At 56.1% G+C, this 57,671-nt stretch carries 49 protein-coding genes and 4 pseudogenes (2 of these 53 cut by a window edge); 16 read left to right on the top strand and 37 right to left on the bottom strand.

Features of this window, described 5'->3' with window-relative positions:
- The 3 genes in view from Q0816_RS07510 to Q0816_RS07500 are tightly spaced (at most 11 nt apart) and all read left to right on the top strand, a layout consistent with a single transcriptional unit that may run on beyond the window.
- Positions 1-729, top strand: partial view of an acyl-CoA dehydrogenase gene (locus Q0816_RS07510; protein ID WP_298849122.1) — the 3' portion only. The gene continues 474 nt to the left of window position 1, outside the view; 729 of the gene's 1,203 nt are visible here — the last part of the coding sequence; its start codon lies off the left edge, out of view; its stop codon occupies positions 727-729.
- Between the two features lie 11 nt (positions 730-740).
- A complete protein-coding gene (locus Q0816_RS07505; protein ID WP_298849121.1) occupies positions 741-2,930 on the top strand; it encodes a thiamine pyrophosphate-dependent enzyme in 2,190 nt (729 codons plus the stop codon).
- The gene (locus Q0816_RS07500; RefSeq protein WP_298849120.1) at positions 2,927-3,964 is read left to right on the top strand and encodes an ACP S-malonyltransferase; all 1,038 of its coding nucleotides are present in this window, start codon (positions 2,927-2,929) and stop codon (positions 3,962-3,964) included. Before Q0816_RS07505 ends, Q0816_RS07500 begins: the two co-directional genes overlap by 4 nt.
- Positions 3,965-4,392: 428 nt before the next feature.
- Here the strand turns inward: Q0816_RS07500 and glyA are convergent, their stop codons facing one another.
- Positions 4,393-5,700 (bottom strand): aminotransferase class I/II-fold pyridoxal phosphate-dependent enzyme, encoded by a 1,308-nt coding sequence (gene glyA / locus Q0816_RS07495; RefSeq protein ID WP_298849119.1) that lies wholly within the window; start codon positions 5,698-5,700, stop codon positions 4,393-4,395.
- Between the two features lie 96 nt (positions 5,701-5,796).
- On the opposite strand from glyA, the gene Q0816_RS07490 reads away from it, so the two are divergent.
- The gene (locus Q0816_RS07490; protein ID WP_298849118.1) at positions 5,797-6,675 is read left to right on the top strand and encodes a LysR family transcriptional regulator; all 879 of its coding nucleotides are present in this window, start codon (positions 5,797-5,799) and stop codon (positions 6,673-6,675) included.
- Between the two features lie 276 nt (positions 6,676-6,951).
- Here Q0816_RS07490 and Q0816_RS07485 read toward each other — a convergent pair whose 3' ends face one another.
- On the bottom strand, positions 6,952-7,770 hold the full coding sequence (locus Q0816_RS07485) for a DUF2189 domain-containing protein (protein WP_298849117.1): 819 nt from the start codon (positions 7,768-7,770) through the stop codon (positions 6,952-6,954).
- 805 nt (positions 7,771-8,575) lie between these two features.
- Between Q0816_RS07485 and aspT the strand changes: the two genes are divergently transcribed.
- The gene (gene aspT, locus Q0816_RS07480) at positions 8,576-10,276 is read left to right on the top strand and encodes an aspartate-alanine antiporter (RefSeq protein WP_298849116.1); all 1,701 of its coding nucleotides are present in this window, start codon (positions 8,576-8,578) and stop codon (positions 10,274-10,276) included.
- A gap of 270 nt (positions 10,277-10,546) precedes the next feature.
- Here the strand turns inward: aspT and Q0816_RS07475 are convergent, their stop codons facing one another.
- From Q0816_RS07475 to Q0816_RS07415, 13 genes are all read right to left on the bottom strand, one after another.
- A complete protein-coding gene (locus Q0816_RS07475; RefSeq protein WP_298849115.1) occupies positions 10,547-12,178 on the bottom strand; it encodes a bifunctional aspartate transaminase/aspartate 4-decarboxylase in 1,632 nt (543 codons plus the stop codon).
- A gap of 498 nt (positions 12,179-12,676) precedes the next feature.
- Entirely contained in the window at positions 12,677-14,458 is a 1,782-nt protein-coding gene (locus Q0816_RS07470; RefSeq protein ID WP_298849114.1) for a thiamine pyrophosphate-binding protein, read from the bottom strand.
- On the bottom strand, positions 14,458-15,867 hold the full coding sequence (locus tag Q0816_RS07465; RefSeq protein ID WP_298849113.1) for an aldehyde dehydrogenase family protein: 1,410 nt from the start codon (positions 15,865-15,867) through the stop codon (positions 14,458-14,460). The genes Q0816_RS07470 and Q0816_RS07465 overlap by 1 nt, the downstream gene beginning before the upstream one ends.
- Entirely contained in the window at positions 15,848-16,762 is a 915-nt protein-coding gene (locus Q0816_RS07460; RefSeq protein ID WP_298849112.1) for a sugar phosphate isomerase/epimerase, read from the bottom strand. Before Q0816_RS07460 ends, Q0816_RS07465 begins: the two co-directional genes overlap by 20 nt.
- Before the next feature lie 155 nt (positions 16,763-16,917).
- The gene (locus tag Q0816_RS07455; protein ID WP_298849111.1) at positions 16,918-18,108 is read right to left on the bottom strand and encodes a Gfo/Idh/MocA family oxidoreductase; all 1,191 of its coding nucleotides are present in this window, start codon (positions 18,106-18,108) and stop codon (positions 16,918-16,920) included.
- The gene (locus Q0816_RS07450) at positions 18,101-18,775 is read right to left on the bottom strand and encodes a hypothetical protein (protein ID WP_298849110.1); all 675 of its coding nucleotides are present in this window, start codon (positions 18,773-18,775) and stop codon (positions 18,101-18,103) included. Before Q0816_RS07450 ends, Q0816_RS07455 begins: the two co-directional genes overlap by 8 nt.
- Positions 18,765-19,952 carry a Gfo/Idh/MocA family oxidoreductase gene (locus Q0816_RS07445; RefSeq protein ID WP_298849109.1) on the bottom strand — a complete coding sequence of 396 codons (1,188 nt, stop codon included), beginning with the start codon at positions 19,950-19,952 and terminating at the stop codon, positions 18,765-18,767. The genes Q0816_RS07450 and Q0816_RS07445 overlap by 11 nt, the downstream gene beginning before the upstream one ends.
- The gene (locus Q0816_RS07440) at positions 19,942-20,778 is read right to left on the bottom strand and encodes a citryl-CoA lyase (protein ID WP_298849108.1); all 837 of its coding nucleotides are present in this window, start codon (positions 20,776-20,778) and stop codon (positions 19,942-19,944) included. Before Q0816_RS07440 ends, Q0816_RS07445 begins: the two co-directional genes overlap by 11 nt.
- The gene (locus Q0816_RS07435; protein WP_298849107.1) at positions 20,775-22,667 is read right to left on the bottom strand and encodes a sugar phosphate isomerase/epimerase and 4-hydroxyphenylpyruvate domain-containing protein; all 1,893 of its coding nucleotides are present in this window, start codon (positions 22,665-22,667) and stop codon (positions 20,775-20,777) included. The genes Q0816_RS07440 and Q0816_RS07435 overlap by 4 nt, the downstream gene beginning before the upstream one ends.
- Positions 22,667-23,962 (bottom strand): TRAP transporter large permease, encoded by a 1,296-nt coding sequence (locus tag Q0816_RS07430; protein ID WP_298849106.1) that lies wholly within the window; start codon positions 23,960-23,962, stop codon positions 22,667-22,669. Before Q0816_RS07430 ends, Q0816_RS07435 begins: the two co-directional genes overlap by 1 nt.
- On the bottom strand, positions 23,959-24,534 hold the full coding sequence (locus Q0816_RS07425) for a TRAP transporter small permease (RefSeq protein ID WP_298849105.1): 576 nt from the start codon (positions 24,532-24,534) through the stop codon (positions 23,959-23,961). The genes Q0816_RS07430 and Q0816_RS07425 overlap by 4 nt, the downstream gene beginning before the upstream one ends.
- A 31-nt stretch (positions 24,535-24,565) precedes the next feature.
- Complete coding sequence (dctP, locus tag Q0816_RS07420; RefSeq protein WP_298849104.1) at positions 24,566-25,576, bottom strand: TRAP transporter substrate-binding protein DctP; 1,011 nt, start codon at positions 25,574-25,576, stop codon at positions 24,566-24,568.
- A gap of 102 nt (positions 25,577-25,678) precedes the next feature.
- A complete protein-coding gene (locus tag Q0816_RS07415) occupies positions 25,679-26,761 on the bottom strand; it encodes a Gfo/Idh/MocA family oxidoreductase (protein ID WP_298849103.1) in 1,083 nt (360 codons plus the stop codon).
- Positions 26,762-26,969: 208 nt separating this feature from the next.
- On the opposite strand from Q0816_RS07415, the gene Q0816_RS07410 reads away from it, so the two are divergent.
- Positions 26,970-27,623 (top strand): GntR family transcriptional regulator, encoded by a 654-nt coding sequence (locus Q0816_RS07410; protein ID WP_298849102.1) that lies wholly within the window; start codon positions 26,970-26,972, stop codon positions 27,621-27,623.
- A gap of 151 nt (positions 27,624-27,774) precedes the next feature.
- Here the strand turns inward: Q0816_RS07410 and Q0816_RS07405 are convergent, their stop codons facing one another.
- From Q0816_RS07405 to Q0816_RS07380, 6 genes are all read right to left on the bottom strand, one after another.
- Positions 27,775-28,452, bottom strand: coding sequence for an aspartate/glutamate racemase family protein (locus tag Q0816_RS07405; protein ID WP_298849101.1), 678 nt, complete (start codon positions 28,450-28,452; stop codon positions 27,775-27,777).
- A 7-nt stretch (positions 28,453-28,459) separates the two neighbouring features.
- On the bottom strand, positions 28,460-29,173 hold the full coding sequence (locus Q0816_RS07400; protein WP_367180477.1) for an ABC transporter ATP-binding protein: 714 nt from the start codon (positions 29,171-29,173) through the stop codon (positions 28,460-28,462).
- Positions 29,174-29,185: 12 nt separating this feature from the next.
- Positions 29,186-29,968 (bottom strand): ABC transporter ATP-binding protein, encoded by a 783-nt coding sequence (locus tag Q0816_RS07395; RefSeq protein WP_298849099.1) that lies wholly within the window; start codon positions 29,966-29,968, stop codon positions 29,186-29,188.
- On the bottom strand, positions 29,965-30,951 hold the full coding sequence (locus tag Q0816_RS07390) for a branched-chain amino acid ABC transporter permease (RefSeq protein WP_298849098.1): 987 nt from the start codon (positions 30,949-30,951) through the stop codon (positions 29,965-29,967). Before Q0816_RS07390 ends, Q0816_RS07395 begins: the two co-directional genes overlap by 4 nt.
- A gap of 4 nt (positions 30,952-30,955) precedes the next feature.
- Positions 30,956-31,825, bottom strand: coding sequence for a branched-chain amino acid ABC transporter permease (locus Q0816_RS07385; protein ID WP_298849097.1), 870 nt, complete (start codon positions 31,823-31,825; stop codon positions 30,956-30,958).
- Positions 31,826-31,920: 95 nt separating this feature from the next.
- A complete protein-coding gene (locus Q0816_RS07380) occupies positions 31,921-33,108 on the bottom strand; it encodes an ABC transporter substrate-binding protein (RefSeq protein WP_298849096.1) in 1,188 nt (395 codons plus the stop codon).
- 228 nt (positions 33,109-33,336) lie between these two features.
- Here Q0816_RS07380 and Q0816_RS07375 point away from each other — a divergent pair, with 228 nt between their 5' ends.
- Complete coding sequence (locus tag Q0816_RS07375) at positions 33,337-34,047, top strand: GntR family transcriptional regulator (protein ID WP_298849095.1); 711 nt, start codon at positions 33,337-33,339, stop codon at positions 34,045-34,047.
- Positions 34,048-34,103: 56 nt separating this feature from the next.
- Here the strand turns inward: Q0816_RS07375 and Q0816_RS07370 are convergent, their stop codons facing one another.
- Positions 34,104-34,892: a hypothetical protein gene (locus Q0816_RS07370; protein ID WP_298849094.1), complete on the bottom strand. Its 789-nt coding sequence runs from the start codon at positions 34,890-34,892 to the stop codon at positions 34,104-34,106.
- Between the two features lie 341 nt (positions 34,893-35,233).
- On the opposite strand from Q0816_RS07370, the pseudogene Q0816_RS07365 reads away from it, so the two are divergent.
- The 4 genes and pseudogenes from Q0816_RS07365 to Q0816_RS07350 all read left to right on the top strand — a co-directional run.
- A pseudogene (locus Q0816_RS07365) lies at positions 35,234-36,359 on the top strand (IS3 family transposase).
- Positions 36,360-36,503: 144 nt separating this feature from the next.
- On the top strand, positions 36,504-38,018 hold the full coding sequence (locus tag Q0816_RS07360; protein ID WP_298849093.1) for a malonyl-CoA synthase: 1,515 nt from the start codon (positions 36,504-36,506) through the stop codon (positions 38,016-38,018).
- A gap of 144 nt (positions 38,019-38,162) precedes the next feature.
- On the top strand, positions 38,163-38,546 hold the full coding sequence (locus Q0816_RS07355) for a universal stress protein (protein ID WP_298849336.1): 384 nt from the start codon (positions 38,163-38,165) through the stop codon (positions 38,544-38,546).
- Positions 38,547-38,658: 112 nt separating this feature from the next.
- A pseudogene (locus Q0816_RS07350) lies at positions 38,659-38,907 on the top strand (adenylate kinase family protein); the annotation flags it as partial.
- Positions 38,908-38,992: 85 nt separating this feature from the next.
- Here Q0816_RS07350 and Q0816_RS07345 read toward each other — a convergent pair.
- The 5 genes and pseudogenes from Q0816_RS07345 to Q0816_RS07325 form a co-directional block, all read right to left on the bottom strand.
- Entirely contained in the window at positions 38,993-39,184 is a 192-nt protein-coding gene (locus tag Q0816_RS07345) for a hypothetical protein (RefSeq protein ID WP_298849092.1), read from the bottom strand.
- Between the two features lie 128 nt (positions 39,185-39,312).
- Positions 39,313-39,479, bottom strand: a pseudogene (locus tag Q0816_RS07340) (IS3 family transposase); the annotation flags it as partial.
- A 613-nt stretch (positions 39,480-40,092) separates the two neighbouring features.
- Positions 40,093-41,139, bottom strand: coding sequence for a hypothetical protein (locus Q0816_RS07335; protein WP_298849091.1), 1,047 nt, complete (start codon positions 41,137-41,139; stop codon positions 40,093-40,095).
- Positions 41,140-41,188: 49 nt separating this feature from the next.
- On the bottom strand, positions 41,189-41,500 hold the full coding sequence (locus Q0816_RS07330; protein WP_298849090.1) for a MocE family 2Fe-2S type ferredoxin: 312 nt from the start codon (positions 41,498-41,500) through the stop codon (positions 41,189-41,191).
- A complete protein-coding gene (locus tag Q0816_RS07325) occupies positions 41,487-42,608 on the bottom strand; it encodes a fatty acid desaturase (protein WP_298849089.1) in 1,122 nt (373 codons plus the stop codon). Before Q0816_RS07325 ends, Q0816_RS07330 begins: the two co-directional genes overlap by 14 nt.
- A 125-nt stretch (positions 42,609-42,733) precedes the next feature.
- Between Q0816_RS07325 and Q0816_RS07320 the strand changes: the two genes are divergently transcribed.
- A complete protein-coding gene (locus Q0816_RS07320; RefSeq protein WP_298849088.1) occupies positions 42,734-43,786 on the top strand; it encodes a LacI family DNA-binding transcriptional regulator in 1,053 nt (350 codons plus the stop codon).
- 15 nt (positions 43,787-43,801) lie between these two features.
- On the opposite strand, the gene Q0816_RS07315 is transcribed toward Q0816_RS07320, so the two are convergent.
- Genes Q0816_RS07315 through Q0816_RS07275 form a run of 9 tightly spaced genes read right to left on the bottom strand, consistent with a single transcriptional unit; the run spans position 43,802 to position 53,392 of the window.
- Entirely contained in the window at positions 43,802-44,914 is a 1,113-nt protein-coding gene (locus tag Q0816_RS07315) for a Gfo/Idh/MocA family oxidoreductase (RefSeq protein ID WP_298849087.1), read from the bottom strand.
- The gene (locus Q0816_RS07310) at positions 44,911-45,987 is read right to left on the bottom strand and encodes a Gfo/Idh/MocA family oxidoreductase (RefSeq protein ID WP_298849086.1); all 1,077 of its coding nucleotides are present in this window, start codon (positions 45,985-45,987) and stop codon (positions 44,911-44,913) included. The genes Q0816_RS07315 and Q0816_RS07310 overlap by 4 nt, the downstream gene beginning before the upstream one ends.
- 10 nt (positions 45,988-45,997) lie before the next feature.
- Entirely contained in the window at positions 45,998-47,005 is a 1,008-nt protein-coding gene (locus Q0816_RS07305; RefSeq protein ID WP_298849085.1) for an ABC transporter permease, read from the bottom strand.
- Positions 47,002-47,943, bottom strand: coding sequence for an ABC transporter permease (locus Q0816_RS07300; RefSeq protein ID WP_298849084.1), 942 nt, complete (start codon positions 47,941-47,943; stop codon positions 47,002-47,004). The genes Q0816_RS07305 and Q0816_RS07300 overlap by 4 nt, the downstream gene beginning before the upstream one ends.
- Positions 47,940-49,424, bottom strand: coding sequence for a sugar ABC transporter ATP-binding protein (locus Q0816_RS07295; protein WP_298849083.1), 1,485 nt, complete (start codon positions 49,422-49,424; stop codon positions 47,940-47,942). The genes Q0816_RS07300 and Q0816_RS07295 overlap by 4 nt, the downstream gene beginning before the upstream one ends.
- 57 nt (positions 49,425-49,481) lie before the next feature.
- Positions 49,482-50,519, bottom strand: a complete 1,038-nt coding sequence (locus Q0816_RS07290) for an ABC transporter substrate-binding protein (protein WP_298849082.1) — start codon at positions 50,517-50,519, stop codon at positions 49,482-49,484.
- 55 nt (positions 50,520-50,574) lie between these two features.
- Positions 50,575-51,489: a sugar phosphate isomerase/epimerase gene (locus tag Q0816_RS07285; protein WP_298849081.1), complete on the bottom strand. Its 915-nt coding sequence runs from the start codon at positions 51,487-51,489 to the stop codon at positions 50,575-50,577.
- A 10-nt stretch (positions 51,490-51,499) separates the two neighbouring features.
- Entirely contained in the window at positions 51,500-52,654 is a 1,155-nt protein-coding gene (locus Q0816_RS07280) for a Gfo/Idh/MocA family oxidoreductase (RefSeq protein WP_298849080.1), read from the bottom strand.
- A gap of 12 nt (positions 52,655-52,666) precedes the next feature.
- Positions 52,667-53,392 carry an SDR family NAD(P)-dependent oxidoreductase gene (locus Q0816_RS07275; protein WP_298849079.1) on the bottom strand — a complete coding sequence of 242 codons (726 nt, stop codon included), beginning with the start codon at positions 53,390-53,392 and terminating at the stop codon, positions 52,667-52,669.
- A gap of 178 nt (positions 53,393-53,570) precedes the next feature.
- Between Q0816_RS07275 and Q0816_RS07270 the strand changes: the two genes are divergently transcribed.
- The 4 genes and pseudogenes from Q0816_RS07270 to Q0816_RS07260 all read left to right on the top strand — a co-directional run bounded on the left by Q0816_RS07270 (position 53,571) and on the right by Q0816_RS07260 (position 55,994).
- Positions 53,571-54,596 carry a LacI family DNA-binding transcriptional regulator gene (locus tag Q0816_RS07270; RefSeq protein WP_298849078.1) on the top strand — a complete coding sequence of 342 codons (1,026 nt, stop codon included), beginning with the start codon at positions 53,571-53,573 and terminating at the stop codon, positions 54,594-54,596.
- Between the two features lie 207 nt (positions 54,597-54,803).
- Positions 54,804-54,992, top strand: a pseudogene (locus tag Q0816_RS26005) (hypothetical protein); the annotation flags it as partial.
- Positions 54,988-55,200 carry a GAF domain-containing protein gene (locus Q0816_RS07265; RefSeq protein WP_298849077.1) on the top strand — a complete coding sequence of 71 codons (213 nt, stop codon included), beginning with the start codon at positions 54,988-54,990 and terminating at the stop codon, positions 55,198-55,200. The pseudogene Q0816_RS26005 and the gene Q0816_RS07265, both read left to right, overlap by 5 nt.
- A gap of 212 nt (positions 55,201-55,412) precedes the next feature.
- Positions 55,413-55,994 carry a GAF domain-containing protein gene (locus Q0816_RS07260; protein ID WP_298849076.1) on the top strand — a complete coding sequence of 194 codons (582 nt, stop codon included), beginning with the start codon at positions 55,413-55,415 and terminating at the stop codon, positions 55,992-55,994.
- A gap of 282 nt (positions 55,995-56,276) precedes the next feature.
- On the opposite strand, the gene Q0816_RS07255 is transcribed toward Q0816_RS07260, so the two are convergent.
- Positions 56,277-57,671: the 3' portion of a dockerin type I domain-containing protein gene (locus Q0816_RS07255; RefSeq protein WP_298849075.1), read on the bottom strand. The gene runs 663 nt beyond the window's last position; the window shows 1,395 of its 2,058 coding nt (coding positions 664-2,058); the start codon falls outside the window, past its right edge — the gene reads right to left on this strand; it ends in the stop codon at positions 56,277-56,279.

Raw genomic sequence — 57,671 nt, 5'->3', positions numbered from 1 at the left:
GTCGCGAAGAAAACTGACGGCGGTTACGTGCTGAACGGAACCAAGATGTGGATTTCGAACGCGCCGATTGCGGATGTGTTCGTAGTCTGGGCAAAATCCGAAGCGCATGGCGGCAAAATCAAAGGCTTTGTTCTGGATAAGGGAACGGCTGGCCTGTCGGCTCCTAAAATCGAAGGCAAACTGTCCCTGCGCGCCTCGATCACCGGTGAGATCGTAATGAACAATGTCGAGGTCGGAGAAGACGCATTGCTGCCCAACGTCGAAGGTCTGAAAGGCCCGTTCGGCTGCCTGAACCGCGCGCGCTATGGCATTGCCTGGGGATCAATGGGTGCAGCTGAGGCGTGCTGGCACGCCGCACGGCAATATGGGCTGGACCGCAAACAGTTCGGTCGTCCGCTGGCGCAAACGCAGTTGTTCCAACTGAAGCTTGCTAACATGCAAACCGAAATCACGCTGGGCCTGCAAGCCGCGCTGCGTGTGGGTCGCTTGATGGACGAAGCCCGCGCCGCGCCCGAAATGGTCAGCCTGATCAAGCGCAACAATTGCGGCAAGGCGCTTGAGATCGCCCGCCATGCCCGCGACATGCATGGTGGCAACGGGATCAGTCAGGAATTCCATGTAATCCGCCACATGGTGAACCTTGAAACCGTCAATACCTATGAAGGCACCCATGACGTGCACGCCCTGATCCTGGGTCGTGCACAGACAGGTCTGCAAGCCTTCTCCTGAGGACATCTGACATGGATCGTGCCGCAATTGTGCATGACAATTTCCTGCGCCGGGTTGCGGCGCGGGACTTTCCCGAAGGTTCTGCACCGGCAGGGCCTCTGATCGGTCATGAGGCCGTAGCGCTGTTTAGGGCGCAATGCCTGAGCCGGGCCCTGGACCGGCAAAGCCGCGCGATGCAGAAAGCAGGTCAGGGGTTCTACACGATCGGATCGTCCGGACATGAGGGAATGGCGGCTGTCGCTGCGGCCCTGCGCCCGACCGACCCGGCCTTCCTGCACTATCGCGACGCGGCGTTCCAGATTGCCCGTTCCGATCAGGTGCCCGGTCAAAGCCCGACATGGGACATTCTGCTGTCTTTTGCGTCGTCCGTGGAAGACCCGATCAGTGGCGGGCGCCATAAGGTTCTAGGGTCAAAAACGCTGTGCATTCCGCCACAAACATCGACCATTGCCAGCCATTTACCCAAGGCGGTTGGCGCGGCTTATGCTGTCGGTGCAGCACGCCGACACCGTCCAGAACATGCAGAAATGCCCGAAGACGCCATCGTCTACTGCTCGTTCGGCGATGCATCGGCCAACCACTCTACTGCACAAGGCGCATTCAACACTGCACAGTGGACGTCGTTCCAATCTGTCCCCCTGCCCCTTTTGTTCTGCTGCGAAGACAACGGAATCGGTATCTCGACCAAAACGCCGAAGGGATGGATCACGGCCACATTCTCAAACCGTCCGGGTTTGAAATACTTCTCGTGCGACGGGCTGGACATCTTTGACACATTCCGCGTCGCACAAGAGGCTGCCGCCTATGTACGCAGCCGAAAAAAGCCTGCCTTCCTACACATACGTACCGTACGCCTCTATGGTCACGCCGGGGCCGATGTGCCAACCACCTATATGCCAAAGGCCGAGGTCGAGGCCGAAGAGGCCAACGACCCCCTACTGCATTCGGTGCGTTTGCTGGATCAGTTCGGCGCAATGAGCCCTGAAATGGCACTGACCGTCTATAACGATACCTGCGCCCGGGTCGCCCGCGTGGCCGACCAGGCCATCACACGCCCTCGCCTGCAAAATGCCAAAGAGGTGATGGCCAGCCTAATCCCGCCCGCACGATCCTGTGCGCCGACTAATGGCCCAACACCAGAACGTCGGGCCGAGGTGTTCGGTGGCGACCTAAAGGCCCACGCTGAACCCCAGATCATGTCGCGGCTGATCAATTGGGCTCTGACCGATCTGATGCTGGAACATGGCGAGATCGTCATGATGGGTGAAGATGTGGGGCGCAAAGGCGGCGTTTACGGCGTGACGCAAAAGCTGCAAACACGATTTGGCCCCGACAGGATGATCGACACCTTGCTGGATGAACAATCGATTATGGGTCTGGCTATAGGCATGGCCCAGAACGGGTTCACACCAATTCCTGAAATCCAGTTTCTGGCGTACCTTCACAATGCAGAGGATCAATTGCGTGGCGAGGCGGCCACCCTGCCGTTCTTTTCGAATGGTCAATACACCAACCCGATGGTCTTGCGCGTTGCCGGGCTGGGGTATCAAAAGGGGTTTGGTGGACATTTCCACAACGACAACTCGGTCGCCGTTCTGCGCGACATTCCGGGCCTGATTCTGGCCTGCCCTTCAAACGGTGCCGACGCCGTGCGGATGCTGCGTGAATGTGTGCGTCTGGCGCGCGAAGAACAACGACTGGTGGTTTTCCTCGAACCCATCGCGCTATATCCGATGCGAGACCTCCTTGAGGCCGGAGACGGTGGTTGGATGCGTACCTATCCAGACCCATCTGAAAAGATCGGCTTCGGCGAGGTCGGTGTGGAGGGCGACGGCGACGATCTGGCCATCGTCACCTTTGGTAACGGCGTCTACCTCAGCCAACAGGCGTGCAAAGCCCTGCAAGACGACGGGATCAAAACCCGGATCGTTGACATGCGCTGGTTGTCCCCATTGCCCAAGGAAGCGCTGACTCAGGCCGCGGCCGGAGCCAAACGCATCCTGATTGTCGACGAGACCCGACATCATGGCGGCGTGGCCGAAGCTCTCATGGCGCATTTTCATGAAACTGCCGACGTGCCACTGGCCCGTATCACCGCGGAAGACAGCTTTATCGCCACCGGCCCGGCCTATGCCGCAACCATGCCATCGAAAGACAGCATCGAGGCAGCAGCACGATCCCTGATGGAGACCGGCAAATGAGTTCCGCCAAAAAGACTGCCGTTGTCATCTGCCCCGGCCGGGGTACGTATAACAAACCCGAACTGGGTGTTTTGGGTCGGCAATTCACCGACAAGACCTTATTGGCACGCTTTGATGAGATGCGGCGCGCGCAGGGTCAGGACACCCTCAGCGAGTTGGACAGCGCAAAGCGGTATTCCATTGCAAAGCATACCCGGGGCGACAATGCCTCGGCCCTGATCTATGCCGCCACATTTGGTGATTTCCGCGCCATCGATCCGGAAAAAGTCGAAGTGGTTGCGGTGACAGGGAATTCGATGGGCTGGTATTCAGCACTGGCCTGCAGCGGTGCCTTATCCGCCGAAGACGGGTTTGAGGTCGTCAATACCATGGGCACCTTGATGCAGGAATACATGATCGGCGGACAACTGGTCTACCCCTTTATGGATACTGACTGGCACCCTGATCAGACCCGTAAGGCAGAGCTGCTTGCGCTAGTGGACAGTATCAACAGCACCAAAGCAACGCTGGCCCTGTCGATTGATCTGGGCGGAATGCTGGTTCTGGCAGGCGACGACGTCGGCTTGACTGCGTTCGAAAAAGCCGTGCCGGTGGTACAGGAACGTTTCCCAATGCGATTGGCTAACCATGCAGGGTTCCATTCGCACCTTCAGGCCCCGGTGGCGGCTCAGGGCAGTGCGCACCTGAATGTTGACCTCTTTCAACAACCGGATCTGCCCGTGATCGATGGGCGCGGTCAGATCTGGTGGCCCGGCAGTTGCGACTTGAACGCGCTGTGGGATTACACACTGGGTCACCAGGTGACTGAAACCTATGATTTCACTCACGCCATCGCGCAGGCGGCGCGAGAATTCGCCCCGGATCTGTTCATTGTCACGGGCCCCGGCACCACACTGGGCGGCGCCGTCGCGCAATCCCTAATCGTTGCAAATTGGGCCGGTCTGTCAGACAAGTCCAGATTTCAATCCCACCAAAACAGCACTCCGATCCTGTTCTCGATGGGTATGGAAGACCAGCGAAAACTGGTGACGTGAAAATGCAGGCTTGCCGACCGGCCCCCTCGGGGCGGCGGCATCCGGTTATTCACCTCGAAGGGCGGCGGACGGAAAAACAACGATGTATCCGTTTGCTTCCCACAAGCCCCGGCTGTTTGTTGTTTTCTGAATGACACTATTGACGTCGGACGGCCTTGATCAGGTGCTGACCGGGGGTTTTCACAGTTGTCTACGGCTCACTCCTACCGCCACTATTGGGCTAGAGCGTGTATACGAGGGCCTGAAAGTCGGTTTTCGCTATTAAGCCCTCAGATCAAGGCGGCTCTCCTACGGCTGAGTTGGTCATAAACTCGCCACCCAGAACAGTTATATTAACCCGCCTGGTTCGACAGATCGCCAAAAACCTGCACCAGCAGCTCGAACTGCTTATGAACACGTATGACCCGTCCAGATGCGCGTGGTTTCATTCAATGCACGAAGTGCAACCTGTCGAATTCACGGCGCCAGGCAGAGACTTCGGACAGATTATGCTCGCCGTTGACGCCTCGTTTAATCAGATCAGCCAGACGCTCGGCGTTGCCTGACGTCATGCCCCACCGAACCAATTCTGGTGTACCGATCCGAAGCCCATTCATGTCGCCTTCCATCGATTCGGCGGGCAGTCCTATACCACAAGCAAGGAAACCGCATTTGCGTAGCTGCTTAGATACAGTCTGCCCTCCGCCATAGGGCGCTGCCAAAATCGCAAATTGGTGGGAATTGGTGAACCCATCCGTGCCTGCGAAGACGGGAATACCTTGTGCATCCAATGCCAAAGCCAGTGCCTTTGACATCGAGATCATCTCTTGCGCATAAGCCGCCCCATAGTCCTTCCAGTCAAGCATGGTGACCGCAAGCGCAGCTGTCTTGGCGGCGTCGAAATTGGCAGTCATCCCGGGGAATGCGATAGAATCCAGCGCCTTGGCAATCTCTGCATCATTCGAAACGATCAGACCTCCAGCCGGGCCACCCAGACTTTTGTAGGTGCTCATGGTCATGAAATGCGCCCCCTCTTTCAACGGGTTGGACCACGCACGCCCTGCAATGATGCCACACTGATGGGCGGCATCGAACATGACTTTGGCGCCGATTTCATCGGCTATGCAGCGTATCTCGGCCACTGGGTGTTCAAAAAGGTTTAAACTACCGCCAATCGTGATCAGCTTGGGTCTTTCGGTTTTTGCCAAATCGCGTAGCTGATCAAGATCGACGGTGTAGCCGTCCGCGTTGACGGGGGCCTCAACAGTTCGCAGACCAAATAGCCCAGCGCACCCAGCCAGATGGTGAGTCACATGCCCACCTATCGAAGCGGGCGGGGCAATGATCGTGTCGCCCGGTTTACAGGTCGCCATGAAGCCATAAAGGTTGGCAATCGCGCCCGAGGGCACTCGAACCTCTGCAAATTTTGCATCAAAAACCTCGGCACAAAGCTCTGCCGTGATGATTTCGATCTTTTCGATCGCTTCCAGCCCCATTTCATATTTGTCGCCGGGGTACCCCAACGAGGGTCGCGACCCGATACCTGATGACAAAAGCGCTTCGGCCTTGGGGTTCATAACGTTTGTTGCGGGGTTGAGGTTGAAACACTCCTCTTCATGAATCCGACGGTTTTCCCCTGCCAGTTGCTCAATCCGTGCCAATAGTTCAGCCGACGATGCCGATGCGGCCTTTGCAGCGATGTCCTGAACAAGGGTTTCGCAGGTGGCCGGCACCCAATCTCTATGTGCAAGTGTCATCTGACATCCTCCTGTTTTTCGCACTCTGACCGCTGTCGCGTGACATCGCAAAGTAGAATTGTTATTTCTTGGCGTAGAAAAACTAAGGCTATTGAAATGAGCGTCGCCCCCAAACGCCCTAAAGGCCCGCCTTTGAACGCCATGCGCGCCTTTGAGGCGGCGGCCCGCCACATCAGCTTTGTGGCGGCGTCAGAAGAATTGAACGTCACACCGGGCGCAATCTCTCAGCACATCAAGGCTCTGGAAGGTTGGGCAGGTACACCGCTTTTTCGTCGCAACGCCCAAGGCGTTGAACTCACGCCCGAAGGACGGTCGCTAGTCGCGGAGTTCACTGCGGCTTTTGACCAATTGGCCGATGCTGCCCGGGCGTTGCGCAACCTCAGGCCCAAGGCTGAATTTCATATCGCCGCCCTGCCTGCCGTGGCGCAGCTTTGGTTGCCAAAACGACTGCGCCGGATCAGAGCACAGCTTCCAGATGTCAATTTCTCCGTTACTGCGCTGGAAGCTCCTCCCAGCCTCTCGCGAGAGATGTTCGATCTGTCGATCTTCTTTGCAGTGCCGGATGGCTCTCCCGACCAAATTCCCATTAGCCAGGATGAGATTGTCCCAGTGTGTGCACCAACGCTTATGGGCAGGGCAGAAGGCGCAATCGGTTTTCAGGACATCCCCCTGCTACATGATCAGATTTGGAATGATGATTGGGCCATGTGGTCTCGACACACAGGATTCCATTTGCACAATGACAATAACGGCCCTCAGTTTTCGCTCTATAGCCTTGCCGTCGAAGAGGCCAAGGCTGGCGCAGGCGTGTTGATGGGACACCTGTGTTTGATCGAAGACGCTCTTGCAGTCGGGACACTCGCGGCCGTGCATACGCAAACCTGCCAGACGGGGCTTTCCCTCGCTATCGAGGTGCCACGGCAATCGCGCAGAAGAGAGGAAACGGATCAGGTCGTGGCCCTGTTGTCAGCTTGAGCGAATGCCCAACGCAGCCCAAGGGTTCGTTTTCTGTTTCGACCCGAAAAGGTTCGATCCAGGGTTTTCTGTACGATTTTCGAATTTTGTCCTCCGGAACCATCGACCTGGCTATTTCGAGCTGCTTCCGGTTTGGCAACGCAGACCTGAAACTGTTTGCCTGCTTCGCTTCTTGCAGTACCTTCGGGGACTTGCGTTTCGGCGACCTTGACGTCAAGCGTCGTCCCCCTAACGCATGAAGAAAGACCGCAGCTATGTAATGTGATCGTTGGAATATCACTCCTCTGCCAACGGCACCGCCCGCTGGTAGAGATGCCAGGTTGTGTGACCAAGGATCGGCAGGGTGAAGATCAGGCCTAGAAACGCCGGAACCAGCGACAACAGCATCGTGACCGAGATGATCGCCGCCCAACTGAGCATGATCACTGGGCTTTCCGATACGACGCGCAAGGAGGTCAGCATAGCAGAAACAAAATTGGTTTCCCGATCGAGTAGCATGGGCATGGCAATAACGGTCAGTGAGAACAGCACGGCCGACAAAAATGCACCAACACAGGTGCCAACAGCAAGAAAAGTCCAGCCCTGTGGTGTGAAAAAGACGGTATTCAGAAAACCGTCAAAATCTGAAAAGGATGCATTCTGCAGGGTGATCGCCAGCCAAATTCGAACCTGGTAAATCCACACCCAGAATATGAAAAGGGTGACAAAGGCCATCCATCCCATTTCACGCTTGCGTTGATTGGCCATAACGGCGAGGATTTCAGGCCAGCCAAAATTCTCTCCTTTCTGCAACCGGCGAGACATTTCATAAAGACCGGCAGCCGCGAAAGGCGCGACCAACGGAAAGCCTACGACAGCGGGAATGATCATCCAGATCTTGCCGAGCCAGACCAGACTCCAGACAAACAGGATACCGAAAACCGCATAGAACAGGCCGAAGAAGCCGCTCATGAATGGACGCGCCAGAAAGTCGGAAAATCCGGCCTTTAAAGACGCGGTGATATCATCCGCCGTCACCTTGTTGACCTTGGGCATGATCTGCTGCTGAGGCGTCAGATTGTCTGGCGGTTTGGAACTTGTGGTCTTGGATGTCATGACACGCTCCTCCAAAAACATGGCACCGTACCGATCCGCTATCCAACAGACCCAACGGTAAAACGGACATCCCTCCCCTTCATACAAGTCTGCATCAGGTGAGGCACATGGGCAAGGGGGTGCATGTTTGGCGAAACCATTCAAAACCCGGACACCGCGCCGGGTTTAAGATCAGCTTGATACCTTTCGTACACGATGCCGCGCAAGAATACCCGATTTCAGCAAACCCGCCAAAAGGCTCGGGCGATCTCCGAGGAGCCGAACGTTGGCCCGCGTCATGTCTCTCAGAAGTTCCTGAATATGCATTCATCTGCTGACTTTCCGAACAATCGGCCAGCTCTCCCGAGATGTAATCAGATCCGGTCTTCAGCGGGATGCTGTTTGCGCCCCTCTCATAGATAGAGTGTATCGACTGCCGGGCGGCCTTACGCACGGCGAATGTGTTTAATAACGTTCTCACCTTGGACCCGCTTAGCTGCGGTCACGCACTACGTTTTCACCTATCTCATCCCCACTCCTTTGCGAATACGACGTGCCAGAAACCGTTCCTTATCAAATTAGCCCAAACCGCCCCATTGGCGCTGACGTCAGAAAGTTCGCAACATGGCAAAAGGTGACAGGCGTGTTCTTCGTTTCCGAGTTTAGAATATTACGTTTTTCGAATGGGTCTACCTGCTGCTAAAATGGGCTCTGGACGAGTTTTTGGTATTTGTGTCGCCGGAAGATTAATTTTTCATGTTTTTATGCAGTTAGGCGCTGTATCTTGAAAAGAACGGAGCCGTGCAGAGACCCTGGAGATTTCATAATGGAATTAATCACTGAACAACTCCGCGCCTTTCCCATTATGGCTCTTTTTTTGTGCCTGGGCCTGGGTTACGGCGTCGGCAAATTCCGGATCGGCAAGTTCGAGTTGGGTGGCATCGCGGGAACCCTGCTGGTGGCGGTTTTCGTCGGCCAGGTCGGAGGTATCAATCTAAGCACGGATGTTCAGAACATCTTCTTTTCCCTCTTTATTTTTATGGTCGGTTACAATGGCGGGCCACAATTCTTTGCTGCCCTGAACCGAACTGCCCTGACTAAGCTGCTGGCCGCGTTTATGATGACGCTCTGGGGATTGTTCTTTGTCATAATCGTCGCCCGATTGGCCGGGTTGGACAAAGGGTTGGCCGCTGGGCTGGCCGCTGGCGGCCTGACGCAATCCGCCATCATTGGTACCGCCGGAAACGCCATCGATCTGCTTGGGCTGGCCACGGATGAGGCGGAAAAGCTGAAAACCAACATCGCCGTGGGATATTCGGTGACGTACATCTTCGGCTCGATCGGTCCAATATTGGCCGTCAGTGTCATCCCGATCATAATGCGTGTGGACCTACGAAAAGAGGCAATCAAATTGGCCCGGAAACTCAGTGGTGGCGAACGTCACCTGGAAGAGGGCGAATTTCTTCCTATGAACCGTTTCGACGCCCGCGCTTATCAGGTGCACAACGACGCCTCGATTGAAGGGCAATCAGTGAAAGCCATTGAGGCCACCTATGGCGGCGATCTGATCGTCGAGAAGCTACTGCACGAAGGCGCTCCAGTGGACCCGATATCTGAAACGATTATCAGCGCTGGAGACGTCATCGTTGTTTCTGGCCTTGTGACAACCCTGACCCGGTTCGAGGGTACCGCAAGTGGTGAAATTGGCGAATACTCGCCCGAACTGACAGTGGTAGAGGAACGTCGCAACGTCGTTGTCACCAATCGCAAACTGGCAGGTAAAACCCTTGCGGAACTGCGCGACGCATTGACCGCCGATCAGCGGCGCGGCGTTCATATCTCGAAGATTACCCGTATGGGTCACGATGTGCCGGTCCTGCAAAACACCGAAATTCACGCAGGCGACGAGGTCAGCATCGTGGGCCACAAAGACGACCTGAACCGTGTGGCAAAGGAGGCGGGATACGTGCCGCCCTCGGCTTCTGTCACCAATTTTGTTGCACTGGGGATCGGTGTAGCCGTTGGCTATTTGATCGGCGAGATCAGTTTCGTGATAGCCGGGACCAAAGTTGCGCTTGGCTCGGGGCTAGGTTGCCTCGTGACAGGGTTGATCATCGGGTATCTGCGTATTCGCCGACCCAAGATCGGCGGGATCAACCGTGGGGCTGCAAATTTCCTGCAAAGCTTTGGCCTTGCGGTCTTCGTCGGGGTTGTGGGCCTGAATGCTGGCAAGCCCGCCCTGGAGGCAATTCAGCAATATGGAGTTACTCTGCTTCTGCTAGGCATCTTGGTTACGCTGATGCCGATGATCGTTCAATTCCCGATAAACTATTACGTCCTGCGTATCAAAAACCCTGTCGAGGCTTGTGCGGTTGTTACTGGGTCCCGGTCCGGTAACCCGGGGTTTGCGACATTGCTGGAAAAGACGGGGAACTCAACTCCAACACCGGCATTCACCATGACCTATGCCGTAGCGAATATTTTCCTGACACTCTGGGGGCCGTTGGTTGTGGCATTTGTGCCTTAGCCTTTAACGCAAGGATTACGATCGTTGAACGCCACCAGGCCAACAACATAAAGTCATAGCCAAAACCACCGCGCATGGTTGGAGACCAGAACTATGCGGCCTCTCGAATTGCGCTAAACAGATAATCCACTTTTCTGATCGCGGCTATACACAGCCTGTGATCCACCCAGGCTCATACTCAATACCAAGGCCGCAAGGCGAGGCAGGTTGGCAAACTGAGATCGAGCCTCTCCGTTCCCATGCCTGCCCGCATCCTCTGACCCCCTCGCTTCAACCGTGCAGCGGCAATCCTTTCGAGGCACGGTAGGCCTGCACATAGCCAACGGCCACCGCCCGCACTGCGCGTCCTATCTGGCGATAGGCACTGTCATCTAAATTGGCGAACGAGACCCGCGCCGACCAGTTGGGCGCGTCAAAGCCCGATCCATTCAGCAGCACGATCCCGTGGTCCTGTGCAAGCTTGAACGAAATATCGAGCGGATGGACATTTTTCTTGATCCATTCGACCACGTCTTCGCCGACATATTTGCGCAGCCAGAACTCAAAATCGATGATGCCGTAATACTTGTCGAAAAGCGGGTTGTCGGGCACTTCAATATTCATGCCTTCTACCAACTCATCAAAACGGTGCTTCAGGATACCCCTGCAGAACTTCTGATAGCCTTTCTCTTCATCCATAAGCTCAACCAGCGAGAACAGCGTCATCATCACTTGTTGCGGCAACGACAGACCCGCTGTGTGGTTCAGCGCGACATCGCGGCTGTCGGCAACAATCCGGTCGATAAACTTGAAGGATGAAGGATCCGGCGTCAGCGTTTCGTATCGCGCATTGACGACTGCCTTAGTGTCGGTCGGAGCCTCCGCAATCATCTTGTCGAAGATGTTGTTCCGGGCCACCAAAATCGCGCCCAAACGCCAGCCAGTGCAACCAAAATACTTGGAGTAGGAATAAACCCCGATTGTGTTCTCGGGCAGATGACCCATGACCGACTGAAAGTTTGGGACAAAGGTGCCATAGACATCATCGGTCAAAATGATCAGGTCCGGACGGCGGGTTTTTACGAACTCGACCAGCCGGGTCATGACCTCGGGGCTGATTGCGACCGAAGACGGGTTGCCCGGGTTGACCAGAAACAGCGCTTTGACCTTCGGGTTGGCCAGCCTTTCGAAATCATCGTCGTTCAGTTGGAAGTGGTCCTCTTCTTTGGAAGACACATCCACAGTATTCAGTCCATAATCTTCAAGGACCGGCATTTCCAGATAAGGCGTGAATATCGGCGTACCCAAGGCAATGGTGTCGCCAGCGTTCAGCAGCCGCTGGTTCTTGAGCGCCTTGAAGATATAGCACATCGCGGCAGTTCCACCTTCAACCGCATAGACATCGAACTTTGCGTCCGGTCGGTGCCCCGCACACATCGCCCACATAACGTATTCATGGACGATCGCCTCATTGTGTTCCATGCACCGGTCCGGCATCGGATAGTGATCGCCAATGATACCGTCGGTCAGTTCAAGCACGAAATCGTCTGGCGTAAATCCAAATTTCTCAATCGCAAAATCCACGACAGCAGCCAAGGTATCCGCACCCGGGGGGCCGTTCCTCTCAACCGAGTTCGCGCAATAGGCCTTGAGCCGGTCATAACAACCCGGACCTTGCGGCATCCCGGCCAGACCGACTTGAGGTTCGTGACGATGGCGCTGTGCTTCAGTCATTGCGAACTGTCCCAACAGGAAAAAAGCCTCGCGCGCCTTGGAAGCAATCCAGTTGGGGTTCCCTCGACCTGCATTGAGGTAGGGCAGAGCCATCTGCCGTGCCTCTTTCTGAGCCAATTTGATAAGTTCGTCTTTGATCTGGAAAGGACTTAGGTTTTCGAATTTATGCAGGTTCAGAGATTCTGGCATGACATCAAACCCTTGCGTTAAAACAGTTGGAATATTAATCGGATCGTATGCAGGGCAATGTGTAAACGCAAACAATCCTCTTAGATCGGGATGGCGGGTACGTGCCCATGATCCGTTAAACTGCTACGGCCAGTTGCCATATTGCGGTGCAAATAGCCCAAGAAAGATGTCTGTAACTTTCGTCGTCGGTCTCACTGCCACAACGAAGCGGCTCAATTGCATACCGAGCAGCCAGCAGGCTGACACCTGCTGTGTCTGGTCTGCCGGTCAACTCTGAGTGTCTAAAGAAAACCGTGAAGCTAAGACGACAAGAATCCGTCGCTGGGGGGCAAGTCGCTGTATCGCCTTACAAATCATGTCGGGCGGCACAAGACATTGCCATTTTCTCTCAATAGTCTCCAACACCTTGGCCCCGCTGATTGGTGGCCACCACTTTTCGGGTTCGCAACGGCAAGCAAAACGATCCCATCCGGGCCCGATCCGATCTAGCCAGGTAAGTTAGGTCGCGACGTGCGAAACATCCTTGTCAGGCGAATAGATGTCGAGGATGTTCCAATGCCCTGTCGTTGGCGTAGGGTTGTTGATCATCGCCACGTCCAGAACTGTCGGCTTACCACTGGCGATTGCCGCCACCAACGCAGGCAACAGTTCATCAGCAGAGCCAAGCCTATGCCCTTCGGCACCATAGGCGCGCGCGATATCAGCATAGCCTGGCCCGTTTTTAGGAGCTTCAGCTGAACCCGGAAAGGTTGTTCCGTATGTCAGGCCGTAATGCGCCTTTTGGAGGCCAGCGATGGTGCCGAACGCATTGTTGTTCATGACCAGCCAGATGATAGCCAGGTCAAGCTCGACCGCCGTTGCCAGCATCGATGGGTTCTGACCAAAACCGCCATCACCAACCAAACTGACCACCACACGATCCGGGGCCGCCAGTTTTGCGCCAATCGCACCCGGCGGGCCGAAACCCATCGTAGCGAAACCACCCGGCGTGAGGATCGAGCCTGGCGTCAGGATATCGAATTGCTGTCCCACACCGTTCTTGTTCCATCCAACATCTGTCGTGATGATGGCGTCTTCCGGCAGCGCCTTGCGGGTATCTGCCAGAATACGTTCGGGCATCATCGGAAACGCTGATGAGGTCGCCATGTCGGCATTGCGCGCTTTGAAATCGGTCCTGAAATCAGCGATCTTTCTTTCCAGCGCGGGGCGCCTGAAGCCCTCCGGATACTTTTCACGTGCCACGCGGTTGAGAACACACAGCGCGGCCTTGGCATCCGCAACGACGCCGATCTCGGTCGGATAGTTCCGACCGATCTCTTGCGGTTCGATATCGATATGAATGACCTTGGAGCCGGGAATGTTAAACGTGTAGCCGGGGTACCAACTGGAGCAATCGGCCTCTTTGAACCGCGTTCCTACCGCAAAAATATAGTCCGCGTTCAGGCAAGACTGGTTGACCAACTCGGTGCCCCAAAAGCCAGTCATTCCCAGTACAAGCGGATGGTCATCCCGCAGCGCGCCCTTGCCCATCAGCGAATGCGCGACCGGCATGCCCATGTGTTCGACGAATGCGCGCAACTCTTTGCTGGCTTGCGCCAGAAGGATCCCACCTCCGACATAGGCGACCGGGTTCTCGGCTTGCGCCAACGCTTCGACAATCTCACGTGCTGTTTCATCGTCAATCGAAGGCTTCTTGAGCGCGCGCAAGTTGTCGCGGATACGGTCGAAGCTGTCCGAAGAGATCACTTCTGAGAATATGTCCATCGGCACATTGACCAGCACCGGCCCGGGCTGGCCACTTTCGGCCAGATGAAACGCCTTTTCAAGGATTTCAGCCATCAGATCAGCCCGATCCACCCGCCACGCACGTTTGACGAAGGGTCGATAGATCTCCCATTGGGCAGCGTCTGCGTGCAGATTCACTTCCTGATGCGGGTGTTTGCCGTAATAATGCGTGGGAATATCACCCGCGATCACCACCATCGGGATACAGTCCAGCGCCGCATTGGCGACCCCGGTGGCACAATTGGTCAGCCCCGGAGAGAGATGGGACAGCACCACCGAGGCCTTGCCTGTTACGCGGGCATATGCATCCGCCGCATGGCTAGCGATTTGTTCGTGCCGCACGGTGACGAAATCGATGGGGCTGTCGGCCAGCGCAGCCAGAACCGCGATGTTCGTGTGGCCGCACAAGCCGAACACATGTTTGACTTCACGGCGCTCGAGGAAGTCGACGATGTGCTCAGCAACGGTTTTGCCGTCCAGTTTCGCTCCGTCCATCACGCGACCTCCTGTCCATAGAACTCACCGAACAGGTCCGGCTCCGATGGCCGATCCTCGGGGATCGGGCGGCTGACCCAGGTGTAGTTCATCATGTGTTTCATGGTGACGTTTTCATTGGTGATGTTGCCGCCCCAGATGCCGCAGCCCAGGCTGCTGGTCATCGGCATGCCATTGGTCCAGGCGCCCGCGTTGGCCTTGGATTGAGGTTGCCGCACCATCATGCGGCTGACCGGAGCCAGGCGCGCCAACCGATCGATGTAATCGTCATTGTGGCTGTAGATGCCGCAGGAATGGCCCTTGCCCCCGGTGTTGTAAATCTGGCTGACCGTTTCCAGCGCGTCTTCGAATGTGTCGAAGTGATAAAGTGCCATCAGCGTGGTCAACTTTTCCTTGGAGAACTTATGCTGAGGCCCGATTTTCCCTTGATTTTCAACCATCAGGAATTTGCGATCTTCGGGGATAAAGAAGCCGGCGATCTTGGCTGTCTGCTGAGGCGGACAGGCGATGGTGGGGAAAGTGCGGTTGCCCTTTTCGTCCCACATGGCCGCTTCAAGCATGGCCTTTTCGTCATCCGAACAAAGATAACCGCCCTCTGATTCAAGCGCCTTGACCATGTCATCGTAAACCGAGCGCTGAATGATGATGTTGCCATCTGCCGAGCAGCCTGACCCATAGTCTGAAGTCTTTGAAACGCGCGTGTTCTGCGCCGCGATGTCCAGATCTGCTGTTTCATCGATGACGATGGACGAATTGCCCGCCCCAACGCCGTAAGCTGGGCGCCCCGAACTATAGGCCGCCTTGACCATCGGTTTGCCACCGGTGGCCAGAGTTAGGTCAGAGATCTCCATCAGATGTTGCGTCAATGGGATCGACGGTTTGCGGATCGATTGAAACAGATCCTCTGGGGCACCAGCTGCCCGACAAGCTCCACGCATGACCTCGACCATTTCAAAGGTGGTATGGGCGGTTCGTGGATGCGGGCTGAAGATGACCGCATTCCGTGCGTTTGCAGCGGAAACGCCAGTCACCGGCGGTGTCATCGCCGGATTGGTCATTGGGATTAGAGACGCGATAACGCCGGCGGGCTTGGCATATTTCACCAGCCCTTTTTCCTCGTCAACCTCGACAATACCGGTCGAAGGAGTGCGTAGAACATCGCGCAGAACCATATGGATCTTGAAGCGTTTCGCAGGACGCCCTTCGCGATCTCCGATACCGCTTTCATCGACACCCTGTTGCGCCAGACGCGTGAAGGTTTTCTCGTTCCCTGCATACCACGCAATCGCCTGAGACAGGCGGTCAAGCCGGTCCTGATCCCAGTTCTCAATCTCGGCCATGGCCGCGCGAGCACGTGCCAGCATATCGGCCGCCAATTGGCGGTCGTCTTCAGTGAGCTCTTTGCCCATGATGATCCTCTTGGTGTTGTAGAATTTCTGCACCGGGCATGCGGCGTTGGGAACGCGCTTCGCCAAATGTACGTTTTGCGTGGCTCAGACAGCGACGCGCATGTTCTTCGTACCCCAACTCCGCAACGCGGCTTTGGTTGGGTAATTCAATGGAGTAGTCGACGGGCGGCATCCGTTCGATGATGCCGGTGAAGTCAATCCAGCCTTCGCCGGGATAGAGCCGCGCATCGCGGGCCAGTTGGATCATGCCCTCTCGCGTATCGGCGATCCCGGGTAGGCAATCGGAGATATGCAGGAAGTGAAACAACTTCGAGGGGACGTGCAGAAGCTCTCCGAGATCAACGCGACTGAGGTGCAGATAAAGCGTATCGACCAGAATACCGCCATTCGGTTGATCAGAGGCGCGGACAATATCCAGGGCCTCATCCAGAGTGCGCAAGCGAGAGAAGCTTGGGAATTCCAAGTCCACTGTTAGCCCGTAGGGCGCCGCCAGTTCGCAGGTTTCAGAATAGACGTCGATCAGGAAGTCACGATCATCGCGGGTATTGGTCCACGCGCTCATGATCATGCGTTTAGCGCCCAATTCCCCACCGATCTCAAGAGAAGGCTCAAAACTGCGCGGATCGACATCTTCGGTGATGCGCGCAAGTTCGACATCAAGGACTTTCAAGCCGGTGGTAGAGAGAGCCGTTTTGGTGGCCTGCACCTGTGCCCTGTCGATTGGGGATTGAGTGAATTCACCGGGCACATGCATCGGAATGAATCGGGGGCTGACGGCATCGTAACCGGCCCGCGCGGCGATATAGACCAACTCGGGCGGCGTACAGCCAATCAGCGTCAGATGCGCCAAGGAATAAAGAGAAGGGCTTGTGCCAGCCTCTTCGGGTTTCACCATGATCGACAGCTCCACGTGTCTGCGAATCTAAAATTCATCACACGTTGTACAAAATATCTGATATTTTCAAAAATATCAACTCTGAATACTGCACAGGAAATAGAAACGGCCGGGGAAACGGCCGGAGCGTTTTCAATCTGCTCGACTATTTCGTATTAAATAGTGACCCAATCGCCGCCAGACTGGTGTGATTGTACAGAGGCATCAATGAAACGGACGCCGTCTGCGCCTTGGCTTACACTTGGATAGGCAAGCCAGTCTGATGGAGCTGTTACACCATCTCGGCGCGCAGCCACCGCCATGGCAAATTCCGTATAAAGGTTGGCCCAGGCTTCAATAATCCCTTCCGGGAAACCTCGCGCGGTTCGGATCAAGCGTTCTGCTCTGGGATCAATGCCATGCCCGTGGCCTCGGCTGATTATTCGGTCTGGTTCACCAAACCGATTGAACTTCAGCTGTTCCGAGTTCTCCAGATCCCATTCCAAACCTCCTTCACTCCCGAAAATCCGCAACCGCAATCCGCCCCGGTTACCGGGGGCAAGGCGCGTCGCCATCAAGGTTCCCGGAACCTCGTTTCGATAGCGGGTGAACATGAATACCGTGTCTTCCAGAGACTTTGGCGCGCCGCACACATGAAACTCGGCCCTCAAATCAGTCATCGGCAAGCCCGAGACGAAACTCGCAAGATGTGCGGCATGGGTGCCGATATCGCCAACACAACTTGTTGGGCCTGAGATCTTGGGGTTCAGCCGCCATTTGACATGGGGTGCCTCGGCCACATCTTCAGGGGTCATCCAGTCTTGCATGAACTCAACATGGATCTGGTTGATTTTACCGATACCCTCTTCGGCAACAATTTGTTTGGCCTGCCGGATCACTGGAAAACACGACATCGCGTATCCCACGGCAAAGACCTGCCCCGTGCGAGCGGTGATCTCCTCAAGCCCTTTGGCCTCGGCGACTTGGATAGTCAGCGGTTTGTCGCAGAGCACGTCAATGCCTGCCTCCAGAAACGCTTTGGCCGCGTCAAAATGAACGTGGTTCGGTGTGGTGATCATGACGGCGTCCACGCCGTCCGGGCGCGCCGCCTCGGCCATTGCCATTTCGTCGAACGACGCATAGCACCGGTCTGCGGGCAAGAACCATTCGGCCCCACGCACCTTGCTGCGGTCCGCGTCTGAACTGAGTGCGCCAGCAGCAACTTCCCATCGGTCCGTCATCCGGGCAGCCGTTGCTTGCGTGACAGAGATACGTCCACCGCCAACAACGCCCAGCCGCAAACGGCGAGACAGGCGAGGGAAAGGACCGTCAAAGTTCAGGTTCTCTGGCAGAAGTCGTTCAACCATTTTGAACCTCCATTTCAGGGACCCTTGCGCCTTCGGGCAATATTTCAACCGCCATGAAGATGCAGGGTGTGATCGTCTCGAATTGGTGCCAAGGATAGTTGCCTTCGGCGTCATACATCGGCTTGTGCGTCGTGCCCGGCGCCATCATTTCCTCGAGGTAAAGAGTCTCAACATCTCGCTCGCGACATTGCTGCATCTTGCCGAAGCCAACGATTTGCGTGTGCACTTCGCGAAACCCCGTAACCGGGCAGAACGGATGATCCTTGTGCAATCCGACATTCAGTGGAACCGATCCCGAGTGGTACATGGTCAGTCCGACGTCATCAACGAAGACCTTGGGCGACATGTAGTGGCTGACACCACGCAATCGCTCTTCCTGCCGGACATCAAAGGCAGATGGCCAGGTGTCTTTCACCCTTGCGAACAGCTCGGTGTCATCGCCATGGGAGTCGAATTCATGGACGATTACTGCGCGTTCCACGCCATGCAATACGCTGTTTTGCACGATTACGGACGAAAGCGGTGCAACGGTTTGATCTTCGACCGAGAGATCCCGCCCCGCAAGGTTAAGAACGATGGCGCGCCCCTTCACGGAAACTCTCGGCTCATCAGTGATGTGCTGAACGCGAAAGAAAGGTTGGGCAAAGTCGAGTATTTCAATCGGCATGGATCAACTCCTTCCTCTCATCCTCCAGGAAATTGATCGGTAGAGGTTCAGGCGCTTCACAACGGCTTTCTATTGTCTGATAGGCTCCGAATTTCGGTGCACGCTCGATGGCGTCCATCACCTCGAAAACGTGATACGCAAGCGCGCCACTTGCACGGGGTTGACGTCCCTCTTGTACGGCCAAGGCGAGGTCCAACAACCCAAGCCCCCGGCTGTCTTTATTGAACCCGTGTTTGTTGTTTGCGAGCTGCCATTCATCGCGACCGGGCGGACGAGGTTGATGAGACCAACGCGAAGTTTCACGCGTTTTCAGCCATACATCCCCCTGAAAGATGTTCGCGCCATGAACGGGATCGGGGTCGGGGATACTGATTGTTCCATCCTCGCCATAGATTTCAAAACGCGGGGTATCGCTGTCCCAGACGTCGAAACTCATTGTCATTGTGCCGATGGCACCGGAAGAGAACTGCAACAGGCTGAGGGAGTGTGTGTCGACCTCGACATCCATCCATTCCCCGTTTCGGGGGCCGTTTTCTATCATCCGCTTGTCAAAGGTCCGCCGCGCCATTCCAGCGACCCGGTCGATCGGGCCAAGACAGCAGATCATCGCCGTCAGGTAATAGGGGCCAAGATCCAGCAAGGGTCCGCCACCGGCCTTGTAGTAGAAATCCGGGTTGGGATGATGGCGTTCGGTGCCATGGGTTCCGACATGGGCAAAAACCCCTGTCGGTTTCCCGATGGCTCCTTCGTCGATCAAACGCTGAACTGTTTGCCAGCGACCACCAAGAAACGTATCGGGCGCACATCCGACAAGAAGCCCTCCTTCGGCTGCGGCATGGAGGATCGCCTTGCCGTCCGTGCGGCTCATGACCAACGGCTTTTCGGAATAGACATGTTTACCGGCCTCTAGCGCGCGCAGGCTGATCTCGGCATGCGCTGCCGGAATGGTCAGATTCAGAACACAGTCAATCGTCGGATCGTCAAACACCTCGTCCGGCCTGCAGGCTTTGGCGATGCCGTATTTATCCGCCTTGGCCCGGCTTTCCTGAGGGTCGAGGCTTGCACAAGCTACAACATCAACACTCGAAAAATTGGATAGTGTTTTTAAATAGATATCGCTGATACGACCACAGCCGATAAGGCCGACCCGGAAGGATTTCGATGTCTCACGTGTCATCATTCCTATCTACATAAAGTGGAAGGTAATTCGGTGGCATAGGCCCCTTGTTCCGACCGCCCTGACCCATCTGCTCCCAGGCGTGGGCGAGAATTCCAACCGAGCGGGACAGGCAGAACAGCCCGCGCGACAAAGGCGCGGGAAAGCCGAGTTCGCAGAAAATCACCGCTGTTGCGCCATCGATATTCATTGCAATGGGCCGACCGCCGCGTTGACGACCGAGCTCGGCTTGAACCTCTTCTCCGATATCGGCAAATCTGCCGGTCACAGTGCCCTCTTTCGCTGCATCGCGTACAAGCTGCATCAGCCTGGGGGCACGCGGATCGACGGGTTTATGAAACCGGTGTCCAAAGCCCGAGACAATCTTGCCGTAGATTTCCCGCCAGCTGTCCAGGCCATCTTGAACAGCGTGATTGAGCGGCGCGCCAGCATCCATTCGGTTTGCGATGTCAAAGTAGAGCTCGGCGCATTGCTCCCCTGCCCCACCATGCACATCCCCCAACATATTAACGGCTGTTGCCATCGCGTTGTTGAGACCAACGCCACAGGTGGCAGCCATGCGCGCAGCCGCGATAGATGGGGCCTGCGGACCATGATCCACGCCCGCAACCAGAGCCGCCTCGAACAGACGCGCTTGTGAATCGCTGGGCAGATCACCGCGAACCATTAGCCATATCATCTGTGGAAAGGAAACGTTCCCAATCAGATCTTCTATGGCATTACCGCGAAACGAGATGCGCCCGGGCTTCATGTCGATGATGGATGTACGCCACCATTGGCGCATTGCGCGCTCATCGCGTGTCATGTGTTCGTCGATCGCAGTCATTGTGTTTGCACATCTTTCGCCGGCTGGTTTTTCCGTTGCGCGGCGAGGCGTATGGGGGCGTTGCGCGCGCCGTAACCGGCATAGCCCGCCCGACGTTCAACAATCTCAAAGAAAAAGCCGTTAAAGATGGGACGGCTAAAGATTTGAAAATATTCGGCGCCCTTCGCTCGGTCATAGAGGATGTTACCCCTGCGCAGCCTTGCAATCAGGTCATCTTCCAACCCGAAAGTCGCTTGAAGATCAGCGTAATAATTTTCCGGGATATACAGGCTGGGAAAGCCGGACTTGAGCAATTGGTCTGACGTTTCAAAAATGTCGTCCGACTGGAAGGCGATGTGCTGAACACCGGCCCCAAAACCATCTTCAAGAAAGGACGCCGCCAGTGTTCGGCGCCCAACGGCCCCGTTCAGGTTCAAGCGCACTTCGCCCTCGGGGCTTTCGATGGCCTGGCTTTGCACGACGCCGGACGGGTCCGCCACGTTCACGATTGGAGACTTCGCCATGTCGAAAGTCGAGATGTAATAGAGCAACCAACTTTGCATTTCATCATGACGCATCGTCTGAGCCAGATGGTCGATACGGCGCAGACCGGCAGGCTGGGTTGCCTCGTTTTTGGCAACCGGTTCAAACTCGATATCCCATACCCGGTGCAGATCGGATTTTTCATCGATGAAATGAATAACATTGCCGCCAACGCCACGGATTGCCGGAATATCCAGTTCTCCGGTTCCCACTGATTGTGAGAAATTCGGCGCGCCCAGCGCAGTCGCCCGCTGAACCGTCTGATCCGCATCTTTGACACGTAGACCCATGTCACAAACGGAAGCGCCATGGCCCAGAAATGCCGAATGGGCAAAGCCCTCCTTTTCGGAATTCACAACGATATTTACTGCGCCCTGCCGCCACAACTCGACAGACTTGCTGGCATGTTTTCGCTCCATGCGAAAGCACAGTGCTGAAAGCATATCTACAAGTTGTGCACCACTTGTCTCGTCGGCGGTAAACTCAACGAATTCGAAGCCTGACGCGCAAACGCGGTCTGGCAAATTCGCGATACCGAAGTCTGTTTCCGGCTCGGTCCGCGATACTTCATCCAGAAGGTTCACCAGCGATCTGTAGCTGTCACGGGCCAATGTTCGGCCACCGGGTTGAGGGGCTACTTCGTTGACGCGTGCAATGGACCAGGGTCCCTTGTAGCCAGCGCGGGCCAGTACACGCACAAAGCCCGCAAGGTTCAGGGAGCCGAGCCCCGGCAGAAGCCCAAAATGTCGTTTGAGCTTGCGAATATCCATCTCAAATCGAGGTGCATCAGACAATTGCACATGAAACAGCCGCTCCCCGGGAATATCCCGAAGACAAGCGGGTTTGGTACCGTCAGCAAGTGAGAAGAACGAGTTCAAAGCCAACCCAAAATGTGGACTGTCAATCGTTTCAACGACGCGTAGCGCCTGCGCATCTGAGTGATTGAGATCAGACCACGGCAAACCCATATAGGCCAATCTCAGCCCCATGTCCTTCGCGATGTCCGTTGCCTCGCTGAGATCAGCGATCACTTGATCCTGTGTGGCGGATTCTTCCACATCAAAGGCGGACCCCACCAACAACAAATCCGTTCCCAATGCCGTCATCAGATCGAGCTTCCGTCTTAGTCGATCAAACGCGCGTTGTCGTGCGCCACCGGTTTGGCATTCGAGGTTGTGAAATGGTTGCAGCAAACAAATCTTAAGGCCGACATCTGAGGCGATTTCCCGAATTCGCGATGGAGGCCCATCAAATGCGGTTAAATCAGGTTCATGCAGTTCGACACCATCAAAACCCGCCTCGGCAATGGCACGCAGTTTGTCTGCCAGATTGCCGGGGATCGACGTTGTCGAAACCGAAAGGCACATTACCCTTGATACCCGAACATACGAGGCAACCACAGGACCAGATCAGGCATCAGCATCATGATCACCAGGGCAAAAATCAACACCGCCAGGAAGGCCCAGATCTCCGAGATGATTTCGCGCAGCGGAATGTCCGTAACGGCATTGATCACAAAGAGAAGAATGCCATAGGGCGGCGTGATCAGTCCGATCATCGAGTTCACGACGACCAGTACTCCGAAATGCACCAGATCAATCCCGAGCGCTTCGCAGGTGGGGATGAACAGGGGCACAATCACCAGGATGATCGTCGTCGCGTCCAATACGCATCCCAAAGCAAGAATTAGCAGGTTGACGAGGATCAGGAAGACAATCGGGCTGACATCCGAGCCCTCCAGCAGGGCCGAGATAGACTGTGGAATCTGTTCCTGAATGACGATGAAGTTCAGAATGAAAGCACCACCAATGACCACCCCGACGGCTGCGGAAGAGCGCGCGCTGTCGACGAAGACCTGATAGAGACCCCGGAATGACAGGGCGCGATAGAACAAGGCCGCCAGCAGCAGGGCGTAGAATGCAGCCACGGCTGCGGCCTCGGTCGGTGTGGTGACGCCTCCGTAGATGCCGTACAGCAGGATTGCGGGCATCAGCAGTGCCGGGAACGCGTTGGCGGTTTTTGCGGGCAGCTCGCGCAGCGGAACAGGTTCTTCCAGCGCAAAGTTCCGCTTTCCTGCCAGATAATAGTTCATCGCCATCAGGACGACGCCCATGATCAGGCCCGGCAAAATACCGGCCAGAAACAGAGACCCGATAGAGGCTTTCGACACCAGCGCATAAAGAACCATTGGGATTGAGGGCGGAATGATCGGGCCAATCGTCGCCGACGCTGCAGTAATCGCAGCAGCATAACCTCGGCTGTAACGGCCATCCTTGGTCATCATCTCAATGATGATTTTGCCGATCCCCGCAGCATCCGCGACAGCCGAGCCGGACATGCCCGAAAAGATCAGCGACGCCACCACGTTGACGTGCCCGAGGCCGCCCTTGAAACGCCCGACCGCAGCGACGCAGAAGTTCAGCAGACGGTCGGTGATCGACCCCGCGTTCATGATGTTGGCGGCGACGATAAACAAAGGCACGGCAAGCAGGATCGTGCTTTTGTAGAAACCTTGCAGGATCTTCTCACCCGCCAGGGCGACGTCCAATCCGGCCGTGCCCAGATACACCAACGAGGCCAATAGGATGGAATAGCCGATAGGGGTGCCGATGCCTGCCAGAAGAAAGAGAGCGAGCAGGCAGGAAAGAAGTTCAAAACTCATTTGCTTGCGTCCTCGTCGTCTTCACCATCGACGCGGGGATGATCGTCGACCACATTGTAGCCAACAACCAGCTCCAGCTCGGTCTTTGGCGGACCGTTGCGCATGACGTCGAAAAACAGCCACCCATAGCGCGCTGCTACGACCAGCATGAAGACCGCATAGATCGAAAACACGGTGCGCAGCGGAATCTTCTCGCCTGAAAACGGATTGCGAACTGTCGCTGTCTTGCGGATTTTCATCCAGTCGATGTAGTCCCATGTCGGCAAGAAGCTGTAGAGCATCCCAATCACGATCGCTGCGGCCGCCAGCATCGCAAAGATCTGACGCACGCGCATCGGGACCGACAGGTAGATGATGTCGAATTTCACATGATCCCGCTCGCGCACGATGAAAGCGCAGCTAAAGAAGATCACCCAGACCCACAGGATACCGATCAGTTCAAGCGTCCAACCAGCGGGAGTGAAAAAGTACCGCAAGAGAATTTGCAGAAGGAAGATCAGGAAGATTGCCGCCAGCATCCCGCCGGCAATCGCTTCGGTCAGTCGGGAGAACCCCTTTAGAAAGCCTTTCATTGTGGTCCTCCCTCCCTCTAACTACTCAGGTTCAGTTGCCCAGAGCGTTGATCTGCTCCAGAACGCCGTCAGGCCAGGCTCCGGCGAATTCGCTTTCCAGATACATGGATTGTACCTGATCACGGAACGCGGCGAGATCGGGTTCGTAGACTTCCATGCCCTGCTCCTTGAGGAATCCGACCAGGTCCTCTTCCTTTTGGAGTTGCTTTTGGCGACCCGATTCAGCCGCGGCGTCGGCAGCTGCCTGTACCTTTTCCTGCTGCTCGGGCGTCAGCCCATCCCAAACCTCTTTGCCAATGGCAATGTAGTTCAGGTCAACCAGGTGAGACGTCAGGACGATTTGATTGGTCACTTCGTAGAATTTGGCATCAACCACTGTCGGCAACGGATTATCCTGACCGTCAACGGCACCGGTCGACAACGCTGTGTAGACCTCAGAAAATGCCATTGGCGTCGGAGCGGCGCCAAGTGCCTTGCCAAGGAACTGCCATGCATCCGTTCCCGGCAACCGCAGGTTCACACCTTCAAGATCGGCTGGCGTTGTGACCGTCAGCTCGTCTTTGGGCTGACGCAGGTTGACCTGCCGACGGCCCAGATACATCACTGACAAGAGCTTCACGCCCAGCTCTTCTTCGGCTTTTTGCTTGAAGGCATCCATCAAGGGATCACTGAAAACAGCAACCTGATGGGCGGCATCCTGATGGACATAACCGGCGGTAAAGATCGAAAACTCGGGGAAGAACTGTGCAAGTTCCTGCGCCGAAGTGATCGACATTTCCAGATTACCTCGGCTGATGGCGTCCAGCTCTGTGCCCTGCGCAAAGATAGTGCCATTATAGCTCGGTTCGTAATCCGCGAAATCAGAGACCATGGGCGCAAAGACTTCGGCCATGGCGACCGAACGCTGATCGGTTTCCGACCCCGAAGTTGCGAGCCGAAGTTGTACTTTGTCTTCTGCCAGCGCGCCATTCGTTGCGCTGAACAGAACACCGGTTGCGACCAGGGCTGACACGGCAGCCCGGCGGGTAATATTGGTAATCACTTTGCTCCTCCCTGAGACATCATGATGTTTCTTTTTTGACGATTCCAAGTTTTGACCTATTTTGGACTTTTTGCAAGATTTTTTGCAAAATATCTGATATTTTTATATTGCTGTCACTTTTGCTTTTGACGATTGTTGAAGGCAATCTATCCGAACAACCTCTCCAGTTCGACAGGAATTCTGAATGGCTTCAATGACTTGAAGTGTTCTCAGGCCTTCCCGCCCTGACACAAGTGGCATTGTTTCGTGCCGAGCCACCTCAACAAAATGCCTGAGTTGATTAACTAGCGGATCCGAGGCACCCTTCTTCAGCGCCGTTGATGAGATGGGAGTCCACCAGTCCCTCTGCCCGCTATGATAGCTCCACAATCGAAGATCCGGCACGGATAACGACCCATGAGACCCACCGATCATATAACTACTCTCAGTGGTTGACGGGTAAATCGGATATTCCCGGGACGTCATCTCCCAACTCCAGGGAGCAACTATGCTATCGGACACACTTATGGTCCCGATCGCTCCGCCTTCAAATGTCAGGAGAGCCCCAGCCACGTCTTCGTTGTCATACCCGCGCTGTGAAGACGTTGATTGTGCCTGTACGGATACGACCTCTCCGGCCAGATACCTAAGAAGATCAACGTCATGCACCAGATTGACTGAGATTGGGCCAGCACCGGGTTTCTTTCGCCAGGGTGCCGCATCAAAATAATCGTCTGGCTTGTAGAACCAGCAGCTGGCATGAACTGCGCGAACATCACCGATCTTCCCGTCCGAAATAGCTTCTTTTGCCGACTTGATCAGGGGATTGTGCCGACGATGATGCCCAACCATGAGCGGCACATTTGATTTCTCGGCCTCTTGAACAAGCTCCAATGCTGCAATTGCCTCAACGGCAATTGGCTTTTCAACGAGGACGGGACACCCTTGCCGAACACATGCGAGGCCCTGATCGACGTGAAGTGTTGTGGGGGTCGCAAGGACAACTCCGTCTGGCGACTGATTTGCAAACAAATCCTCGAGGGTCTCATAACACGCGACGCCATGCTCAACGGCATACCCACGACCTTCGTCGCTGGGATCGACAACTGCGACAAGGTCGACATGACGCAACGCTCGGATAGCGTCCGCATGACGGCGTCCGACAAGGCCAATGCCAACAATGGCAATGCGAAAGTTCTTAGACACTTTGCTTCCTTCCGAAGACTCCGGAAATCCCCGGACCCTAAGTTTGCGACTGAGCAGCATTGCCCAACTTGGCCTCGACCGTATTGGGGTTTTTCCGATTCCACAATAATGTATGATATTTTTATTTTTACCATACATCACTTTGGATTGCTGATGACTCTCAAAAATGCTAGTTGAACGAGGAAACTAAAAATATCGGGTGAAACGCATGGCGAAGCAGCCGTCTACGATAGGTGCAAGCACCTATCAGCGCATCAAGCGGGATATAATCTTCGGAGAGTTGCAGCCTGGCTCCAAACTGAAGCTGGACGCTTTGAAGGAGCGCTACTCGGCCAGTCTTTCGACGCTTCGTGAAACCTTGAACAGGCTTGCCAGCGACGGGTTTGTGGAAGCGCCAGAGCAACGGGGATTTCTGGTTACACCGGTTTCCCGCGAAGACCTGATCGAGATATCAGAGCTGCGTGTCTTGTTGGAGTGCCACGCGCTGGAGTTATCCATCAAGAATGGTGACACGGATTGGGAGGGAAACCTCGTTGCAGCGCATCATAAACTTCATTTGATGGAGCAACAGCTTCTCAAAGGAGATGAGTCCGAGAAAGAGACCTGGAAAAGATACGACTGGGAGTTTCACCAGGCGATGATCGCGGCCTGCAATTCCAAGAATCTTCTGTCTTTGCATTCGATCATCTATGACAAATACCTTCGTTATCAGATGCTCGTGCTGACGTATCGTGGCGAAGACGCTGTCAAAGAGCACAAGAGCATGTTCGATGCCGCCTTAGCCAGAGATGCAAACACGGCCAAGAGGTTGTTGGAAGATCACATCCGAAATGGTCTCGTTCACACGTTGGAGGCCATGTAGGGCACTGCTATTGCAGGTCTCCTCGACTACCGAACCAAAATCACGGATGCGCTTGGCAAATCACGGCATTAGTGGAACGCTCAGCTCGTATTAGAGATACAGTTGCTGACATACTGACCACAGTAAATCGCAGGGTGAAGAGGTAGTCGGATCAGGCATAGGAACAGAGTTTCGAGGTCGTCAACCGTGCTTTCACCAGCGCTTCGGCAAAAGTAACGGCACAAGCAACGCCATCGACGACCGGCAGATTGAATTCTTTCGATAGATGCGACATGAGGTCTGTCATCCCTGCACAGCCCAGAACAATGGCTTCGGCCCGGTCCTCCTCAATCGCTGCGCGGATTTCGATCCGTATCTTTTCGATAGTTTCGGGGTCGCTTTCCTCAAGCTTCAGGACCGGCACATCCGATGCCCGAACCCCGACACATCTGCGATCCAAGCCATACCGCAACAGATTTGCCTCCAGCCCGGCCAGAGATCGGGACAATGTGGTGATGACGCTGAACTTCGGACTGATCATGGATGCTGCATGATAGGCCGCTTCTCCAACGCCAATTACCGGTGCCGAGGTGATGCATCTTACTGCATCAACGCCGGTATCATCGAAACAGGCCACAACAATGGCGTCGACGTCCGGGTGGGCATTCACAACATCCAGCAGTCCGGGAACGCAGGTAGAGACATCCAAATAGCCCTGTATGCTGGCGGGGCCGACTTGGGAATTAGCGGCGATAATCGTGGTTTCAGGATGCGCAGCGGCCCGCGCAGCCTCTTCGATCTTTCGGGTCATGGAACTGGTGGTGTTGGGATTGACTACAAGCAGTTTCACACTGTCCTCACACTTCCCCGCCCAGATAGGCGGCTTTGATACGGGGATCGGTCAAAAGCTCTTTTGAATTGCCCGAGATCACGACGTTTCCCGTGGTCAACGCGTAAGCACGATGCGAGATCGATAGCGCCATTCGCGAGTTCTGTTCGACCAACAGCACTGAAACCCCCTCGTCGCGATTGATCGCCACGATGGATCGGGCAATGTCTTGTACCAGCTTGGGTGCGATGCCCAGCGAAGGTTCATCCAACAGCAGCAGTCGCGGTTTGGCCATCAAGGCTCGCCCAATCACCATCATCTGCTGTTCACCGCCCGACAGGGTGCCCGCGGATTGGTTATAGCGCTCTTTCAGTCGCGGAAACCGTTCCAGAACTGAATCCAGCGTGCGTTGTACATCCGGCTTGTCCGAGCGGGTGAATGCCCCCATCAGCAAGTTGTCTTTCACCGACATATACGGAAAGACGCGCCGCCCCTCTGGAACCATCGCAATGCCTTTCGAGACAATCTCGGCAGGATTACGCCCCGCGATCTGTTCACCTTCAAACGCCACCGAGCCGGACTTGATTTTCGCCAACCCCGTGATCGCGCGCAGGATCGAACTTTTGCCTGCGCCATTTGCACCAATCAGAGCGATAGTCTCGCCTTGCTCCAGCTCAATCGACACGCCCTTGAGGGCATAGACGTGATCGTAATAGAGCTCGACATCCTTGAAATCTAACATCTTTGTCATAGCTCAGATCCCGATCTCGTCATCGGCGCTGCCCAGATAGGCTTCGATGACCTTTTCGTTGTTCTGGATTTCCGTCGGTGTGCCTTCGGCGATCATCTCACCGAAATTAAGCACAACAATCCGATCCGAAATGTTCATCACTGCCGGCATATCGTGTTCCACCAGCAGCACGGTAACGCCCCGGTCATCACGAACCTTGCGCACCAGATTAACCATTTTCATGGTCTCGTCGTGGTTCATCCCTGCAAAGGGTTCATCCAGCAGCAACACCTTGGGGTCAGTGGCCAGACCAATGGCAATCCCCAATGCACGCAGGTTGCCCTGCGGCAGGTTTGACGCCTGTTCGTTGGCAATCTCGGCCATGCCAAGGAACTCGATCAGATCGTCGGCGTATTGCCCAAAACTGTCGACATCCTCGTGAGCAGTCTTGGTGCCCCAGAAATACCCCGCCAGCGAAGCTCGGGCCCGCAGGTGCTGCGCTACAATAATGCTTTCACGCACAGTCATGGACTTGAAGATCGTCGTTTCCTGAAATGTCCGGACAACGCCCTTGCGTGCCACCACATGAGGTTTCAGGTTCGATATCCTTTCACCCCTGAACAGCACCTCTCCTGTTGTCGTGGGAAGGAAGGACGAGATCATCTTGAATAGCGTGCTCTTGCCGGCGCCATTCGGTCCGATCACCGAAAGGATCTCATTCTCGTTTACATTGAAAGAGATATCGCTGTTGGCGGTCAGGCCTCCGAATTTCTTGGTGACATGGCGGACTTCCAGAAGATGGCTCATTTGTCCGCTCCTTTCTTGCCGGGCAACCGCAGGCTGAGCAGCCCATTGGGCAGGAACAGCATCAGAATGATCAGCAGGCTGGAATAGGCAAGCAACTGGAAGCGACCAAGCTCGAACAGCAGGTCCCAACCGAAGTACAGCACCAGCGTGCCCAGCATCGGACCAAACACATAGCCAAGACCACCCAGGAAGCAGTTCAACATGAAGTTCACACTGTCAGCGACCTGAAAACTGGACGGATACACAGATTGCGCGATCGAGCCGAACACGGCCCCGCCAATACCTCCCAGAAAGGACGAAATAGAAAACACGATGACGCGGATATGTGAGATGTTGACGCCGATCGAGCTGGCCAGTTCTTCGTTCTGCTGCATTGACCGACACAGATGGCCAAGCCGTGAGTTCACCAGCCGATACATCGCGGCGAAGGTCAGCACCATCAACACGCAGGCCGCGTAATAGAAGGCCAGTCTCGGGTTTTCCAGCGTCGCGAAATCCGGGATCAAGGTCAGCCCAAGGATCGACACTCCGCCCGGCAAAGGAATCGAAGTGATACCCTTTGCCCCGTTGGTAATTGGCAGGGCCAAAGCGGTCAGCGTGACGACCTGCGTCAACACCAGTGAGATCATGGCGAAGTACACACCGCGCAACCGCAGGATCGGCACTCCGATCACTATCGCCACTCCGGCGGCGAACAAACCCGCCAGCGGCAGCGACAGCCAGAAGGACATGCCCGCCTTGGTCACAAGAATGGCCGAGACATAGGCTCCGATCAGGGCAAAGGCTCCCTGACCGATATTGATGCGACCGATATAGAAGGTGAGCCAGACACCGGCACTGGCGATAGACAACAGCGCAACTGAGGTGAGCGTATAGTACAGGTCAGACCGTCCGGATGCCGCGATAAAACCTGGGACTGCGATGAAGATGGCCAGCAGGAAGACTGCCAAACTAGCCCATTGGATTATTGAAAGTTTCGGCACTGCGTTATCCCCACGGTTTGCCCATCAGGCCCTGCGGGCGGATGGCCAGGAAAACCATCAGTGAGACAAAAATCAGCAGATAGGTGATATCGCCATATTGCGAGAGAACAGCCAGGCCGATGGCTTCCATAAAGCCCAGAATTATCCCTCCGGCAATCGCACCGGAAATGACGCCGGCACCGCCGATCATCACCATCATGAAGGCCTTGATCGAGGTCGGTCCGCCCATTCCCAGGTTGACGCCCGTGATAGTGACCAGCAATCCGCCGACCAGCCCGGCCAGCATCGCGCCCAGGGCAAATCCGATCATGGAATAGCGAGCCACATTCACACCCATTAACTGCGCAGCCGTTCTGTCCTGCGCGAGCGCACGCAGGGCGCGACCGGTTTTGGAGTATTGCATGAACAGGATGAAGGTCACGATGGACAGAATGGCCAATACGCAAATTAGGATGCGGTCATAGGGCATGATCAACCTGAAGTCCCAGTTGAAAACTCCATTGATGATCTTGGGAACGCCGCGTTGTTTCTCGCCAAATATCAGCAGGATGAGTGCATCGAACAGAAATGCCAGTCCTGCCGCCAGCAACATCGTGCTTTCTTCGCGATTGGATCGTCGTATAACCGGCGCGAACAGAAATCGCTCAATCAACGCGCCAAGAACGGCAAGGGTTATACAGGACGCCAGCAGCGCAATTACGAATGGCCAGCCAAGTTGTCCGTAGAATGTGTAGGTGACAAAGCCACCGAGAACATACATTTGTCCGTGAGCAAAATTCAGTACGTTCATCAGGGCAAAGATCAGCGTCAGTCCCAGGGCGATCATCGCATATTGCGCGCCCAGATAGATGCCGTTTGCTAATATCTGTTCCATGAGAGTCCCGCATAAGGTTCGGGTATCCCGGGCTGATCATCAGCCCGGGAGGGTAGATAGCTCGTTAGGTTCAAACCTTGAGTGAAAGGTTTCCCTCAGTCGACTTCAGCGACAAAGAGCGTTTCAAACGCCCCGTCCTGATAGACGTTCACCACCAGCGGTACAGCGATCTGACGCTTTTGCCCGAACGATGTCGTACCGACATACCGCATTACTGCATCACCCTTCATGAATGGGTTCGGCGCTTCAAACGTATCCATTGTTGTCTGGAAGGCCTTCACATCGTCGATACCTGCCGGATTGGCGTTAAGAGTCGCCAGAATGTATTCAAGCGCATAGACTTTGGTGTTCGACTCGTCGTTGTATTCACCGAACATGTCAGTATAGCGCGTGACGAATTCCTTCATGTCATCCGATGCAATCTCGGGCGTAGAAGCACCACCAACAGAAATGAAGCCATTGGCCAGGTCCCCTGCCCCTTCCCGCAGAACTGTCGCATCCTGTGCGGTTTCGGTTGAGATAATGCCCTGGAAGCCAAGCTCACGCGCTGACCGGATCAACTGAGGTGCATTGGCCGGGGACACACCCGACAAAACCAGCAGATCAGGCTGCGTGCGCATGACAGGCGTCAGAACAGGAGTAAAATCTGTTGTGTCCACCTGATATGTGACGTTGTCGGAAACAACTTCAAGTCCCAGTGCCTTGGCTGCTTCGACGCCGCCATCCCGCTGGCTCAGCGGATCGGATTCGTTCGCAGCAACAAAGGCAACAGATTTCACGCCCTTTTCGTCTTTCAGGTATTTATAGATCGCAGGACCGGACTGATAATTTGCGACCATGCCCAGAACGGCATTGGACGCCGGAGCGGAATATAGCTCTTTTGGGAACGCATAGGGAAAGTACATGATCCCCTGTGCTTCGGCGACAGGACGAACCGCTGCAGCACCGTCGTCAACGTTGGGCCCAACAACGTAGTGTATTCCTTCCTGGGCCATCTTTTCCATGCCAGCAATTGCGCGCTTGGGATCTTTCTGGTCGTCGAATGACACAATTTCAATATCATAGGTCGTGTCACCTATCTTGTATCCCCCTGCTTCATTTATCCAAGCTGCGCGGGCCTCCATTGATCGTTGGTTAGAGATGCCCCAAGCCGCAGCCGGACCCGAAGTGACACCTACAAAGCCGACCTTCAGCACTGGATTTTCAGCCCATACCACGGATCCAAAGACGGATGCGGCCATGGCTAAAGCGACTGAGGATTTCATCAGGTTTCTACGTTTCATTCTTTCCTCCCTATGAGGTCTCGGCGCCTCTTCTGGGCGCTTGGCGAAGTAAACAATGCGACCGGTCGAATCCCGGAATGCACCTTGGATACTGCATTGTTAACAATCTTTGTCAACATATTTAGCCGACGTGGTTATTGATATTGTGAACAGAAGACCAATATGTTGTCAGTTAGAAGTTGTACGGCTAAGTACGATCGACGTATTTTCCAGCCAAATTGGAACAAGATGACAGACGCCCGACAAAAACTCGACACCGTCCAATCCGATTCGGATGAGCAATTGATCGTCGACCGAATTTATTCTGCGGTCATGGAACAGAAGCTGGCGCCCAATACCAAGTTGAGCGAACAAACCCTGTGCGAGACTTTTGGCGTTGGTCGAATGCGCGTCCGCCGAGCTTTGTTGTTATTGAGCAGCCAGGGCATTGTTGAACTGCACTCTAACCGCGGCGCCTTTATTGCCTGCCCAAGCCCTGACGAAGCCCAAGAGGTTTTTGAAGCCCGCCTGATGATCGAAACTGGCATTGTGCGCGAACTGGCACATGAGATCAGTGAAGCAGGAATCCATGCCTTGCGGACACATGTCAAAGAAGAAGATGCGGCTCGTGCAGTGAACGATCGAACTGAAATCATCCGGCTTTCAGGTGAATTTCATGTCGAGTTGGCCAAGTGTCACAACAATTCGGTGCTCACTCGCGTTGTAAGGGAGTTGGTGACCCGGTCGTCTCTGATCGTAGCATTGTTCGGAATCAACAAGGACTCTTCTTGCCCCGATGATGAGCACGCGTCGATCATTGAAGCAATCGTCAGTGGTGATCCGCAGTCAGCGGAAGAAAATATCCAACACCATCTACTTCACGTAAAAAACAGTTTGGATCTTGAGCAAACCCAAAAGGTTGAACCTGATTTGGCCAAGATTCTCAATGGGCGAATGTAACTTAGGGCCAGGATACACAACCTGTAAATGACGGTTTCGGCAAGGCCGCAGGCCGTTCAGAAATGAAACGCGACGGCCGCATAAATACCATTCTGATCCATGTCATAAGCGAACTCGCCGCTTGGGCGGTCGTTTGAATAATCAATTCCGTAAAACTGATACCCAAATCGCAAGGACGTGTTTTCCCAACCTTTCCAATCGAAACCAGCCAGAACCACGTATTGCAAGTCATCGCCATTCACGCCAAAGCCGCTCAACTCAGCGCGGGAGGCGAAACTCCAGGTGTCGTTGATTTCAGTAACGTAACGCAGCGCAATCATTGGTTCGATCCACTCTTCCGTTCCCCCCAGCGTCATGCCAGGTCCCGGACCAGCGATGTTGATTTCCTGCTTGAGCCGGTTCCACTTGACGCCAATTGCGGCATCTGCGGCGTAACGTCGGCCCGAAGCGTTAACACCCTTGGCAAACCGATAGGCACCCTGGACATTGAAGAAGGTTTGACGGACATCGACATCGGCACTCGCCCCACCGACCGGCAATGCCCCTCCTCCGCCGAGTTTTACGTAGTAGAGCTCGGATATGATCCCGAAATCACCGTTCCACCCTTCATAACGAACGGATGCTGCGCCCTGAAGAACGTCCAGGACTTCACTCAGGCTCAGGTCCAATTCGACACTGCTGCCGTCAATGGTCGATGTGCCAGTGGTGCTGAGCGGCAAGAACAAATAAGGTGTGATCGAATGTCGCCAAGCGCCTTCGTCGTCTTCGGATCTCGCCAAAGATTGAGCACTTGCAGTTTGTCCGAAAGCTAAGGCCAGCCCACCGGCCAAGAATAGTTTGTTCACAGTATTCCGCATCACTCTTCCCCGTCAGATTTTATAACACCGGTGCGTCCAGTTCTGCACGCACCAGACACTTCATTGATCAATTATCGCAAAGATACAGGAATTCTCGCCCTAAAGCACTCGTAGCTATTCAAAAAATCGAATGCGGACCATCGTCTGCGTTCCATTTGCTACTTTCAATGAACTCGGCGAACCCGGCTTCAACTGATGACCTACCATTAGTTGCGACAAAGCCTGTGTTTAGTCCCGGCATCTGGTGGATCGGATTTATGACGAATCGATCTGTGAGCCTCCCTATTTGAACTGGTCCACCGCTATGTTTAGGAAACGGAGGACCAAGAATGGCAAACAAGCGACCGAAGCCGGAAGAGATTGTCTCTAAGTTACGGCAGGTTGAGGTGCTGATGGGGCAAGGCATGCCCCGGGCTGGATGCAATCAGACAGATTGGTGTTGTTGAACAGATCTACTACCGATCGCAAGCAATACGGCGGAACGGGTGTAGATCAACTGAAGGAACTGAAGCGGCTTCAGAAGGAAAATGATCGGCTGAGACGAGCTGTGTCAGACCTGACGCTCGACAAGCTGATCTTGACGGAGGCCGCAAAGGGAAACTTCTGAGCCCCGCTCGCCGTCGCGCCTGCATCGAACATGTGCGGCGCCAGTTCAAAGTGTCTGAGCGCAGGGCCTGTCGCGTGCTGGGACAACATCGTTCCACACAGAGGCACATCCCGAGAGGCCGTGTCGATGAGGACCGGTTGGTTGCCGACATGATCGAATTGGCCAGGCAGTATGGTCGATACGGCTATCGTCGGATTGCGACCTTGCTCAGAGAGGCGGGTTGGTCGGTCAGCGATGGCCGTGTCGAACGACTATGGCGGAGAGAGGGGCTGAAAGTGCCGATGAAACAACCGAAGAAGGGGCGGCTCTGGCTGAATGACGGATCATGCATCCGGCTGCGGCCTGAGTATCGAAACCATGTCTGGTCCTACGACTTCGTTCATTGCCGGACAGATGATGGCAAGGTGTTCCGCATCTTGAACATTCTTGATGAGCACAGCCGGGAATGTCTGGCGATCAAGGTGAAGCGCAAGCTTAACTCGACGGATGTGATCGATGTTCTAACGGATCTGTTCATCCTGCGTGGTCCTCCCGCCTTCATACGTTCCGACAATGGTCCCGAGTTTGTTGCACAAGCGGTTCGGGATTGGATCGCAGCTGTAGGCTCTCAAACAGCCTACATCGAACCGGGATCGCCGTGGGAAAACGGATACTGTGAAAGCTTCAATGGCCGTTTCCGGGACGAACTCCTCAATGGGGAGATTTTCTATACCCTGCTTGAAGCCCAGATCCTGATCGAAGAATGGAGAAAACACTACAATACGAAGAGACCATACAGTGCATTGGGCTATCGCCCACCAGCGCCAGAAACCATCATCCCGATGGAACTGAGGCCAATCATGCACTAACAATCAAATCGGACCAGTCAGATGAGGCTGCTCACGGCCACAACCACGAGCAGTTTGCCACAACGCGCGAGGTGATCTCCTTTCCAGAGGCGAAGGCGCTTGCGGCAACTGCATCTCTTAAACGACACAAGAAAGGTAAACCTCATGGCTAACCCTCTCTATGACGGCTTGTTCGGCGCACATGCCGGTAAAAACACACCTTTTTTGCACCTGCTCGATGGAAAAATCATCACCCATCAGGACTTCCTGAGCACTACGGCCCAAATCTCCCATGTCGCTACTCAGCTAGGCCTGAAACCCGGCGACCGCGTTGCGGCCCAGATTGAGAAATCACCCGAAGCGCTGGCGCTTTATGCAGCTTGCGCTCAGGCGGGCCTTGTGTTTCTGCCGCTCAACACGGCCTATACTGTGGACGAGCTGACTTATTTCATCGAAAACAGCGGCGCATCTCTGATTGTCTGCGACAGCAGGAGCGAAGAAAAACTGGCCCCGGTCGGCGCGCAATTAGGTGCTAAAGTGGAAACACTGAATGCCGATGGCAGCGGCAGCCTGATGGATCAGGCCGCAACGATGCCGGCAAACTATGACACCGTTGATCGCGATGGTGACGATCTGGCAGCGTTTTTGTACACATCGGGCACCACGGGCCGCTCCAAAGGCGCGATGCTGACCCAGAACAACCTGTTGTCGAATGCGCAAGCGCTGGTCAAGGAATGGTGCTTTTCATCCGACGACGTGCTGCTGCACGCACTGCCGATCTTTCACACTCACGGACTATTTGTGGCTACCAATGTCACTTTGGTGGCGGGCAGCAGCATTATTTTCATGCCTAAATTCGATGTCGACGAGATCGTCAACCGGATGCCGAACGCTACCACAATGATGGGTGTGCCGACCTTCTATACCCGGCTGCTGGATGATGAGCGGTTCACCAAGGAACTTGCCGCAGATATGCGCCTGTTCGTCTCGGGTTCGGCGCCACTGTTGGCGGAAACCCACGTGCGGTTTGAAGAGCGCACCGGCCACCGAATTCTCGAACGTTATGGCATGACCGAGACCAACATGAACACCTCGAACCCTTACGAGGGGGACCGGCGTGCCGGAACGGTCGGGTTCCCACTGCCGGGGGTTGAGCTGAATATCTGCGATTCCGACGGTAATGCTCTACCCCAGGGCGAGATTGGCGAGATCGAGGTGCGCGGACCCAACGTCTTCAAAGGCTATTGGCAGATGCCCGAGAAAACTGCCGCCGAACTGCGCGAAAACGGCTTTTTCATCACCGGTGATCTGGGCCGCATCGACGAGGATGGCTATGTCCATATCGTTGGCCGCAACAAAGATCTGATCATCTCGGGCGGTTACAACATCTATCCCAAAGAGATTGAGCTGGTTCTGGACGATCAGCCCGGTGTGGCCGAAAGCGCTGTCATTGGCGTGCCTCATCCCGATTTTGGGGAAACTGTGCTGGGCGTGATCATCGCCGAACAGGGGCAATCGCCTGACCTCGATGCGATGATGGAAGCCGTGCGCGGCAGCCTAGCCCGGTTCAAGCATCCGCGTAAGCTGATCCTGTTAGACGAATTGCCCCGCAACACGATGGGCAAGGTTCAAAAGAACATTTTGCGTGACCAATACAAGGACATGTTCGTGGCCGCGTGAAATAGCATTCCCCAAACCTGCGGATTGGTTCCTCGACCCGCGGGTTTTCCTTCAACGGCCTGAAGGCGCGCCCACCGCGGTTTCAGGCCGTTGATTTTTCTTTCTTCCGGAGATTGAAGTTATGTACAAAACACCCTTGTCCCGATCTCCTTCGATGCCGACCGTGACGCCACCAGTGCCATAGAGGTCGCCCGGGCACTCAACCAGACAAGCGGAAAAATCACCCTCCTGCATGTGGTCGAACACCTGCCTCAATACACCAGTGACCTGCTGCCCGAAGTCCATCAGGAACACGCCAAAACCGCAGTCACCGAAAAGCTGTCGCCGCTGCTGAACAACCTCGACAACGCAAGCATCGAGATTGTCGAAGGCCATGCCGGTCGCGGTATCCTCGACTACGCTGACACGCAAAAAATCGACTGTATCGTAATCGCAAGTCACCAACCCGGCCTGCAGGACTATCTTCTCGGGTCAACCGCGGCACGCGTTGTAAGGCATGCACACTGCGCCGTACACGTCATCAGGTAACGCTGAATAGCAACATCACTGACACTTAGGCAAACGGAACGACACGCCTCCGAAGGTGCTGTCGCGGGAAACCGGATTCGATACCATTCGGTCTTGTGTGCTCCAGAAAGGAATAGATGTGACTGTCTCAAACGCTCCTATCGTATTGATCGTGCTTGGCCCGCCGGGTGCAGGAAAGGGAACCCAGGCTCGGATACTGGAGCAGGAATTCGGGCTGGTTCAGCTTTCGACAGGTGACTTGCTGCGCGCCTCAATCGCAGCGGGTACCGAGGCAGGCAAAGCCGCCGAGGAAGTCATGGCAGAGGGCGGACTGGTGAGTGATGATATCGTCATTGCTATTCTTCGCGAACGAATGGCCAAAGCCAATACTTGGGACCTGAGATTCTCACGACAACCTCATCGATGTGCCAGACGTCGTTTGGGCTGCCCTGTCTCTGCCGCAAGTTTCAAGTGATCGCCGGTCCGAACTTGATCACCCAACGCCGGATAATCTCGTAAGAGACGTCAATCCCGCGCGCAAGCAGCATCTCTTCAACTTCGCGAAAGCTCAATTTGAATCGGACATACAGCCAAACCGAGTGAGCAATGGTCTGAGGAGGAACTCGGTGACGCTTGTAGCTGATAGACGATGAATTCATCGACGTCACCTATGCACAAATCCAGACGCGAACAACCGATCTGGGGTTTACGTGACAACACCCTCTCGGTGAGCTGGCGGGCGATTGCACTTCAGCCAATTACCTGCCCCCCGAGGCTCCCTCCTTCTTAACGGGAGTTTGCGGGTCTGGATTTCAGAGTCCTCGGTTTCTTTTTGGGCAAGCGCGTTGTGCACGGAGCCCACAAATTGCTCAAACGCTCGACGCGCTTCTGCGGGTGTTTTATTGTCCAGCGATGAAGGTGGTCTGACGTGGGGTAGTCGTATCGCCATAGTGAATTCAACGGGTGACACTTGTTCCAACGGCACGGCAGTGACGTACACTCTCCCTTTACGTGAAAGCATGTAACCGGTGAGTTTTCTAAGGGACGTCACGTGTTCGTCAACATATTGGAGAACTACCGCGTCGGCCTTTCTTGTGCAGACCAAGAACTTGGGTGAAGGTAAGAAAACGGTTAGTTTGGACTCAGAGCCGACGTCAGGTGCCCCGGTGTTGAGGCGATAATGTTGTTACGTTAGTTCGGTCGCAGCATGTTAGCTAAGCAGGTCGCCCCGCCACAGCAGGGACGACTCTTAGCTGCTGTTAGCCTCGTCCTCTTATTGCTGCGGTCGCAGCCCGCTTTCCAGACATTCACTGCAAGTGCGACGGCTCGGCGGTTTCGACACGCAGTTTGTGGGTTGGTCTTTTTGGGTGCGGAGCCGATCCGTTCTTTTTCCCAAAACCAAAATTTGAGCTCAATCCCACTGCCACCAAAACACAAAAGAGCCCGCAACCGAGACAAGATAGACTGTCAGAACCTTCGGTTGCTCTGCGCTATTGGTGCGCTCTCGACCCAGCACTTCAAACATCGCGCCAAGTCAGACGTGGAACTATTCTGAATCGCCGCCATTTCAATTTTCAACGTTCAGAAACTCAACATCAAACGGAACCTGAGAGATCGCGCCGGTTTCGCCTGTCACTACCAAGGCCTCTCCGTCGATCACTACGTTATCAACCGGATCTTCCGTTGGCCAATCAATGGCTCCAATGACGTGTCGTATTACGACCCTATTTCCCAACTCGATCTCACCGGGCCCACAAAGATCAGCTTCTTTAGATATACCAAGCAGATGCGCCGCGGCACCTTCCTCAACGCCCAGGCATCCGACATGACGTGCTGACCAAGGCGGATAGTCGCGGCCGCCGTTGGAATGCCAAAGCATCGTCATCGGCAGTTGCACGGGGTTTCGCAATGAAAGGAAAAGGTCACCTGATCCCAGGCGCGACACCGCAGTCCAGCCAAGACTCGACCCTTTGGCCTCAATGCCGATCACGAAATCCTCGTTTCGATCCCTCCATGGGTAGGATGTGAGGTTGACCATCCCGTCTGTTGCCGGAAAGGCTTTCGGGTTTTCGGACTGTGTAGGATAAACCAGGGCCGACCGTCCGCGTGTGGGGTCGGTTTCCTGCGGTGTGGCAGGGGTTTCCCAGATCGCTTTGGGCGAGGTGCGAATGTGCGCACCGTTTCTCACTGAGACGCTTGCATGATTGGCGCAACTGACCCTCCCGTTGCCGCCGTCGAAAGTATGGCTTTGATAGACAAAGGGGTGGCCGTCCCGCACGACCAGGCGCTTTCTCAACTGCGCGTCGAAGACCCGGCGCTCCAGCTCAGCCTCGAGAATGCCGCCGTTCGCTTGGGTGACATGCCACCGGGAGTTGGGCGGCCAGCCATGAAGCGGTGAAAACCCCTCCCGCGCACCGAAAGGCGCACAAAAGAAATCGCCGCCCAGCACCGCAAGATGCGGAGCCGCATCTGGCGGCATTTCTTCATCGCTGCCAACCCAGGGCGCGCGATGAAGCGGCGTGATGGACCGCCCCTGGTCTTTAACACAAAAACTGTCCATCAGGCCGAATGCCGCATTGAATCCAAATGAGATGCCCAGCGCTGAAATCTGCATCAGTGAACACCTGGTTGATGACTGGCGCGGCACGGAAGATGTTGCGCGATCATTCGAGCAACACCAGAATGCGCCCACCCTCTACTTTGGTTGGATATGTCGCAAGGTCCTCGCATACCGGCGCGCGCAGCGCGTTGCCGTTGCGATAGTCGAAAAGACCGTTGTGCCTGGGGCATTCGATATCATTGTCCATCACCAACCCATCGGCAAGATGAACCTGCTCATGGGTACATAAGCCATCCGTGCAGTAAAACGCACCGTCCACCCCATGATATATGGCAAATGTCCGGTCGGCGTGATCCCAACGGATTACGTCTTCCTCTTCGATCTCGTCGGTCGCGCAGGCGTCAATCCAGGGCATGGGAGTTCCTTCGGTCTTGCCGTTCAGGCACATGGGTGTGCAGGTCTTCGCGGTAAGGTTTTGCCGTTGCAGGCAGGTTTTTTTTGACAAAGTACCCCGGCTCGCGTCGCTGGCGCAGAACCGCCCCTATCATTTCCCGGTATCCATCCCAGATTGAGGTATTTGGCGAGGGCAAGTCATAATTGATCAATTCGTGCAGCGCTGGAAGCGCGTAGTACGGGACCATTGGAAACATGTGATGTTCCACGTGGTAGTTCATGTTCCAGTATATCCAGCGGCTGATCGGGTTCATGTAGAGCGTCCGACTGTTCAGGCGATGATCGAGGACGTCTTCCGCAAGCCCACCATGCTGCAAGAGCCCCGTCATCACCATGTGCCAGCAGCCATAGATCCGGGGTCCACCAATCAGCAGGAACGGAATGATCGCCTTCCAACCCAAACCCCCCAGAAACATCATGGTGGCCACACCAACCGTAAAGGCGTAGATCACCATATGAATACGCGCCCAGAACACCGCTTTGGGCCATTCTGATTGCGGAATGTAATCCTTTTCATCTGGCGAAAGCCACCCAACCGCGTTGCGCGCCAGTGTCTTCAGTGAAACCAAAGTGTCGTGGAGGCCGACATAGGCCAGCGCCTTCATGCCGAGGCGGATCGGGTGCATCCAGGCGATTTCCGGATCGCGGCCCACGATGAGTGTATCGGTGTGATGCCGCGCATGGCTCCAGCGCCAGTTGACCGGGTTCCGCATGATCTGGAATGACGCGATGTGATAGATGACATCGTTCATCCATCTGGTTCGGAAAGCCGTGCCGTGACCGCATTCGTGCCAGCGCGAGTCGCAAGCAGAGCCATACAGGAGGCCATAAGCCAACCAGAATGGCACCGCGACCCACGATCCCCAGAAATAGATGCCCCCCGTCGCAAATAGGACGTGCAAGAAAGCCCAGATCATCGTATCGCGCATCGGCGGCCCATCGCGCCGCTTCATCAGCGCCTTCATTTCCTTGCGGGAAACGTCGGTGTGGTACCATTCCGCCGCACTAAGACCCGCGTCAACGGCCCTTTTGGCCGACGGCCCGGTCAGCGAATAGTCCCGTGTGGCCAATATGTTTGTTTCCGCGCTGATGGCGGGGCCTCCAGTTATCTCTTCACTTTTGCTACACAGTTCCAGCGTCTAGTTTCAAACCTGAATTACATCACATCACATCAGATTCGGAGATCATCAGTTAAATGGGCCGCGCCACGATTAAAGGCATTGCAGCGGCTGCGGGCGTCTCAACCGCGACCGTCGACCGGGCACTGAACGGCCGGCCCGGCGTCAGTTCGGCGAACCGCCAGCGCGTCCTGGTTGCGGCCCGCGACCTTGGCTATCTGCCGTCAGAGGGCATGGTGCTGCTGCCGTCGAAACCCGCAGAACTCGAATTTCTGGTCCCCTTTGATCACAATGCTTTCATGAGCGATATCATCGCCTACTTAACTGAGTTTGCCGCATCGCTTCCCTTGGTCAAAAGCTGCAAGGTGACGCCGCTTTCCGGGATTGGACCCAAGGCTCTGACCGCGGCGTTAGAAAATCTGTCACTCTACACGCAGGGTGTCGGCATCATTGCAACCGATCATGTCGAAAACCGCCGCTCGATCACTGCGCTTTGCGACGCGGGGGTCCGTGTTGTGACGCTCGCCTCTGATATCCCCGACACGCCCAGATCAGCCTACGTCGGTATGGACAACCATGTCGCCGGAAAGACAGCCGCGCGATTGATGGGAATGAGCCACCGCGCCAGAAGGGGCAAGATAGCGGTCTTTCTTGGCAGTCATGACTATCATGGGCACCGAGAACGAGAGGCCGGTTTTCGCGAAGTGATGTCCCGCAAATATCCAAATCTGAAGCTGCTTTCCGCCATCGAGGCTGGCGAAGACAATTACCGGCTTCAGGACATCACCGAAAGGCTGTTGGAATGCCACCCCAACTTGCAGGGCATCTACTGCATCGGTGCAGGCCGCAAGGGCATCGTCGCGGCGACCAACGGCGTCGCGTCTGAAAAACGCCCCTTCATCGTTATGCACGATCTCACAAAAAATTCCGCGGCCTGGCTTGCGGAAAACCGGATCGACGCCGTTGTCGATCAAAACGCACGTCTCGTTGCCGAGCAGGCCATCATACGGCTGCTGGGTTCAATAGCCACAGGCACGCCACTTTTACCGACAATACATGTGGAGCCCCGGATCATTTTGGCCGAAAACCTGCCGACGCCCCGGGATGCCATGAGCCAGCGGGGAAGGTGAACCAATTGTCCGGCGTCATCCGTCCAAGCGCTGCACGCTGCCGACCGCCACTTCTTTGCCCGTCCGACGGGCCGCGATCGCAGCAAAGGTCAACGCCAGCGACGCCAGGTTTCCGGCGGCCGAATTTTCCGGTTCGCTGCCCTCTTCGATCGCGACCAGAAGCTCCCCCATCGCCCCCCGGAACCCGTCATTGAACCACAGCCCCTTCAATTCCGGCCTGGCCACGCCCTCTTCGGTGGTCAGGGTCACCTGCTGGCTTCCAAGATCCGGCCCATCAGAGGTCAACATGCCCTTGGTCCCGCAGATCACGGTGCTGTCCCGCGCCCCCAGCGGCACGCCGCCGTCGAATACAAGGCTCGCCTGAGCGCCTTTTGCGCGTACCAGTGCCTGCGCCATCAACGGCACCTTGTTGACCTGACCGGCCCTTGACGTTGTCGTTGCGAAAACGCTTTCGACCCGATCACCCAGAATCGACGAGATGAAATCGAACCAGTGCACGCCAAAGTCCCAGAACACGAGGTCTTCAATATCGTCAAAGAGTGTGCCTGCGGTCCAGCCGTGGTCCCATTGCATGGTGACATGCGCCGAAATGACCTCTCCAATCAGGCCGGCGCGCACGGCGCCCCGCATCCATGCCATATGTGGCGACCAACGGCCATTCTGGTTGACGGCCAGCTTGACGTTATTCTCTCGCGCCAGATCTACCAGCCGTTCACCGTTTAAAAGGTCTTCGACAAAAGGCTTCTGGCTCAGCACATGTTTGCCTGCCTTCAGCGCGGCATCGATCACTGGTGCGCGGTGTTCGGGGTGCAGGGTCACGTCAATCACATCGATGTCAGGTGTATCGATCATGGCCTGCCAGCCGTCCAAAACCTGCGCGCGGGGATAGAATTCCGCCGCCTTCGCCTCCGCCTTGGCGCGCGTCCTGTTCCAAAGCGCGGCAACGTCCCAACCGGCCGTCCGGTATGCATCAAGATGCGCCGCTGATATCCCTCCGGTCCCGATCATCCCGATCCGGGGGCGATAGTTCTTTGGGGCAGGCGGTCGATAGGGGATGTCGGGTGCTGCGACCACTGCCGGTTCCGCCGATTTCAGCGCATAGATGTCCTGATCAACCTCTTCGGTCATGGCACCAGTGCCAAGGTGCGTTTCTGTGCAGCCGACTGGACCGCCGTGTCGACAATCCGCTGCGCGATCAGGCAAAGTTCGGCGTCAAGTGGCCCGCCCACGGCCTCTCCGCGCGTCAGGCAGCCCAGCACAAACTCGATCCCGTTCCTTGCGCCTTCGGGCAGCGGATCAACCACGACCTCTTGCCGCTCGGGTCGCGCGCGGGTCTGTACCGTGAGGTGGCTTGCGTAGTCGGGTGACGCAATCGTCCCATCCGTGCCGACAAAGGTGAACCCGCAGGTGGGTTGGGGCTGGATCGACCAGGGATCAGTGAAAGTCCCCCAGCGCGTTTCCATCTTGCTCAAACCGCGCGCATATCGGCAGACCGCAATCGCGTGCTGATCCACCTCGATCCCCGCTGTCTCGTCCGTTGTGCAGGTGACTTCAATCGGGGCTTCCCCGTTCATGTACCACGTTCCCAAGGTTGCACCGTAGCCAAGGTAGTCGAGCAGGGCGCCCCCGCCCGAGGACTTCTTGTACCACCATGAACTGGGTTTTTGCCGCTCTACTTCTTCGGGGCTGACCTCGACCTTGTCAGCCAGGTGATAGAGCGGCCCCCGATTGCCGTCGTAGAAGTGAACCTCGATCAGATTGCCGATCACTCCCTCGTCAATTAGCCGCTTGGCCGTGACATGGCTTTCGACCCAGCGCAGCGGCCAGTTGATCACCATCTGTCTGCCTGTCCCTTCCATCGCCGCAATCATGCGCCGGGCATCCTTGACCGAGGCGGCAAACGGTTTTTCAACAAAGACGTTCACGCCATGGGGGGCAAGACGTTCGGTGTAGTCGGCGTGATCCGCCGTTGCAGCACACAGAAGCGCAAGGTCGTAGGGTCCTGCCGCCATGCAGGCATCGAATTCTGTGAAAACGCGGTCTGCGGAAAGGCCAAATGCCTCAATGGCCCCTGCCATCCGTGACGGGTCGGGATCGAAAATGGCGGCGATTTCGGCGTCGGGGTGTTCGTCCACCTGCCGCAGTAGATCGCCCATATGCATGTGATCGAAACTGATCCCGACAATGCGATGTTTGGTCATTTCGCTCTCCCTACCTTGCGCCGGTGATCCTTACGTAAAGCGCAGTTACAGCCAGAATGATCAGCCCAAAGAGCGCAGTCCGTGCGCCCTCCGGCATTTGCAAAAGCGTCAGCATCGTATCGAGAACCCGCAGGATCAGCGCGCCAACGATCGCGCCCGCATAGCTACCGCGGCCTCCGAAGATCGAAGTCCCACCAATCACCGCTGCGGCCACAGAGGGCAGCAGCAGCGGGTTTGCCAGGCTCAGCGACGGCTGGCGGATGATTCCCAGATAGAGCAGCCCTGCCAGTGCCGCGATGAGACCCGAAAGCGCATAGAGCGCGATATACACCTGCCAGGACCGCACGCCCGACAGCTTGGCGGCATTTTCGTTCGAACCAAGCGCAAACAGCAGCCGTCCGAAACCAGTGTATCGCATCAGCCAGATTACAAAGACGGAGAAGGGTACAAAAAGATAAAGCCCGTTCGGCATCCCCAGCGTGCGCCCGGTTCCAAGCCAGCTCAGGAAAGTGGGAACCTCGGCCCCGGCGTTGATGACCAGCCGTTGGTATACTTGCAGGCACCCGGTCGCGATCAGTCCCGTCCCTAGCGTCATGATCAGCGGGTGAACCCGTACGATCCCGACGCCGACACCGTTCACCACACCAACCACCAGCCCTGTCGCCAGCGCAATCAGCACGGCAGGGGCCACGCCCCAGATGGAACTAAGCGTGGCGCAAACAAACGCCGCAACGGTCGCCACGATCCCAGCAGACAGGTCAATTCCTGCCGTTAGCATGGTCAACACCTGACACGCTGCAAGCATCGCCAGCGGGATCGCAAATTTGATCAGGTTGCCAACCCAGAAGGTCGAGATCAGGCCGTCCCGCCCGGACCGAATGGGCATTACGATCCCGGGGCGCAGCACTTCAAGAAGAACAACCAACGCGAAAAGAAAGAGGACCAGCGGGATCAGCGGATTGTCCCGCATCGCACGTCCCAATCGCAGCAGTGGCGGATCGGTGTCGGTTGTGCTCATTTTCGTGTCCCTCGATGCGTCAGTGCCGCGCCAAGCATGACCACGGCCACCATGATCACGCCTTCGATGATTGTCGTCACGTTTGGATCAACGGACAAGAAGGTCAGGATTGAGCGGATGATGCGCAGGATGAAGACGGCGATGATGGGGCCCAGTAGGCCGCCTTTGCCACCCCCCAGGACAACGCCGCCTAAAACGACCGCAGCCACCGACGCCAGAAGGTATGGGCCCGGCACAGGTTCTCCGATCCCCGTCAGCGCAGCCAAACTCAGCCCCCCCATGGCGCAGTAGAGGCCGCAGATTCCATAAGCAATGATCTTGGTTCGCCCAACCGGCACACCGGAGCGGAACGCAGCCGTTTCGTCAGAGCCTGTTGCGTAAATCGACAGCCCCAGCTTGGAGCGCCGCAGCGGCACCCAGACCAGGGCAATGCCCACCACAAGCACGACCAGCGCCTTGGGAAACCAGCCAATCAGGAACGACCCGCGAATGCCGGCCTCCACCCAATCCGCCGTAGCTCCGCCCGGTGTATTGAGGATCAGGAGTGCCGTGCCCTCCCAGACAAAAAGCATCGCCAGCGTTGCCACGATATCCGGCACTTTTGTCAGGACGATCAATACACCATTGATCAGCCCCATGCCCAACCCCACTGCCAAGACAATGAGGATCGCTGGCACACCCGCCATACGCTCCATCAAAACCGCCGCAGTGACAGCGCAGACCGCCATCATGGACGCAACTGACAGATCGATCCCGCCGACGATCACAACCACTGCCATGCCCGCCGTCGCAAAGGCAAAGGGCAAAGCCGCGCGAGTCAGGCTCTCGATGCCCGCCAAGCTGAACGACGGCTGCACCAATTTAGTAAGCCCGATCAAGACCAGAAACAGCACTAGCAGCCCCAGAACCCAGGCGTGTTTCCCAAGCGACGCGGTCATGCGGTGCCCTCCGCATTCATCAACCCGTAGGCGGCGCGCATGAGGGTCTGTTCATCCGCATCCGCCGCGTCAATCTCGGCCACGACCCGTCCGTTGAAGATCACGATGGCGCGGTCGCAGGCCAGTGCCACCTCTTCGAGTTCGGAGGTGTAGAACAGCACCGCCGCCCCGTTTTCAGCCAGTTCCCGCGCAAGCGGATAGATTTGCCGTTTGGTCCGCACGTCGATCCCCCGCGTCGGATCAAAAAGCAGCAGCGTTTGCACCCCAGCGGCAAGCCACCTGCCAATCGTTACCTTCTGCTGATTGCCACCTGACAATCGCTGAACCTCACCCTTGGCACGCGTGTCGATTTGCAGACGATCAATGGCATAATCTACCCGGCTGCGTTCCTTTCTAAGCCGCAGCGGCCCCCAATTCCTCACCTGTGCCGCAAAAGGCAGGGCAATGTTTTCACGCACGGACCGCTCCGCCAGAAGCGCTTCGCTCCGGTCGCCAGGAACAATTGTCAGCCCTGCCGAAATGGCATCTGCGGGGTGACCGAAATTTACCGGGGAACCGTCGACTTCGATCTGACCCGCCGTGGGCCGTTGGAAACCCGACAGAACATCGAATAATTCGTCCTGTCCTTGCCCTTCCAACGCCACCACACCCAGAACCTCGCCGGAATATAGGTCGAACGAGACATCCGTTAGTTTTGGCCCAGCCGCCAGGTCCTTTGCGCTCAGCCTTGGTGTTCCGCCCAGCACTTTCCGATCTTCGGATGATCTTTGACGCGACAGGTTAAGCGACTGACCCAGCATCAGTTCAACGGCCTTCTCCTCGACGCCCGGCTCAATTGGCAAATCCCCCACCGTCTGCCCGTCGCGCAAGACGGAAGCACGGTCACACAATTCTGAGATTTCGGTAAACCTGTGCGAGACATAGATCACGCCCATCCCGGCATTTGCGCGCTCCCGGACAACTTTCAGAACCCGCTCGACAAGATCGGTCGGCAAAGCCGCAGTCATCTCATCGAGCAACAACACATCCGGCTCCGCCGCCAGTGAACGGGCGAGGTCAAGGATGCGCAGCGTGGCAAGTGGCAGATCCGAAATCATGTCGGACAAGCGTACATCCGGCACGCCAAGTTTCTCGGTCCAGCTCTGAAATGCGGCGACTGGTGTATCGCCAAGCCGCAGATTGTCACCAACATCGAGATCGGGGATCAGTGAGGGTTCCTGATAAACCGGCACCAGCCCCGACCGACGCGCTTGCGCCGGACTGCCGACATGCGCCTCTTGCCCACGGATCATCACCTTACCCGTGTCGGGCCTGAGCGCGCCGGTGATGATCTTGACGAAAGTCGATTTTCCCGCGCCATTGGCCCCCATCAGCGCCACAACCTCACCTGCCGCAACACGCAGGTGTGCGTCGGTCAGCGCCCGGACGGCCCCGAAGCTTTTTGAGATGCCCGAGGCGTCAAGAGCAGCGATGTCGTTCATCATTTATCCTTGAGAGCGAAAGCGGCGGCCCAAACAGGCGGGCCGCCGGAATTGCGATCAGCTGTCGCCGGGACCTTCGCAGGCGATGATCTGCTCCATCGTGTAGTCGGTCCAGCCCGGGACCGTCACCGAAACCGGCCATTCCGGATCAAGGTTGGGGTTCTGCGCGGCCGTGATGGTCGCGCGGCCACCGTCCGTGGCATTTTCCCAAAGAACCGGATCAACCAACACGGTCTTTTCGGCGGGAGCTTCGCCGTTGAGAATATCAACCGCCAGGGCGATGCCTGCACCCCCCACTGAACCGGGGTTGGTCACGGCAGCGCCCTGTAGGCCATCGACCTCGGTCAGATACTGGACGAAACCTGCGTTGTCCGCACCCACAATCGGCACCAGCGGCGCACCGGATTCCGTGAACGCATCGACGATCACATTGTCGATCCCGCTGGTCCAGACGCCGTCAAATGGAATGCCGGTTGCAAGGAAATCAAACATCTGCTGCTTGCCCTGGTCCTGCTGCCAACCGGTAAAGACCTCGTGCGCAACCTTGATGTCCGGGTACTCTGCCAGGGCTCGTTTGAACCCGTTGTCCCGATCCGTATCAGCCGACACACCTGCGATTCCGCGCATGTAGACAACGTCGCCTTTGCCACCCAGCTGCTCAAACAGCCACTTGGCACCAAGATAGGCATACTGTTCCTGATTGTTGGACAGGATGTAGGCCCCTTCTGCCGTCACACCAGCGTCCACTGCGACCACGACAATGTCCTTGGCCATCGCCGCTTCGAGCGCCGAGTTCAATGCGTCAGGATTTGAAGGATTGAGGACAATCGCGTCCACGCCCGCTTCGATCAGGTTGTTGAGATCCTCAAGCTGGCCTGCGCTGTCGGTGTTCCGGTGCGCCACGATCAGGTTGCTTACATCGCCTTCGACAAGCGCCTGAGCGCGCATTGCGCAGATCATCTGCTCGCGCCAGCCGTTGCCCTGAACGGTGTTCGACACGCCGATTGTATAGCTCTTGTGGCCATCGGCGAACGCCGCCGTTGCCATCGGTATGGCCAACGCTATTGCTGCTGTCGCTGTCAGGAACTTCTTCATAGGCTTAGTCCTCCCTAGACTGGTTCGTTCTGGTTTCGTCAAAATCACCGCCCCGTCACTTGATGTACGGTTGCAGCACGTCACGCGCGAGGAGAAAGCCCCGCTTCACTTTGTCGTCCGTTCCTTCGAACAGACGATCTTCATGCTCGATAATTATCGGTCCGTCGTACCCCGCAAGATAGAGGCCCGAGAAGAAGTCGGACCAGTCCACATCGCCCAATCCGCAAAGCCGCGGTATCTGCCAGCCCATTCCTGCTGAAATGATACCGTTTTCATAAAGGCCGTCGCGGTCGATCATCAGGTCCTTAGCGTGGACATGACCCATATAGGGCCCGAATTCCTTGATGAACCGCGTCTGGTCGATGAACTGCCAGATGAGGTGCGAGGGGTCGAAATTCATACCAACATCATCGCCCCACTCCTCGAATATGCGCCGCCAGATCTTCGGGCTGTACGCAATGTTGTGACCGCCGGGCCATTCATCGTAACTGAAGATCATCGGGCAGTTTTCAAAACACAGCTTCACGCCTGCGTCTGACGCATGTTTGACGATAGGTGCAAAGATATCCTGCGCTCGCGCCCAGTTCTCATCGACATTGAGAGTCCTGTCACCGCCGACGAAGGTATTCACGACGCCGATGCCCATGCCGCCAGCGGCTGTAATCACCTTCTTGAGATGCCCGATTACCTCGTCGCGATGGCCCGTGTCGGCGTGCAACGGGTTGGGGTAATATCCCAGTCCAGAAATCTCGATCCCTTGCCCGCCGAGCATCTCGACAATGTCCTTGCCCTTTGACGCACTGAGACCATCCACGTTGATATGGCTGGTGCCAGCGTAACGCCGCTTTTCCCCACCCGAGGCGGGCCAGCAGGCAATCTCCAGCGCCGAAAACCCGGATGACTTGGCCCAGCCCGCTACTTCGCTCAGCGCCGTGTCCTCGAAAGGTGCTGTCAAAAGCCCCAACTTCATGCTGTCACCCTCATATCTCGCCCAATTGAACCCAACGGTTTTCCCGCGCAGACCTCGAAACCGCCTCGCAGAACAGCATCTCGTCATGCCCATCCACAAAAGTGGCCCAGGTCGCCCCTTCGGACCGCCCACCAGCGAGGACATCACCATAGACCGCCCGGAAGAAGTTGAAGAAACTGTCGGCAAAACCCTCCACATGTCCCGGCGGCAAGGTTGCCGCCTGTGTGCCAAGGTCGTTCATCAGAGTGAAATCACGCATCAATGTCTGGTTCGGCATATCCCGGTGCCCGATGAACAGGTGGTCCGGAGTTTCACTGTCCCAGGCCGCACTCGCCTTGGCGCCCGCGGCATCCCATTGCAGCGAATTCTTGCGTCCGATATTGATCTGGCTTGTGCTCATAATGCCCCGCGCGCCACCCTCATAGCGGATTAGGATCATCGCCGCGTCGTCGGTGTCGATCTTCACCGCCTCGGTTTCCCCAGACCCGGCAGCAAAGGTTTCGACCGGACCCAACGGTTTCTGCCGTTCGGGAATGAAGGTCGCCAGATCCGCCATCACCGCCTTGGGCCTGAGCCCGGTGACAAACCCCGTGAGGTCCACCCAATGAGTGCCGATATCCCCGACCGAGCGGAGCTCCCCGCCTTCTTCGCTGACCAGCCGCCAGTTCCAATCCGTAGGCTTGGCCAACCAGTCTTGATGGTAGCGGCCTGAGACGAACCGAATGTCCCCAAGCTCGCCATTCCGCACCATTCCGTGCGCCTGTTGGTTCAAGGGATAAAAGCGGATGTTGTAGCAAACCGCGCAGATCTTGCCCGAGGCGGCGGCCAGTTCGACCATCTCCGCACTTTCTGCCGAAGTCATCGCCAGCGGCTTTTCGCAAACCACATGCTTGCCAGCGGCCAGAATCGCTTTCACATGCAGATAATGCGCATGGTTGGGCGAGGTTACATGCACAACATCGACCGCATCATCACTTAGCAACGCATCGAGATCGGCATAGCCCTTGGCGACGCCCAGATCTCCTGCCCGCTTCGCGCTCCGCGTCGGCGACGATCCAAGCAAACCTTCGACGCGCACGCCCAGACGCCTCAGCGCCTGCAAATGCACCGTCCCGATAAAGCCGGTCCCGATCACCGCCGCGCCGATTTCGTTCAAGCCTCTCATCGCTTCGTTTCCTCAAACACCCGAATATCCCCCGTCAACCGGCAGGCAAACGCCGGTGATGAAGCCTGCCGCCCCAGAGGCCAGAAACAGCGCCGCTCCGGTGATGTCGGATGGCCGGCCCCACCGGGCCATGGGGGTCCGCGCCTCGACGCTCTGCACGAACTCTTCAGATTCTCGCGCCCGCGCCGATTGTTCTGTTACAATGAACCCCGGTGCGATGGCGTTCACCCGGATACCATCACCCGCCCAGGCAATTGACAGCGACTTTGTCAACTGCTCAATCCCGGCCTTCGACGCGCCATAGGCCGGGTTCATCGGTGAGCCGAAACGCGCATACATCGACGCGATGTTGATTACCGACCCGCTGGTGGCTGCCAGCCCGTCGTGGAATGCCTCGGCGCAGCGAAAGGACCCTGTCAAGTTGATATCGAGAACCTTCGCGAAGAAGTCCGGCACCATCTCTTCATCCCGCCGGGTGATAGCTGCGCAATTCACCAGCACATCGACCGCGCCCTGGTCCCTTGCGAATTTCCGCACCGCTTTGGTTTCCGTAACATCGATCTGCGTGTAAACAAACCGCTCCGCATCCTCGCTTGCCGGCGCCGCTTCGACCCCGGTGATCGCCACATCCGCACCCGCGTCTTGAAACGCCCGAGCTATCGCCGCCCCGATGCCACTCCGGCTTGCCCCGATGACAACAACGTGCGCGCCGGCAAAGTCAAAAGCCGCCTTGCTCATGAGCGATTCTCGGATTTCTTAATGCGATCTGTCACCTGTCCCCCAAAAGGTCATTTTCGGACCTGCAATCGATTACATATCACTCCATGGATCGTTTGAATGCTGTGTAATCGATTGCACGATGCGCGATTCCGCTATATGGAGTCAACCCACCAGCCGGATGCGACGAGGTTAGGCGATGGTCCAGAAACCCGCGACAATCCAGGATGTCGCCCGAAAGGCAAATGTGTCCACAGCGACTGTCAGCAGGGTTTTGACCTCTCCGGCACGCGTCGCACCGGAAACGCGCGAGACCGTTCTCGGCGCAATTCGTGCCACCGGTTATCGCGTGAACCTGGCTGCGCGGAACTTGCGGATGCAGCGGGCTGGTGCCGTCCTCGTGCTGATACCAGACCTGCGCATCCCGTTCTATTCCGGCCTGCTGGCCGGAATCAGCGAAGGTTTTGCTGGCTCCGAGTATGCCGTGCTGATCTCCGACACCAACACCAACCCGCTCAAGACCGAAACGCTTGCAGGCTATTTCAGTGATGGTCGCGTCGATGGTGCCATTTGCCTTGACGGCAAGATTACTCAGACCAGCCTTGATTTGTGCACTGCGCAGGGCGCCGACAAGCACATCGTTTTTCTGTGCGAATGGGCCGAAAGCACTGACTTTCCGGTGATTGCCAGCGACAATGCTGAAGGCGCGCGGCTCGCGATGCGCCACCTATTTGAGCTGGGGCACAGGCGGATTGCCCATGTCACCGGACCGGAAGGCAACGTGCTGACGACTGCCCGCCGCCAGGGCATGATGGATGAACGGACCAGCCTTGGCCTCCCCGCCAGTTCAGAGCATATTATCCGCGGCGATTTCTCGCTTGATTCCGGCCATGCGGCTGCCCGCCGGATCCTTGCAATGGCCGAGCGACCGACAGCCGTGTTCTGTTCGGCCGACATGGTGGCGTTTGGTTTGATAGCGGGTCTGGAGGCGGGCGGGCTGAAAGTACCGCACGACATTTCCGTTGTCGGCTTTGACGACATCGAAATGGCAGAATTTTCAATCCCGGCCCTGACAACAATTCGTCAAGACCGCAACGTACTGGGTCGTCGCTCTGCCGAGGCGCTTTTGCAGCGGTTGGCAAACCCTAACACGCCCCGCACCACTGAGCCGCTGGTCCCAGTGGAACTTGTCATCCGTGACAGCACCGCACCTCCACCTGCCTAAGGCGCCCCCAACGGCTGCGTTTTGCCAGCCATTTCTGCTCAATCCTCTCCCGCTCATAGAACTCTTGATGCAACCGATCTTCCGCCTCTGTCAATGCCCAGCCGAGATTGATCCCTTTGACCCGAATGCCGCCCTTCATGTACGCATGTGCCGCGTTTTTCGTGAGAGAAATGGCCACTTGAAGGGTCGGTAACTGTAGCTAAAGCGATTCGAACAGGCGAGGTCGTTCGCATCGACGATCTGATTGAGACTGACTTTTACCGCTCGGACGACCAAGTAGCAGTCATGATGGTCAAGGTCGAAGGCATTCGATCACGCGGTGCAGTTACCTTAATGCAAGGAGATCAGACCATTGGTGCCATCGCGGTAAGCCGCCGTGAGGTGCGGCCATATGCTGACTCTGACGTGCAGTTGGTTGAAGGATTCGCCAAGCACGCAGTCATTGCCATCGAAAATTGTGCTCTGCTACGACAAAGCCGCACCATTCAATTCAAAACAAATCGCTCTCTTGGAAACGTTCGCATCCCAGGCGCTGATTGCCATGTACAACACCCGGCTCTTTGAAGAAGTGCGGGCACGCACGGCCGAGGTGAATAAGCGTTGATGCGCGAACGAGCGAGCGCCAAAATCTTGCACGTCATTAACGAAGCGTCGTCCGACATCCAGCCTGTGTTTGATCTTGTCGTGCAAAAATCCGCAGAGCCTTGTGGAGTGCAGCTCTGTGTCCTGGAACGCTTTGGCAGCAAGCTCTATCATTTCTGAGCACAATACGGGTTTCCGCAGGCTACTTTAAAGGCACCGACGTCGGACTACCCAGTGGAAGCGTCCAAGTGCCATTTGGCCCCACTGTTCGTTGAAAGCTGCGAAGTCCAGCAACTAGCGGATGCGCAGGGGCTCGAATATTTCAGTCTTGAGCTTGCCCGAAAGGCTGGATATCGGCGACTGATGGCCATTCCAATCCGGGCAGAGGCGCGGTTTTGGGGCGTTGTAATTGTCGGTTGGGCAGAGGCCGGACCGCCACAGCAAAACAGCGTCGAGCTCGTTCAGGGTTTTGCCAATCAAGCCAGCATCGCCATTGAGAATGCGCGACTGTTCCGAAAGACTCGAGAACGCACTGCCGACGTCGAAGAGGCGCTGAAGTATCAGACGGCGACGTCTGAAGTGCTAGACGTCATCTCGCGCTCACCCAACGATCTTCCGCCGGTTCTGGATTCCATCCTGGAGGTTTCCTCACGTATCTTTTCCCCGGAATATGCGTTCGGATTGGGCTGCAGGCTGAACGTGCCTTTGGAGGCAATTCGATGCTGTGTGGTCAAGTCGACTTCTAGCTGCATTTTCAGATACCCACGACGCCAAGCTTCGAAACTTGGTCCTCAACGCATTCGTACGTATCGCTAAAGAGGCCGATATCGAACATCCCAACCAGGTCGCACAAGATGCGGCTCACGGCACATTCTCCATGTTGGATGGCATATGGACAGACTACTTGCTTCACCCGGATTCATTTGAACGATCAGAAGCAAAAAACAATAGATTTCGCTTTCCCGCCCAGGCAGCAAACGATATGACCTCACGAGGGTAGTGGAAGCCTTTCAGGCACGGCATATCAATCGGAAAATTCATAGGGCTGACATACCCTCATCAAACCCAGTCAACAAATTGGCAATACAAACTTACTGCTCAGGCCGCTTCGAGGTTACCCAACAAGATCGACGTCATATCAGCATTGATTACCCCATCCACAGCGACGACATCTACACCAGTCTGATAGACAACATTGTCCTTGGTAACACCGGATAAATCAGCATTGTCATCCAGAAAGACCCACTGAGGATCATGCGTTGTGGGCTGTCCAACGGCCACTTGCAGTATTACGAGCGCATCCAGAGCGTTGACAGCTCCATCCCTGTTAACGTCCGCAGCTATCAGGTTTTCCGCAGTCGCAGGACCCCAAATCGGATCAAGACCAACCGAGATTCGTAACACTTGTAATGCATCCAACGCATCGATTTCCCTACTTGCCGTAGAATAGTGTTTGATGATGTCTAATGTTCCGGGATAGGTCCCATCCGGCAAATCCAGATCGAACTGACCCTGATCGTCTGCGGTAACGGAAACCGTACCCCCTCCGTCCGGAGTGAATCTGATTTCTGCGTCCGTCAGCCCGGGATTGGCGACTTCACTGTCCACTGCGATTTGACCGGCCAAACCATCAGAGCTGCCCGGCGTTAGCCCTCCGAAGTCCCCAAAATCTACTGGAATGTGATCCGGTCCCCCAAACCCCGCACCGAAGATATCTGTACTTGTTAGCGCCCCTCCCGAAGCAGAATGAACCTGTACTATCTCGCCGCGGTACTCGATCTGAGCCCCATCCACCGTGCTGGTAAACGTCAGTTGTTGCGGTGATCGCAACATCAAGTAGTCGAACATATCCAAGCGATCTACACCTGCCTGAAAATCTGTGATTGTGCTCAGACCACTACCAGACTGCATTACGAAGATGTCGGCACCAGCCCCACCCGACATGGTCGTCGCGCCTGCCCCAGCAATCAATATATCTGCTCCGGCACCGCCTGAAAGAGTGGTGTCCAGAATACTGCCACTCAAGATGTCGTTCGACGCAGTTCCGTTCACCGTACCGAACCCTTTGCGCACCATGCCCAGATCATCTACCGGAACGCTCAGAACAGTCACTCCGGCATCCTGTTGCGAGGTCACGAGAATCTGCAACTCATCGCCCACATGCGCAACGCTAAGCGATTCGACATTCTGCAACCCACTCGCGACTGTGTCCGCGAAACTGTCCAGATGAACCAACTGGCCCTCAGGCGTCAGGGTGAACAGGCTCACCCCATCGTCGCCCCCTCCTGCAACCACAAAGACCTGCCCGTTTACATCCACGACCGCAAGATCCTGAACCGATTCGAAGCGGGTATGCAGCGTATCAAGCACATGGTCCGTCGCCTTCAGGCTTCCGTCACTGTTCAATTGAAGAACACTGAGAGAATTGCTGCCGGACCCTGCGACGACGACCCAGGATTTACCATAAGCCTCAACAGTCTCGACCGCAGTTGG

The organism is uncultured Ruegeria sp. (assembly GCF_947497005.1).
Classification (GTDB): domain Bacteria; phylum Pseudomonadota; class Alphaproteobacteria; order Rhodobacterales; family Rhodobacteraceae; genus Ruegeria.
This window is presented reverse-complemented; position numbering and strand designations above follow the sequence as displayed.

Coding starts and splice junctions, on each gene's coding strand:
- Q0816_RS07305 (WP_298849085.1), bottom strand. CDS start 47,005: ATGAGCACAACCGACACCGATCCGCCACTGCTGCGATTGGGACGTGCG.
- Q0816_RS07280 (WP_298849080.1), bottom strand. CDS start 52,654: ATGAGAGGCTTGAACGAAATCGGCGCGGCGGTGATCGGGACCGGCTTT.
- Q0816_RS07445 (WP_298849109.1), bottom strand. CDS start 19,952: ATGACACGTGAGACATCGAAATCCTTCCGGGTCGGCCTTATCGGCTGT.
- Q0816_RS07395 (WP_298849099.1), bottom strand. CDS start 29,968: ATGAGCCATCTTCTGGAAGTCCGCCATGTCACCAAGAAATTCGGAGGC.
- Q0816_RS07315 (WP_298849087.1), bottom strand. CDS start 44,914: ATGACCGAAGAGGTTGATCAGGACATCTATGCGCTGAAATCGGCGGAA.
- Q0816_RS07435 (WP_298849107.1), bottom strand. CDS start 22,667: ATGTGCCTTTCGGTTTCGACAACGTCGATCCCCGGCAATCTGGCAGAC.
- Q0816_RS07285 (WP_298849081.1), bottom strand. CDS start 51,489: ATGAAGTTGGGGCTTTTGACAGCACCTTTCGAGGACACGGCGCTGAGC.
- Q0816_RS07490 (WP_298849118.1), top strand. CDS start 5,797: ATGAGCGTCGCCCCCAAACGCCCTAAAGGCCCGCCTTTGAACGCCATG.
- Q0816_RS07425 (WP_298849105.1), bottom strand. CDS start 24,534: ATGAAAGGCTTTCTAAAGGGGTTCTCCCGACTGACCGAAGCGATTGCC.
- Q0816_RS07330 (WP_298849090.1), bottom strand. CDS start 41,500: ATGCCCTGGATTGACGCCTGCGCGACCGACGAGATCGAAGAGGAAGAC.
- Q0816_RS07470 (WP_298849114.1), bottom strand. CDS start 14,458: ATGGACGGAGCGAAACTGGACGGCAAAACCGTTGCTGAGCACATCGTC.
- Q0816_RS07475 (WP_298849115.1), bottom strand. CDS start 12,178: ATGCCAGAATCTCTGAACCTGCATAAATTCGAAAACCTAAGTCCTTTC.
- Q0816_RS07460 (WP_298849112.1), bottom strand. CDS start 16,762: ATGGTGAAACCCGAAGAGGCTGGCACAAGCCCTTCTCTTTATTCCTTG.
- Q0816_RS07360 (WP_298849093.1), top strand. CDS start 36,504: ATGGCTAACCCTCTCTATGACGGCTTGTTCGGCGCACATGCCGGTAAA.
- Q0816_RS07345 (WP_298849092.1), bottom strand. CDS start 39,184: ATGAATTCATCGTCTATCAGCTACAAGCGTCACCGAGTTCCTCCTCAG.
- Q0816_RS07275 (WP_298849079.1), bottom strand. CDS start 53,392: ATGAGCAAGGCGGCTTTTGACTTTGCCGGCGCGCACGTTGTTGTCATC.
- Q0816_RS07385 (WP_298849097.1), bottom strand. CDS start 31,825: ATGGAACAGATATTAGCAAACGGCATCTATCTGGGCGCGCAATATGCG.
- Q0816_RS07430 (WP_298849106.1), bottom strand. CDS start 23,962: ATGAGTTTTGAACTTCTTTCCTGCCTGCTCGCTCTCTTTCTTCTGGCA.
- Q0816_RS07335 (WP_298849091.1), bottom strand. CDS start 41,139: ATGCAGATTTCAGCGCTGGGCATCTCATTTGGATTCAATGCGGCATTC.
- Q0816_RS07265 (WP_298849077.1), top strand. CDS start 54,988: ATGCTGACTCTGACGTGCAGTTGGTTGAAGGATTCGCCAAGCACGCAG.
- Q0816_RS07455 (WP_298849111.1), bottom strand. CDS start 18,108: ATGGTTGAACGACTTCTGCCAGAGAACCTGAACTTTGACGGTCCTTTC.
- Q0816_RS07300 (WP_298849084.1), bottom strand. CDS start 47,943: ATGACCGCGTCGCTTGGGAAACACGCCTGGGTTCTGGGGCTGCTAGTG.
- Q0816_RS07295 (WP_298849083.1), bottom strand. CDS start 49,424: ATGAACGACATCGCTGCTCTTGACGCCTCGGGCATCTCAAAAAGCTTC.
- glyA (WP_298849119.1), bottom strand. CDS start 5,700: ATGACACTTGCACATAGAGATTGGGTGCCGGCCACCTGCGAAACCCTT.
- Q0816_RS07380 (WP_298849096.1), bottom strand. CDS start 33,108: ATGAAACGTAGAAACCTGATGAAATCCTCAGTCGCTTTAGCCATGGCC.
- Q0816_RS07465 (WP_298849113.1), bottom strand. CDS start 15,867: ATGGGCAAAGAGCTCACTGAAGACGACCGCCAATTGGCGGCCGATATG.
- aspT (WP_298849116.1), top strand. CDS start 8,576: ATGGAATTAATCACTGAACAACTCCGCGCCTTTCCCATTATGGCTCTT.
- Q0816_RS07500 (WP_298849120.1), top strand. CDS start 2,927: ATGAGTTCCGCCAAAAAGACTGCCGTTGTCATCTGCCCCGGCCGGGGT.
- Q0816_RS07450 (WP_298849110.1), bottom strand. CDS start 18,775: ATGCCGATTGAAATACTCGACTTTGCCCAACCTTTCTTTCGCGTTCAG.
- Q0816_RS07290 (WP_298849082.1), bottom strand. CDS start 50,519: ATGAAGAAGTTCCTGACAGCGACAGCAGCAATAGCGTTGGCCATACCG.
- Q0816_RS07410 (WP_298849102.1), top strand. CDS start 26,970: ATGGCGAAGCAGCCGTCTACGATAGGTGCAAGCACCTATCAGCGCATC.
- Q0816_RS07310 (WP_298849086.1), bottom strand. CDS start 45,987: ATGACCAAACATCGCATTGTCGGGATCAGTTTCGATCACATGCATATG.
- Q0816_RS07505 (WP_298849121.1), top strand. CDS start 741: ATGGATCGTGCCGCAATTGTGCATGACAATTTCCTGCGCCGGGTTGCG.
- Q0816_RS07270 (WP_298849078.1), top strand. CDS start 53,571: ATGGTCCAGAAACCCGCGACAATCCAGGATGTCGCCCGAAAGGCAAAT.
- Q0816_RS07320 (WP_298849088.1), top strand. CDS start 42,734: ATGGGCCGCGCCACGATTAAAGGCATTGCAGCGGCTGCGGGCGTCTCA.
- Q0816_RS07375 (WP_298849095.1), top strand. CDS start 33,337: ATGACAGACGCCCGACAAAAACTCGACACCGTCCAATCCGATTCGGAT.
- Q0816_RS07400 (WP_367180477.1), bottom strand. CDS start 29,173: ATGTTAGATTTCAAGGATGTCGAGCTCTATTACGATCACGTCTATGCC.
- Q0816_RS07485 (WP_298849117.1), bottom strand. CDS start 7,770: ATGACATCCAAGACCACAAGTTCCAAACCGCCAGACAATCTGACGCCT.
- Q0816_RS07440 (WP_298849108.1), bottom strand. CDS start 20,778: ATGACTGCGATCGACGAACACATGACACGCGATGAGCGCGCAATGCGC.